Origin of the sequence: Aliirhizobium wenxiniae (assembly GCF_019511445.1) — a bacterium.
Taxonomy (GTDB): domain Bacteria; phylum Pseudomonadota; class Alphaproteobacteria; order Rhizobiales; family Rhizobiaceae; genus Neorhizobium; species Neorhizobium wenxiniae_A.
The window spans coordinates 54,304-103,649 of the sequence record NZ_JAEUAN010000023.1; the positions used below are offsets into that span (position 1 = coordinate 54,304).

Below are 49,346 nucleotides of genomic sequence, written 5' to 3' on the forward strand. Positions count from 1 at the left end.
AAATTCCGCCAGTTCGTAACGATAGGTCGTCGAGCAGAATTCGCAGGTGACGGCGATCTGACCGTCTTCCTGGCTTGCTTCGATCTCTTCCGCCGTGAAGCCGGCAAGCACGCCCTTGATCTTGTCGCGCGAACAGCTGCAGCGGTCGAAGACCGTCTGCGGCTCATAGACCCGCACGCCGCGCTCATGGAACAGCCGATAGAGAAGCCGTTCGATCGCAACCTGCGGATCGGTCAGCTCGTCCGTATCGATCGTCTCGACCAGCGAACGGGCCTCATCCCAGGCATCGTCGGTCACACCGGTCTCGCGTTCATCACCGTCGCCGCCGTGAAGATCCGGGTGACGCATGCGCTCAGGCGCCTGCGGCAGGAACTGGGCGACCAGACCACCGGCGCGCCAATTATGGCGCGGCTTACCATCCTCGTCGCGGTCGAACAATTCGGCCACGCCGAGACGCACGCGGGTCGGGATCTGTTCCGACTGGCGGAAATAGACGCCGGCAATATCTTCCAGCGACGAACCGTCCATCGGCACGATGCCCTGATAGGGCTGCATGCCCTTGCCCTGATCGATGGTGAAGGCGAGCACGCCCTGACCGAGCAGTTCGGGCGGAGAGGTCTTGCCATCCTTCACGGCAGCCGCCAGCGCATCCTCGTCGTAACGGGCATAGGCGCGCAGTGCGTCCGGTGTGGAAAAATCGGCGACAAGAAGGTCGACCGGGCCATCGCCCTTGGTCTGGACTGTGAACTTGCCGTCGAATTTGAGCGAGGTGCCGAGCAGAGCCGTCAGCACGATCGCCTCGGCGAGCAGCCGGGCAACCGGTGCAGGGTAATCATGGCGACCGAGAATGGTGTTGAGAAGCGGCCCGAGCTGCACCGCGCGGCCACGCACATCCAGGCCTTCGACCTGGAAGGGTACGACCCGGTCATCTCCGGCAAAGTGGAGATCCTTCAGTTCCACGGTTGCTTCCGCCATCATATCACTCCTTCACGCCGATACTCTCGGGGTTAACCCCGACCTTTACACAAACAGGCTCCCAAGCGGAACCGCTGGCCGCAGGAAAGGTTCGACGATGTCTGTTGAAGCGCTGGCGGATAACCGCCGAGCGCGTTTGAAAGCCGACAGATGGTGCCGGCTTCATGCCAATTCAAGACCGAGGCCGGGACCGGCTCAGATTGCGCCGAAGCACCAGGCCAGAATCGATTTCTGCGCGTGGAGACGGTTTTCCGCCTCGTCGAAGACGACCGACTGCGGGCCGTCGATCACGGCGTCGGTGACTTCCTCGCCACGGTGGGCCGGCAGGCAGTGCATGAACAGCGCATCGGCCTTGGCCTGCTTCATCAGCTCTTCATTGACCTGGTAGGGCTGGAAGATGTTGTGGCCGCGCGCCTTGTGTTCCTGGTTCATCGAAACCCAGGTATCGGTGACGACGACATCGGCGCCGGCGACGGCACGTTCGACATCATGGGTGAGCATGATCTCGCCACCGTTGTTGCGCGCCCAGTTCAAGAACTTGTCATGCGGCTCGGAGCCCATCGGGACGGCCATGTTCATGCGGTAGCCGAAACGGGCAGAACCTTCGACCAGCGAATGCAGCACGTTGTTTCCGTCGCCCGTCCAGGCGATCGTCTTGCCGGCGACGGGACCGCGATGTTCCTCGAAGGTCATCAGGTCGGCCATGATCTGGCAGGGGTGGGTGTCGTCGGTCAGCGCGTTGATGACCGGCACGGTGGCATGCTCCGCCAGTTCGATCAGGCGCTTGTGGTCGGTGGTACGGATCATGATCGCGTCGACATAACGCGACAGAACCTTGGCCGTGTCGCCGATCGTCTCGGCGCGGCCGAGCTGCATCTCGGTGCCGGACAGGAACAGGGTCTCGCCGCCGAGCTGGCGCATGCCGACATCGAAGGAGACGCGGGTGCGGGTAGAGGGCTTCTCGAAGATCATGGCCAGCATCTTGCCGGCCAGCGGCTTATCAGCCGTGCCGGCCTTGGTTGCCTGCTTTCGCACCTTCGCATCATCGAGGATGGAGCGCAGGTCACCCGCCGACACGGCGGAAAGATCGAGAAAATGCTTGGGAGATGCCATTACCTTGTTCCCTAAAGGAGGGAACCAAAAAAGGCGCCCTCTCTGCGTATTCTTAAGCGGATTTCTTCAGCTGTTCAGCCGAGAGCACTTCGGCAGCACGCTCGATGCGCGCCAGGCCTTCACGTGCCTCTTCGGCTGTGACGACAAGCGGCGGCAGAATGCGAACGACGTTATCGCCTGCCATGACGGCCAGCATGTGCTGATCGCGCATGCCGGAGATCAGCTCGCCGGCCGGCACCTTCGCCTTGATGCCGAGAAGCAGGCCTTCGCCGCGAATATCCTCGATCACCGTCGGGAAACGATCCTTGAGCGCCGCAAGCCCCTGACGGAAGACGAGTGCGACGTCGCGAACGTTTTCGAGGAAGCCGTCAGCCAGGACGATATCGAGCACGGCATTGCCGCAGGCCATGGCCAGCGGGTTGCCGCCATAGGTCGTGCCGTGGATACCAGGTTTCATGCCGGATGCGGCTTCGGCCGTTGCAAGGCATGCGCCGAAGGGGAAGCCGCCGCCGATGCCCTTGGCGATCGCCATGATATCCGGCGTGATGCCGGCCCATTCATGAGCGAAGAGCTTGCCGGTACGGCCGACGCCGGTCTGAACTTCGTCGAGGATCAGCAGCAGGCCCTTCTCGTCGCAGATGCGGCGCAGCTCGCGCATGAATTCCTTCGGAACCGGACGCACACCGCCCTCGCCCTGGATCGGCTCGATCAGCAGGGCGCCGGTGTTTTCGTTGATCGCGGCGTTCAGCGCATCGAGATCACCGAACGGGACCTGATCGAAGCCTTGAGCCTTGGGGCCAAAACCTTCCATGTACTTTTCCTGACCGCCGGCTGCGATCGTGGCGATCGTGCGGCCGTGGAAGGCGCCTTCGAAGGTGATGATATGGAACTTTTCCGGATGACCCTTGGAGTAATGATAGCGGCGGGCCGTCTTGATGGCGCATTCCAGCGCTTCGGCACCCGAATTGGTGAAGAAGGCCTTGTCCGCAAAGGTTGCGTCAACCAGGCGGCGTGCGAGGCGCTCCTGCTCAGGGATCTCGTAGAGATTGGACAGATGCCAGACCTTCTCGGCCTGCGACTTCAGCGCTTCGACCAGATGCGGATTCGCATGGCCGCAGGATGTGACCGCAACGCCCGCACCGAAGTCGAGATATCGCTCGCCGCTTTCCGTCACAAGCCAAACGCCCTCGCCGCGCTCAAAGCGCAAAGGGGCTCGGGCAAAGGTGTCGAAAAGCGCAGATTCAGCCATGGCGGCTCACTCCATAAGGCATCCGGGAACGGACATTCTTGAAAATCAAAATGCCGCCCAAGGGGCGGCCGCGGCACTATCACCACTCAGCCCTGCGATGTCAACAAAACTCGCGGAACTGCGGGGTTTAGGGGTCTTTTGCATCGAGCCTGCAACCCAACCGGCGGCTGTGACATAAATGACTCTGTCAGAAAGCAAGTTGGGGAAAACCGGGAAATCGATTCGTGGCGATTCCGGGGACTCTTGTCACGGAGTCTGCGGACCTCTAGGTTAAAGATCAATTACTAGACTGCATGCGGCGGAACTAGTCACCAAAAGCATAGATATTGTGCCTGTTGCGAGATGTATCGCGCGACATTGGTGAGGGATTCTGCATGCCACCAACGTTCAAAGGCGGAGAACGGGCATGAATTGGACGGACGAGCGCGTTGAAAAACTGAAGAGGTTGTGGTCGGAAGGCTTGAGCGCCAGCCAGATCGCCGCACAACTTGGAGGCGTAAGCCGCAATGCCGTGATCGGCAAGGTCCATCGCCTCAACCTGCCGGGCCGCGCAAAGGCCGGCGGCACGATCGCGACGAACCGCGCTGCAAAGCGCCCTGCGGCCCCTGCCCGTCCGCAGCAGACATTCGCAGCCCGTCCGGCAGCACGCCCGGTCGCCCGTCCGGTTGGCGCGACCGCCCTCAAGGAAGAGGTCGAGTTCGAGGCTTCGCAGGAACTGGTCTATCGTCCGGCTTCCAACGTCGTTCTGCCGATCTCCCGCAAGCTCGCACTGACAGAACTGACCGAACGCACCTGCAAGTGGCCCGTCGGCGATCCGCTGACCGACGATTTCCACTTCTGCGGCTGCGAGTCCCCGGACAATTCGCCTTACTGCACCTATCACGCAAAGCTCGCATACCAGCCGGTCAACGAGCGTCGTCGTCCGAGCGCCGCACGGGCATAAAGCTCACCGCCAATCAGACGACAAAAAGCGGGCTTCAGGCCCGCTTTTTTTTGTGTCTATCATTCGGTCCCTGCACCTTCCGCAAAGCAGCCTTGCCAACGCGCAACTTGCTCTTGGCGGCGCAAATCCCTATTTAAGCCCTGCGAGGACGACCTCCCCCAGAATGGGCATGAAACCGGGACGGCCCGGAAAACCCAAAGGGGTACACAATGCGTACGACACGCGACCGTATTCGTCACGCGATCAGCTTCGAGATCATCGGGCTTGCCATCTTCACGCCGCTTGCCTCTTTCGTCTTCGGCATACCTGTTGAACATATCGGTGTCGTCGGCATCGTTTCGGCAACGCTCGCAACCGGCTGGAACTATCTTTACAATCTCGGCTTCGATCACCTGATGCAGAAGTTCCACGGCGGTACGCAGAAGACCATGGCGCTGCGCGTTGCGCATGCGGTTCTGTTCGAACTCGGCCTGCTGATCGTGCTGATGCCGTTCATCGCCTGGTATCTGGGCGTCAGCCTGATGCAGGCACTGGTGATGGATATCGCCTTTGCGCTGTTCTACCTGGTCTATGCCTTCTTCTTCAATCTGGCCTATGACCGGATCTTTCCGCTGCCCGAATGGCAGAAGAAAGCGGAAGCCTGACGCCCCCCCCCCAAAAAAGCATCAGCCCGAGCCGGGGAACCGCGCTCGGGCTGACTGTTCGTGAGATGCAGTATCCTTGAGTATCAGGATTCCATCGAATAGCCGGCACCGCGAACGGTGCGGATGACATCCTGCATGTTGGAGAAGTTGAGCGCCTTGCGCAGACGCCCCACATGCACATCGACCGTGCGTTCGTCGACATAGATATCGTGGCCCCAGACGCCATCCAGAAGCTGGGAGCGCGAGAAGACGCGACCTGGCGAGACCATCAGGAATTCCAGAAGGCGGAATTCGGTCGGCCCGAGGCGGACTTCGCGGCTCTTGCGATGGACGCGATGGGTCTCGCGATCAAGCTCGATATCACCGCATTTCAGGACGCTAGAGAGAACCTCGGGCTTGGCACGGCGAAGCATCGCCTTGACACGCGCCATCAGTTCAGGCGTCGAGAACGGCTTGACGACGTAATCGTCAGCGCCGGTTGCGAGGCCGCGAACACGTTCGCTTTCCTCGCCACGCGCCGTCAGCATGATGATCGGCAGGCGTTCGGTCTCGGGCCGCATGCGCAGGCGCCGGCACAATTCGATGCCCGAGACACCCGGCAGCATCCAGTCGAGGACCAGAAGATCCGGTGCGCGTTCCTGAAGCCGGATTTCCGCCTCGTCACCCCGAAGGATGGTTTCGACTTCATAGCCTTCGGCTTCGAGATTGTAACGGAGGAGGACGCTCAGCGCCTCCTCGTCTTCCACTACCGCAATTCTTGGCTGCATGCTGAATGTGCTCCGTCAGATACTAACCGGCGATCACTCGGCAATCGCGCCGACGGTGTTTGCCGTATCGTCCTTCGGACGCTCGCCTTCCGGCACAGCACCCGTCGTCATGTAGTAGATGGTTTCCGCGATGTTGGTCGCGTGGTCACCGATACGCTCGATGTTCTTGGCGCAGAACAGGAGATGCGTGCAGGTGGTGATGTTGCGCGGATCTTCCATCATGTAGGTCAGGAGTTCGCGGAAGAGCGACGTGTACATGGCGTCGATTTCTTCGTCGCGCAGGCGGATGGCTTCAGCCTTTTCGGCAGAGCGGCTGGCATAGACATCCAGCACGTCCTTCAGCTGAACAGCAGCCAGATCGGAGAGATGCTCCAGGCCGCGGGCCAGCTTGCGCGGAACGCCATGGCCTTGAACGGCAATAACGCGCTTTGCGGTGTTCTTGCCGAGATCGCCGACGCGCTCAAGATCGGCTGCAATACGCAGGGTGCCGATGATTTCGCGCAAGTCGTTGGCGACCGGCTGACGCTTGGCGATCGTGACGATCGCCTTGTCTTGGATCTCGCGCTCGGCGTGGTCGAGGATCACGTCGTCGGAGATGACCTTCTGGGCAAGGGCGGAATCGCCGTTTACCAGGGCGCGCACGGCATCGCCGCACATCTGTTCCGCAAGGCCGCCCATTTCCGAGATGCGGCGGCGCAGATACTTCAGTTCTTCGTCGTAGGCCGACAGGATATGACTTGATACCATCTTCTTGTCCTTAAAATCCGTAGCAACAGGCAAAGGGCTTGAGAGCCGATCAGCCGAAGCGGCCCATGATGTAATCCTGGGTGCGCTGGTCATCCGGATTGGTGAACATCTTGTCCGTATCGTTCTCCTCGACCAGCTGGCCAAGGTGGAACATGGCGGTACGCTGAGACACGCGGGCGGCCTGCTGCATCGAGTGGGTGACGATGACGATCGTGTAGTTGGCGCGCAGTTCGTGGATGAGTTCCTCGACCTTTGCGGTTGCGATCGGATCGAGCGCCGAACAGGGCTCATCCATCAGGATGACTTCCGGCGAAACGGCAACCGCACGGGCGATGCAGAGACGCTGCTGCTGGCCACCGGAAAGACCGGTGCCCGATTCATGCAGGCGATCCTTGACTTCGGCCCAGAGGCCGGCGCGCTGGAGGGAAGCCTCAACGATGGCATCCATATCAGCCTTGCCGCGGGCGAGACCATGGATCTTCGGACCGTAGGCGATGTTTTCGTAGATCGACTTCGGGAACGGGTTCGGCTTCTGGAACACCATGCCGACGCGGGCGCGAAGTTCCACGACGTCGATTTCCTTGTCGTAGATATCATCCGTGTCGAGCGTGATCTTGCCGGTAACGCGGCAGTTCTCGATCGTATCGTTCATCCGGTTCAGCGTGCGCAGGAAGGTCGACTTGCCGCAACCCGACGGGCCGATGAGCGCCGTCACCGTGTTTTCCCGAACGTTCAGGTTTACGTCGAAAAGCGCGCGCTTCTCACCGTAATAGACCGAAACGTCCTTACCAATCATCTTGTAGGCTACTTCATTCATCTTCTTGTCCAGAGCCTTTTCAACTGCTGCTTCTGACAACATATTCATTGTGTCGATCTCCTACCACCGGCGTTCGAAGCGCCGACGCAACAGAATTGCACCAACATTCATGACCACGAGGAACAGGAGCAGGATGATGATCGCTCCCGAAGTTCTTTCAACGAAGGCGCGTTCCGCCTCGTTTGCCCACATGTAGATCTGCACCGGCAGGGCCGTGGACGGATCCATCGGAGTGGTCGGATAGTTGGCGACGAAGGCGACCATGCCGATCAGGAGCAGCGGTGCAGTTTCGCCGAGCGCGTGCGCCAGGCCGATGATGGTGCCGGTCAAGATGCCCGGCATGGCAAGCGGCAGGACGTGATGGAAGATGGTCTGCATCTTTGATGCGCCGAGGCCGAGAGCCGCCGCGCGGATCGAGGGCGGAACCGCCTTCAGGGCTGCGCGGGTGGCGATGATGATCGTCGGAAGCGTCATCAGCGTCAGGACCAAGCCACCGACCAGCGAAGCCGAGCGCGGCAGGCCCATGAAGTTGATGAATACTGCCAGACCCAAGAGACCGTAAACGATGGAGGGAACGGCCGCGAGGTTGTTGATGTTCACCTCGATCAGGTCGGTGAACTTGTTCTTCGGGGCGAATTCCTCGAGATAGATCGAGGCAGCGACACCGATCGGCAGCGACAGGACGAGCACGATCGCCATCATGTAGAAGGAACCGATCAGGGCCACGCCGACGCCGGCGGCTTCCGGACGGCTGGAATTGCCGTTGACGAAAATGCCGGTGTTGAAGTGTTTTCCGAGCGCACCGGATTCGGCGAGCTGGTTCATCCAGCCGACCTGCTGGTCGGAGACCTTGCGGTTGTTTTCCGAGACGGTGAGATCGATCTGGCCCTTGAAGGCACTGTCGATATCGCCGGCAGCAAGAAGCGATACCGTCTGCGTGGTTCCGACGATCTGCGGATTGGCCGTGACCATGTCACGCAGCTGGCCGCGGACACCATCTGAAATCATCTGGTTGACGGCGCGCAGGCCCTGGCGATCGTTTTCGGCAACGCCGAGAACCTTGGCGAGCGCATTGCGGGCAACGACCGGATAGTTGGCCGTCATCAGCTTGCTCGGATCCGTGGCGCGCTCGTTGTCCTTGTCGATGATCTGTTCGGAGAACTCGACCGGAATGGTGATCATCGTCTGCTGGAATGCGGTGTAGCCTTTGGAGACGACCGAATAGAGCAAGATGAAGAGGAACAGGATGCCGAAGGAGAGCGCCGCGATGCCATAGGCACGGAAGCGGCGTTCTGCTGCATAGCGGCGCTTGATGCCGATATCGCGGCGTGCGGGCTTGGCTGAAGCGCCGGCGGGGAAGGAAACCGCGTCGGTCATTCGTACTGCTCCCGGTATTTGCGCACAATGAAGAGCGCGTAGATATTGAGGCAAAGCGTGATCACGAAGAGGGTGATACCCAGTGCGAAGGCGACAAGCGTCTGCGGCGAGGTGAATTCAAGGTCGCCCGTCAGCTGGCTGACGATCTTGACGGTCACGGTCGTCATCGGCTCGAACGGATTGAGCTGCATGCGAGCTGCAACACCTGCGGCAAGCACGACGATCATGGTTTCGCCGATAGCGCGCGAGGCCGTCATCAGGAGAGCGCCGACAACACCCGGCAGGGCTGCCGGCATGACGACCTTCTTGATGGTTTCCGACTTGGTGGCGCCTAGGCCGAGCGAACCGTCACGCAGCGCACGCGGCACCGCGGTGATGATGTCATCCGACAGCGAGGAGACGTAGGGGATCAGCATGATGCCCATGACGAAACCGGCAGTCAGAACCGACTGTGCCTGGATGAAGTTGGCGAAATCGCCGGTGGCGATGCCGTTGATCTTCGAGGAGATGTCACGAAGGAACGGACCGACCGTGGTGAGGGCGAAGAAGCCGTAAACGATGGTCGGGATGCCGGCGAGCACTTCGAGAAGTGGCTTGGCAACGCCACGGACCTTCGGCGAGGCATATTCGGCCATGTAGATCGCCGAGAACAGGCCGACCGGAACGGCGACAAGCATGGCGACGAAGCCGATATAGAGCGTGCCGAGAAGCAGCGGGATGAGACCGAACTGGCCTTCCGAGGCTGTCGCTCCGGCTGCGGCGAAACGCGGATCCCAGACCGTGCCGAAGAAGAACTCCCAGGCAGGAACGCGACCGAAGAAGTGACCGGCTTCCGTCAGCATGGAAAGCACAATGCCAATCGTGGTGATGATGGCAATCGAGGACGCCACGACAAGCGAGCCGAGAATAACCTTCTCCACCCGGTTACGGGCACGGAAGCGATGCGAGATGCGGGTGTAGGAGAAGCCAGCACCGATCAAGGCAACGATCAGGACAATCGCCGTCATGAGACGATTGCTGATCTTGTTCATTGCGTTGAGATCGCCGGCGGATTCCACCATGTAGGGCTCGGGATCGCCGGCGAGCGGCAGGCCCTTTGCGCCCAGCGCGCTTCGAAGCGCCACCGGATCGGCACCGACGCTATCGATCTCGTCGAGCGTCAGGACATCCATGCCGCGGGCAAGCGACGAGACCATGCCGAAGGCAAGCCCCTGCTCAGCCTGTGACTTCGCCCTGACATCTTCCGGGAAGCCGCCGAGGACAGTCGAATTGATGTAGAACGGGCTGACAATGAGCCAGACGGCGAGAATGATCGCCGCAGGCAGTACGGCGCAAAGTGCGACGAAGGTGCCATAGTAACCCGGACGGGAATGAAGTTTGGAGGACACTCCACCGGCGATCGCCAGCGCATGTCGGGTCCCGACGACATAACAGACGATCGCGATGATCGCCAGAATTAACAAGATCAGTGGTGTGCTCATCAGAATCCCCCGGCCTACCGCCATCGGCGGCAGCCACTACCGCACAATTCCCATCACCGGAACCGAATTGGTCGCAAATACCCAGATTTAAAGGCCGCCTTGCGTGGGCGCCGGCCGAATGCCGGAAAAAGAGCCCGGCGCCGCGCTTGGCGGCGCCGGATCAATCATTATTAGAGGGTCTTGCCAGCTTCGAAAGCCTTGCGGGCTTCTTCGCGCTGCGCGTCCGGAGCGGCAACCAGGCCGTATTCGGCAAGCGGGCCTTCCGGGCCAACCATGTCGTCAGACAGGAAGAATTCTACGTATTCCTTCAGGCCCGGGATAACGCCCAGGTGAGCCTTCTTGACGTAGAAGAACAGCGGACGGGAAACCGGGTACTGGCCGCCGGAGATCGTTTCGGTCGAAGCGACAACGTCCGAAACGGTTGCTACCTTCAGCTTGTCCTTGTTGTTTTCGTAGAAGGCCAGACCGAATACACCGAGGCCGGTCTTGTTGGCGGCGATACGAGCGAGCGTTTCGGTGTAGTCGCCGTCGATATCGACAGCAGCGCCGTCCTTACGGACTGCAACGCACTTGGCAGCAGCCTGCTTGGCATCCGAAACGAGGCCCTTGATGGCGTCCGTTGCGCCGGCTTCCTTGCAGCCTTCAGCCATGATCTTCTCTTCGAAGACTTCGCGAGTGCCATGCTTGGAGCCCGGGATGTAGGCTGCGATCGGGCCCTTCGGCAGGGTTGCGTTGATGTCCGACCAGTTCTTGTAGGGGTTGGCGACGAGCTTGCCGTCGACGACAACTTCAGCGGCCAGAGCCTTGTAGAGATCCTTCGGCTCGATCTTCATGTCGCCGTTCGAAGAGTCGGCAGCAAAGACGATACCGTCGTAACCGATGCGAATTTCCTGAACGTCGGCAACGCCGGCAGCCTTACAAGCTTCCAGTTCGTCCTTCTTGATGGCGCGCGAAGCGTTTGCGATGTCGATCGTGCCTTCACCAACGCCCGAGCAGAATGCCTTCAGACCACCACCGGTGCCGCCGGATTCAACAACCGGAGCCTTAAAGTTCGGGAAGGTTTCAGCGAAAGTTTCAGCAACGATCTTGGCGTAAGGCAGAACGGTGGAGGAGCCAGCAACCTGAACCTGGTCGCGGGCGACGGCTGCGCCGGCAAATGCGACAGAGGCCACGAGGGCGGCTGCAGAAAGTTTCAACATGTTCATCGATCTCTCCCATTATGGGGTTTGTGAAAGCTTTGGTCGCCGGCTTTTGCACCTGCCGGCTTCTTGCCCGCTCCTATTAGCGGCCGTTGACCTCAGCTTTTATGTCACTTCAATGAAACATTTATGACAAATTAAGTCACTGATTTTACTTACAAATACAGATGCACACATGTGCAATGCATAAGTTTTATGTCAGAATCTGACGGTAAACTCCGATCCCTTGCCCAGTTCCGACTTCACGATGAGGCGCGCACGGTGCCGTGTAAGGATATGCTTGACGATGGCAAGGCCCAATCCGGTGCCTTTCTTCGACCGGCTGTCGGCGACGCTCACCCGATAAAAACGCTCGGTAAGTCGTGGCACATGTTCCGCCGGAATGCCGGGACCGCGATCGACGACGCTGACTTCGACCGGTTGCGACGCCTCGTTGCGCAGGAAGACATCGACGAATTTGCCGTCCTGACCATATTTGCAGGCATTCTCGATCAGGTTCTCGACAACCTCCACCAATTCGTCGCGATCGCCCAGAACCTCGACCTTTTCTTCCGGCAGGTGCAGGCGGATTTCGACACCCAATTCTTCCGCGAGCGGCAGCAACGCATCGCGGACATGGCCGATGACCGGACGCAGGTCGACGGATTGATCCGGCGCGATATGGGATTTCAGTTCCAGCCTCGAAAGCGACAGAAGATCGTCGACGAGGCGGCTCATGCGGGTCGCCTGATCCAGCATGATGCCGAGAAAACGTTCCTTGGCGGCATCATCCGAGCGCGCCGGCCCCTGCATGGTCTCGATAAAACCGCGCAACGAGGCAAGCGGGGTGCGCAACTCATGGCTGGCATTGGCGACGAAATCGGACCGCATGCGATCGAGACGACGGAGTTCGGAAATATCCTTGAACGACAGAAGGAAAAGCTTTTCCGCACCAAAAGCGTTCTGCGGCTCCATTGCAGCGATGCGCAAGAGATAGACGCGCTCGGAGGGGAGCCTTTCGGAATATTCTATCTGGTTCGGCTCACCGGTTGCGATCGTCTCCTTGACCATGTCGAGAATGCCGGGCGAGCGCAGGCGGGCCGAGAGATGCGAGCCGATCGGCAGCAGGCCAAGCGCCTTTTCCGCCGCCTTGTTTTCCCAAAGAACGGCCGCTTCAGAATTCAACAGCAGGACCGGGATATCGAGAGCGGAGAGCGTTGCCGAGATACCCGGGAGCGGATCCGGCATCTGCTCTTCGTCCTCGATCCGCTCAGGCTCCTTAACGGGGATCACGACGGGGCGCCGAACCGAGCCCGCCAGAACAAGGATGAGCCAGGCCACGAATACCCAATACCATGGCAGGCCAGCTGCAATTGCGGCCAAGGCAGAAACAGTCAGCAACAAGAAGAGCCACCATTCTCTTCTCACCACAGCGATGAGATTTCCGCCTGCCTGCCCTTCACTCGACGCCATGACAACCCCAACTGGATTCCGGGTCACATCCCGGCATTTTGCTTGCTAAACACGCGTTCATATAAGCCTTCCATGACACTTGTGCATCAAGGCCTATGGAAAACCTGTTCCTGAATGCCACCTTTCGGATAGCGTGTCGCCGAGGCGCATCGCGCCATCATCAAATGATGCCATTGGCAAAGAGGAGATAAAATATGTCAACGGGTGAAAGCAGGACTGTCGACCTGACGATCGGGGGGAAGAAGCGCCGGTTCGATATCGATAACCCGACCCTGCCGGACTGGATCGACAACCAGGCGCTTTCTTCCGGAGACTACCCTTATGACGACAAGCTGAACCGGGACAAATACGAAAAGCAGCTGGAAAAGCTGCAGATCGAACTGGTGAAGATGCAGTTCTGGATGCAGGCGACCGGAAAACGGATGGTGGCGCTGTTCGAAGGCCGGGACGCAGCCGGCAAGGGCGGCACGATCTTTTCGATCAGAACCTACCTCAATCCCCGCTCCGCGCGCGTGGTCGCCCTGACCAAGCCGACGGAGACCGAAGCCGGGCAGTGGTATTACCAGCGCTACGCGACCCATTTTCCGACCAAGGGCGAGATCGTTCTCTATGACCGCTCCTGGTATAACCGCGCGGTGGTCGAGCCGGTCATGGGGTTCTGCACGCGGGCCCAATATGACAGTTTCATGCGGGCAACACCGCGTTTCGAAAAGCTGCTGGTGGAAGACGGCGTGCACTTTTTCAAGTTCTGGCTCGATATCGGTCAGGAAATGCAGCTTAAGCGTTTTCACGACCGCCGCCACGATCCGCTGAAAATCTGGAAGCTTTCGCCGATGGATGTCGCAGCCCTGACGAAATGGGACCAGTATACCGAAAAGCGGAACAAGATGCTGGAAGAGACCCACACCAAGGATGCACCCTGGGCTATCCTGCGGGCCAATGACAAGCGGCGCTCGCGGCTGAATGCGATCCGCCATATCCTTCTGTCACTGGATTATGAGGGGAAGGACAAGGACGCGATCGGCGAGATCGATGAGAAGATTCTCGGTTTTGGACCGAAGTTTCTCAAATAACGGGCATACCCCGCCAAACCTGCCGGGTCACTGACCCGGCAGAGCCCGAACAGAATAAATAAAGACAGGGCGATCTGCCCCCTGAATGCCAGTGTTGAGCACGATACGACCGGGCGCATTCGGCGCCATCGTCCGGTCGAAGCTGACCTTGAACAGCGCGTCGAGTTTTTCCTGCGTTGCCGTGAAGCGGTGGCGCGAGCAAGTGCCGAGGCTGCCGAAATCGCAGCGGACCGAGAGTTGCGAATGCTGATTGGCCGCCGACTGGATGGTGAGAGCAATAGTGGAGCTTTTGCCGGCCAGTTCATGCAGAATTTCCACCGGCACCTCGATCGCAATATCTCCGGCGGCATTCGGCGTGGCCGAAGTGATCCTCAGCGCCTGTGCCTCCGTACCGGTCGCAATTTCCGCCCTTGCCTGAGAGCCGGCCGTAAAGGCAGCACCCTGCTGCGGTTCGAATATCGAGGCCCATTCTTCCGAGAACCCGCCACGTGACGACAGGGCGGATGGTCCCTGTCCCGAAGAGTTTAGCGCCGAGGGGCGGTTGGCGCTGCGCATTGCCTCGTCAATGATCGACTGAACCATGCCTGACTGATAAAAGATGAAGCAACCGACCGCGACCACGCCGAGCGTCACTATCCATGTGATAAGGTGGGACAGAAAGCCGCGCTTCTTGCGGCGCCCGCGGCCTGCGGGCACATCCGACGATGCCTTGGACTTGCGGCCTTTTCGCCCCTTGGCCTTGGTCGTCGCCGCCGTCTCGCCGAATACAGGAGCCTCCGGCGCTACACCCGAGACGGGTTCTGCTGCATAACCTGCGGGCGCGATATCCGGGGCCATCGAGGACTTTTCCGGATGACTGTCTACCGAAGGTGCCGACCGGGTAACCCCTCCGATTGCGCCAGCCTCTGCAACATGAGGAGCGGGTGCGCGCGGCGCATCAACGGTTACCGAGACTTCGGGAGCGGCACGCGCGGCATTTTGGCGAAGAGGTGCATCCATTTCGACGAAAGGATCAACATCAGCCCCGAAAGCAGGGGCTCCAAGCGCAGGCTGAGCCGATTGCGCGAGGCGGTCGATTTCCTCGTTCTCGATTTCGCCGATCTTGTCTTCCAGGCGCTTTCGCTGCTGCATGATGACGAGATTGTCGGTCACGCCCTGCTTGCGCAGGCCCGCGTCGAGCGCCTGTCGGGCGGACTGATAGATCCGGGCGCGCACCTGACCATCGCCACGTTCGGCGCGATCCAATGCATTTCTTATGGCTGTTTCCAAGCCGCTCACTGCCGGTCCTTCCGGTTCATTCCAACTTACGAGCGCAATCGCGTCACGCTCCGATTTTTAACCTCTCGGTAACGTCTAAGACGCCGAACTGCAAGAAGGCGTCCCAACTCATCCCGCGCTGAGACGGCCGAAACATGGTGGCAAATCCATGGCGAATGGCGCCGACCGGTTAAATCGAAGCGACTTCCCCCCTTGAATTTCATCTGATACACCATCTTACGTAAAGGTAATTCGGGAGGTTTCCTTCATGCTTCCAGCGGTCCTCAAGGACAGGCTGCGGCTGCCGGTCGTGGCATCGCCGCTCTTCATCATATCGCATCCGGAACTGACGCTGGCGCAATGCAAGGCGGGCGTGGTCGGAGCTTTTCCTGCGCTCAATGCGCGGCCTGAAAGCCAACTCGACGAATGGCTGGCCCAGATTTCGGAAGAGCTTGCAGCGCATGATGCAGCCAATCCCGACAAGCCATCGGCTCCTTTTGCCGTCAACCAGATCGTTCACACGTCGAACAAGCGGCTGGAACACGATCTGATGATGTGCGTGAAATACAAGGTGCCTATCGTGATCTCCTCGCTGGGCGCCGTGCCGGAGGTGAATGCCGCAGTCCATTCCTATGGCGGCATCGTGCTGCATGACATCATTAACAACCGGCATGCGAAGTCTGCGATCCGCAAGGGCGCCGACGGGTTGATCGCGGTCGCCACCGGTGCAGGTGGTCATGCAGGCACTTTGTCGCCTTTCGCTCTGGTTCAGGAAATCCGCGAATGGTTCGACGGGCCGCTACTTCTGGCCGGCGCGATCGCCACCGGCGGCGGTATTCTTGCGGCGCAGGCGATGGGAGCCGACATGGCTTATATCGGCTCGCCCTTCATTGCGACGCACGAGGCTCGCGCGTCGGACGGCTACAAGCAGATGATCGTGGATTCGAACGCCGCCGATATCGTTTATTCCAACTATTTCACCGGTATTCACGGCAATTACCTCAGAGGCTCGATCGCGGCGATGGGGATGGATCCGAATTCGCTTCCCGAGGCAGATCCGTCGAAAATGGATTTCGACAAGGCAACAACCGGCGCCAAAGCCTGGAAGGAAATCTGGGGAGCCGGCCAAGGTGTTGGCGCTGTCAAGGCGATCGAACCGGTAGCAAAGCTGGTCGACCGGCTGGAAGGGGAATATTTGCAGGCCCGGCAGAGGCTCAGCCTTTAGGCCCTCAAGGCTGCATTTCGGGAAAAATGACAGGATCGCGAAAACCGGCTTGAAATCGGAATTGGTTGCCTGTATCAGCGCATCACTCGCAGCATGGCGCCCGTCGCCGCTGCCGGGCCGCTTTAGCTCAGGTGGTAGAGCACATCATTCGTAATGATGGGGTCGCAGGTTCGAGTCCTGCAAGCGGCACCATTTCCTTTTCCGATCAAATGCTGCTTTAGCTGACGTTTCCGGCTATCGGATTCGCATGTACGCGATCCGGGTCGCCTTCAGTGGCCGGTGTCGGCCATTGGGTCGTCTGTCTGGAATGCCTTCAGATGATCGATCACCCGCGTTTCGATTTCGGCCGTCGCGCGCTCCCGGTCGCGCAGATCCACCGCGTAGCTGTTTCTCAGCAGATACCAGAAGGTTCGCAGCTCATCCGGTGACAGCCTTGATTTGCCGGGAACGAACTGCTCCGCAAAATCGCCGTGGCTTTTGCAGACGAAACAGCCTGCCATGTAATCCGACCGGCCGAAAACATAGACCGGCTTTTCGTGGAGCAGTGCTTCCGCACCGACACCCGAGTTAATGACGCAGACCGCCTGCGCCTTCGGGATGATGGCATGGATGCTCGAATAGACCTGTTGGACGACACCTCTTGAGACAAGGTCGCCAAGATAATGCGAGACTTCAGGCGTGGTGCACAGAGGGTGCCGTTTGACGACCACCGGCAGGCCATGGCTCTTGGCCGTGCGGACGACCTCGTCCACCATCTCGAACAGGTTGAGATAGGCCAGCTGGCTGACGGCATCACCGATCAGTTGCAGCCCAACGAAGATGAATTTCTCCGGCAGTTCCTCGACATTCGAGATATCCGCCTGCTGGTATTTCGACAGGTTCCCGCCGATGACGCGCTGCTTTTCGCGATCGAAGAAGTCTGCGGCGGCCTGCAGAGATATATCCGCGGAGTGCAGTTCGGCTAACGTCATGGCGGAAAACCTGGACCAGCCGGCATAACCACGCCGATCGAAGCTGAACAGAGACGGTCTGTCCGTCTCCTTGAAATGCAGGCCGAAATCGGTTTCAGAAACAGTGTGATAGGCGAAGAACGGCGTCGGCAGGTTGAGCACGCCATGGGTGCGCAATCTGCTCCTTACGGCATAGGATATTTTATGCTTGTCGAGAGCCGCGACGATGCCGGACAAAGCAAAGCGGATGTCCGAGCGGAAGCCGGGATAATCGATCCTGTTTTTGCGAAAAGCGGCGGCGGGCAACAGGATGACGGGTCGTCCATCGAGAACCGGTTGTTCGCCGGCCGCGCGCGCAAGAATATCCTCATTGGCGCTGCGGATCACATGGCGAAAGCCTGTGGTCTCATCCAGAATGGATTGAAGCTCGGCCGTCAGTTTTTGCGCCTTGGCGGTTCCGCGCAGGTTGGACGAGGATAGAAAGTGCTGTGCGCCATCGAGATCGAACAGGCTGAGCCTTGCCGTCAGCACATCGCCCATATGCTCGCGTGAAAGGGCCTTGTCCTTCTCGATGCGCTTCAGTTGCGCGATCAGATGCCGGATGGCGCCGGCAAAAATGTCTTCCCGGTCACAGGCTTCGGCGGAAAGAGCGGTGGACAGCGCCAATGTGAGATCGAGATAATCCGGCTCTGCCCGCATGAAGGCCAGCCCGTCTTGCGCCAGCCGTTCATGGTAACGCAACTGGTCGGGGTCGCCCGTCTCCGCATGTCCACCCCCACCCTGTCCCTGACGTTGCAAGGCTGCACGCAAAAGCACCGCAGCACCTAGGGAAAGCCGCGGGTCGTTGAGGATCTCGGCAATCCGGCGTGCGTGTCCCGGCTCTACCACTCTCGCTATAAATGTGGATATGGCCCAGAAGGTGAGCTGCTTCTTGCGGGCATAACGGATGAAAAGACTTTCTGCCGCGTGGGGTCGATCGGCATGGTATTCGATCAACATCCGGCCTTCGAACACCAGCGCCGACAGTTTTCGCAATGAAGCAAAGGGAGGAAGAAAAAAAGCGGCAGCGGCGAGCAAGATGCGCATGGTCCGCAGGTTTCTGCCTGCCCGCACTTTCCTCTCGATATTGCCGATCATCGCGCCTGCCCTGAGCCGTCAACTGACTAAACCGACCTATAGAGCGGTTCGCGGTCGAATGGAAAGGTCGCAGCGATCTTCCCATCCGCCTCCGACTTCAATGGGACGGCGATGCGGAGCTCAGTTCACTCGTTTCGGTGCCGATCGTCATTGTGTTGCCGCGCCAGTCGAACGAGCCGCTCAGCCAGCTTCTGATCCAGATCGCGGGTGAGAGAACATCCCGCGCCAGCATGGCCGGCAGGGTCCAGAGCGAAAGCCGCCAGTTCTTGGTCCAGATCAGGGCGAGTTCCGGAAGATAGACAGCGGCAAGGACCGCAAGGGTAACGGCCGCGAATGAGATGTCGCCGGACGACAGAGCTGCAGCCGTCAGTGCCAGCAAGAGCGGCGGCAGGCAACCGAGCAGGATTTCCGGCGCGAAGAAGGCCGGGAAAGTGACACGGCGCAGGCGCGCCCAGCGGGCCTGTCGTGACCAGATCTGGCCGAGTTCACGCCGGCCTAGCGGCTGTTCGAAAGGTGAGGAGACAAGATGGACCTTGAGGCCGAGACGGCGAACCAGCTTGGTGGCCGCCGCATCCTCGGCGATTTCGGCACCCAATGCGGCAATACCGCCTTCTGCATCCAGCATCGGTTTGTACCACAGCATGCTCTTGCCCTGGGCAAAACCGAGACCGACCGCTTCGCCGGCATATTGCCAGCGTGCCTACAGGGAGTTCAGGAAGGCGCATTCGACTTCGGCCCAGAAGCCTTGCGGGCGGGAACCGAGCGGGGTCGAGCAGACGAGGCCGGTATTTTTGCGCCGTGCGGCCATGAGATGGGCGATGTAATCGCGCGGCATCAGGACGTTGGAATCGGCCAGCACCACCCAGTCGTTGACTGCAGCGCGCCAGCCTTTGACACAATTGTTGAGTTTGGGATTGGCGCTGACGCGGTCATCGCCGATCAACAGGCTTGCCCTGATTTCGGAATGCCGCGCCATAGCATCGTTCACTGCCGGGATGACCGGGTCACGTGGATCGGCAACGCAGAAGATCAGCTCGTAATCCGGCCAATCCAGATCGAATGCCCGTTCCAACGTGAGCGGGGTGAAATTCTCGATGCCGCAGGCCGGGATGACGACGGAGACCGATGGTTTCTCGGCAAGTGCGGGCGCCGGGCTGCCGTTTCGCGACAGGCGCCCCATGGCGACACCGATACTGATGCCGTTGGCAGCGATCAGCACGCAGGAAGCGAGGCCAAGAAAAAGCGACATCAAGCGGTCTCCGTTGGGCCTCGATATGTCAGAGCCAGGTTTCGCCTTTACGGGGCGCGGCTCATCGGGCTTGGCGAAGGACCCAAGCACGGACAGATGTCAGGGGCATGACACGAGCGTGAAAGCAGGGACGTGGCTGCCTATACCCACCGCTTTTATTCCAAGACCAACCGCCAGACCTCGTCGGCAATTGCCAGCGACGAGGTGAGGCCGGGAGATTCGATGCCATAAAGCGCGACATATCCCTGGTGGCCGGTCGTCTCGGGCCCCTGGATGATGAAATCGCCGCCCCCGCCTCCTTCAGGGCCGACCGTCTTAGGCCGCACGCCGGCATAGGCCGGCTGCAGCGATGCGTCCTTCAGATGCGGCCAGTATTTGCGGATCGCAGCGTAGAATTTTTCCGAGCGGGCAGGATCGACATCGTAATTCGGCGCCTCCACCCACTCCACATCAGGCCCGAAGCGTGCCTGACCGGCAAGATCGAGCGTCAGGTGAGTGCCGAGGCCACCCGGTTCCGGCACCGGATAGATCAGGCGACTGGCAGGCGCCTTGCCGGAGAGGGAGAAATAATTGCCCTTGGCATAGGATCTATGCGGGATCGTTTTCGGATCGAGGCCGCTCAAGTTTTCGGAGACTGACCATGCCTCCAGACCCGCCGAATTGATGACCAGTCGAGCGTTCGCGTCGAACGGCTCATCGCCGCCGACGCGGAGGCGCACGCTATCGACCGTCAACTCACCCGAGAGAAGCGGAGAGTTGACGACGATCGTGCCGCCATGGGCCTCGATATCGGTAATATAGGCGTCCATCAGGCCATGGCTGTCGATGATGCCGGTCGAGGGGGAAACCAATGCCGCATGGCCGGTGATCTGCGGCTCCAGCGCATGCAGCGCGGCGGCATCGATGAGGTAACAATCATCGACCCCATTCGCAGCGGCCTGTTTCAGCAGCTTTTCCAGATAGGCGACTTCATCCGGATTGGAGGCGACGACCAATTTACCGCATTGGCGGTGCGGGACATGGCGCTCGCGGCAATAGGCGTAAAGCGCGTCCCTGCCCTTCACACAGAGTTCAGCCTTGCGGCTGCCGCTTGCGTAATAAAGTCCGGCATGGATGACCTCGCTGTTGCGCGAGGAGGTGATGCTGCCCGTCAACGGCTCGCTTTCGAGGACAACGACCTCACGCCCGGCCATCGCCAGCCTGCGGGCAATCGCCAGGCCCACGACACCGCCACCGACGACCACGCAATCGAGGTCGAGAACTTCCCCCATGCAACTCCCCCATACAGGTCAACTTGGCCGTTGTTCGGGCTTTCGCGACGGCCCGAATGCTGTAGGACTACATTCCTCAAACAGGCGCGCGCCGAATGCAAGCCGGAACTAAATTTGGGAGGCCTTGATGACGAAGATTGTTTTTCTCGATCGCGACACGATCGGTCCCGCGGTGACGATTACCCGACCGAGCTTTGCCCATGAATGGGTCGAGTACGGTAAGACGCCGGAAGCAGAAGTGGCGGAGCGGATAAGCGACGCCGATATCGTCATCACCAATAAAGCGCCGGTGCGTGAAGCTTCGATCAAGGCGGCGCAGAAGCTGAAGATGATTGCAGTCGCAGCAACCGGCTATGACGTGATCGATCTCGCCTTCGCCAAAGAGCGCGGCATCGTGGTCTCGAATGTGCGGGGTTATGCGGTCAATACCGTGCCGGAGCATACATTTGCGCTGATCTTTGCGCTGCGCCGCTCGATCATCGGCTTTCGTGAGGATGTGATTGCCGGCGAGTGGCAGCGGGCCAACCAATTCTGCTTTTTCAACCATCCGATCCGCGATCTGTCCAATTCCACGATCGGCATTTTCGGGGGCGGCGCATTGGGCCAGTCGGTGGCGCGGATTGCCGAGGCGCTCGGCATGAAGGTGATGTTTGCAGGGCGCAAGGGTGCCGGCGATGTGCCTGAAGGTTATAAGCCGTTCGAGACGGTGCTCGAAGAGGCCGATATCATCACGCTGCATATGCCGCTGAAGCCCGAAACCCGCGACCTGATCGGGATTACCGAATTCCGCAGGATGAAAAAAAATCCACTGATCATCAACACCGCGCGCGGCGGGCTGGTGAACGAGGCGGATCTGGTAACGGCACTCGACGAAGGGCTGATTGCCGGCGCAGGGTTCGACGTGCTGACCAAAGAACCACCGGCTGCGGACAATCCGCTTCTCACCATACTCGACCGACCGAACGTGATCCTCACCCCGCATGTCGCCTGGGCGAGCGACGAGGCGATGCAGGCACTATGGGCACAGGTAATCAAGCATGTCGAGAATTTCGAAAAAGGCACTCCTTCCAACGCCTTGTAACATCTGACCTGAGCATTTTCGGGAATATATCAAAGTGGAAATACCAGTTTAGCGAAAGATTCAGGTGTTTGATGCAGGGTCAAACCATGGGTAATAGTGGCCGCGCGTGTTGAAACCGCTGAACAGGCCGCTTTCTGGGGAAGGTTTATTCCATGGCTGACAGGTTCAACGCTCCCGTGCGGGAATTCATCGCGGAAAACTTCCTGTTCCGCGCCGACGCCGATCTCGACGACAATCAGTCGCTTCTGGAGAGCGGCGTGATTGATTCCACCGGCGTGCTCGAGGTCATCGCTTTTCTGGAGCAGACTTTTGGAATTTCCATTGCGGACGACGAGATCGTTCCGGAAAATCTCGACAGCATCGCCAGCATGACGCGCTATCTGGCATCCAAGCTGCCAGCCGCGGCGGCTTGAAGCTGGCGACCCGGCCATGCGTATCGAGGATCATCTTCGCCAAAGCGCCGGTCGTTTGGAAACAAAAACGGCGCTGATCGCCGGTGAGACGCAATTGTCTTACCGCGAGCTCGACAGGCAGTCGGACCGGCTGGCCGCCAGCCTGATCGCGCAAGGGATCAAGCCGGGTGACCGGGTCCTGATGGTCGCCGAAAACTCTGCCGAGGCGGTGGTGGCATTCTTTGCCACCTGGAAGGCCGGGGCGGTACCCTGCCCTCTGCATGCTTCGATCAAACCGGACAAGCTGCGCGTTATCATCAAAAGCACGGCGCCTTTCGCGATCCTCGCACAGGCCCGGTTCTGCAGCGTTGTCGATACGGCTTTGGGCGGCGAAATATTCTCACCTGTCAAAATCTCTTTTGGCAGCACGCCGGAAAAACACAGTGACGGCTGGCTGACCTATGAGGCGCTTATCGCGCATGACGGCACGACTGCGCTCCCGCTGCAGCCAGACAGCGAGGCTTTGGCGCTGCTGATCCACACTTCCGGCTCGACGGGTACGCCGAAGGGCGTGATGCACAGCCATGCCAGCCTGCTTGCGGCCTGCGGCTCCATCACGGACTATCTCGACAACAGTGCTGATGACATCGTGCTGAGCGTTTTGCCGATCTCCTTCGGTTACGGGATCACCCAGATCGTGACCATGGTGATGGTTGGTGGCACGGTGGTGCTGGAAAAAAGCTTTGCCTTTCCGCGCAAAATCCTGGCCCGGCTTGTGGAGACACGCGCGACGGGGTGCCCAATCGTGCCCGCGATGGCCGCGCTGATCGCCGGCATGCAGGATCTGCAGCCGGCCTTCCTGCCCGACCTGCGCTACATGACCAGCGCCGCCGCCGCTATGCCGCCTTCCGTGACCGCGCGGCTGCGAAACATTCTGCCGGAAACGCAGCTTTTCATCATGTATGGTCAGACCGAATGCATCCGGGCGACCTATCTGCCGCCCGAAGAGGCTGACCGGCGCCCGCTTTCCGTCGGCCAAGCCATTCCGGGAACAACGGCCCATGTGGTCGACGAGGCCGGTAATATCGTGCCGCCCGGCGTGACCGGAGAATTGGTCGTCGAAGGACCGCATGTGATGGGCGGATACTGGCGGGACGATATGGCAAGCGCCGAGAAAGTGACCGCGATCGACGGCGGGCGCAGGCTGCTGACCGGTGATCTGTTCAGAACGGACGAAGACGGCTTTCTCTATTTCGTCAGTCGCCGCGACGACATCATCAAGACACGCGGCGAGAAGGTCAGTCCGCAGGAGGTCGAGCGGGTGCTCTATGCCTTGCCCGGTATTCGCGAGGCTGCGGTCGCCGGTGTCGATGACCCGGTGTTCGGCCAGCTGATCCGCGCCTATGTGGCGCTGGAGCCGAGCGCCGCGCTTTCCGAAAAAGAGATCCTGCGCCACTGCGCGACATATCTCGAAGACTATATGGTGCCGAAGAGCGTCGAGTTTCGCGATGCGCTTCCCAAGACGAGCACCGGCAAGATCCGCCTTAACGCCGAACCATCCGTTCCCGACATCAAGGACAGTGCCGCATGACGAACGCTACCGCAGCCTTAAAGAAAGGTGCCGGTTTTTCGGCGCAGAACCTCGTGCTCGATGCGGAGGCGGAAATCGAGCGCATCTGCGAATGGCTGCGCCTGACGGTGCTGAAGGATTTTCGCAAACGCGGGGCTGTTTTAGGCCTTTCCGGCGGTATTGATTCCAGCGTCACGGCTGCGCTTTGTGCCCGCGCACTGGGCAAGGGCAAAGTGACTGGCGTGTTCATGCCAGAACATGACAGCGACCCGGACAGCTTGCGGCTCGGCAAGGCCCTGGCGGAAGCCGTCGGGATTGAGACGGTGCTGGAGGATATAGGCCCGTCACTTGCCGCGCAGGGTTGTTATGCGCGCCGCGACGGCTTTATCCGTCAGGTCGTGCCGGAATTTGGCGAAGGCTGGGGCTGCAAGGTGGTGCTGGAAGATGCGCTGACCGGGCGAGGCTACAACATCTCCTGGCTGGTGGTTGCCAACTCGGAAGGCGAGCAGAGCCGGCACCGGATGCCGCTCGACGTCTATCTCGGCATGATCGCGGCGGCCAACATGAAGCAGCGGACCCGCAAGCAGATCGAATATTATCATGCCGACCGGCTGAATTTTGCGGTTGCCGGCACGCCGAACCGGCTGGAATACGATCAGGGCTTCTTCGTCAAGAACGGCGATGGTGCGGCCGATTTCAAGCCGATCGCGCATCTCTACAAGACACAGGTCTATCAGCTTGCGGAAGCGCTCGGCGTGCCGGAAGAAATTCGCCGTCGCCCGCCGACGACCGATACGTGGTCGCTGCCGCAAGGACAGGACGAGTATTATTTCTCGCTGCCCTATGACCGGATGGATATCTGCCTCTATGCGCTGGATAACGGCGTTTCCCGCGAGGAAACGGCGGCGGCGGCCGGGCTTACCGCGGATCAGGTGGATGCGGTCTGGCGCAATATCGCCTCGAAGCGGAAGGTGGCGGATTATCTGCACGCGCAGCCGGCAACGATGCTCGGCTGAGCGCGATCCGGCTCAGTCGAAATCGTCGCCGATCAGGCGCGTCCAGTTTTCACCGGCAAGACCGCTGATCAGGGCTTGCCTTGCCCTGATCGGCTCCAGCAGGCCCTTGTCCTTTGTATGGGCGACGAAGAAGGCGCGGCCGTAAAACAGCGTCTTGCGGCTGATGAGTTCGGGGGTCAGCCAGGGATGGCCGGCACCACGTATCGCCACACAGCCTGCGGCATCTGCGTGGGCGAAAAGATCATCGACCAGTTCCCCTGCTACATTCGGGGCACAGATGGCCTGCAGAAGCCAGCCGATGCCGCGTGGCCGGCTGTAATAGACGTAACAACCGACAAGCTCGCCACTACGGGATTCGGCAATGCGCCATGAAGGCTTGCCGAACTGGCGCTTCTGCTGCGCGTGGTCCATGAACCATTCCAGTGATGCCCGATCCCATTGCGGGCGCATGGGAAAGAAACCCGAGAGCTTCAGGACTGCTTCAGTAAACTCTTCCCGCGATGCATCCCAGAAATTGACCCGTCCAGTGCTATGGACAGGCGACACCCGAAACGGCTTCACGCCCATGCGCTCGATCATGCCATCGGAAAGCGACGCAAGGGGGCGAAGAAAACGTATGGCTTTCAATCCACGCTCTGCGACCTCAACCGCTGTGCCAGTGGGGCGCAGGATGCGCAGCCAGTTGAGACTGTAGGCAGTGTCCAACGGAAGAGCGAGCTTCTGCCACATGCCGAGCGCGAGCGAATTGGCGGTTTCCGTCAGCGAAATATCCTGAGGGCCGGCCAGAAAGGAGCGTAGCAGGCGAGCGCCTGCAAGCGGGTTCTGCTCGTGCCGATCGACCATCATGGAGCCGGCAAAGGCTGCGCGGATCGGGCGTCCGTCTATTTCAAGGCGGGATGGAAAAACACCGATGAAGCCCTGCACACCACCGTTCTCATCGATAAAAACCTTGGAGCGGATTTCCTCGTCATACCAGGGATGGTCGAAAAACACCTCGCGCAGATACTGAACCATCGAGGGGCGCACGGGTTGCGCCTTGCGGAACGTCTTCTGGAAGAGCCCGGCCACGGAAGGCAGATCCTCCCGTTCCAGATCACGTACTCCACCCGTCTTGTCCGTCATGGCCTAATCCCCAACGGCTGAAACGCCGCGGCGGAACCCTGCCAGAATAGGCTTAAGCAAACGAAAAGAGGCCCGCGAGGGCCTCTCTCCATATATCCCGTCCGGATTACATCCAGTAAGGCGGGACGCCGTAATAGTCGTAAACCTTCCGGTCATTCCCGCGATAGAAGCTGTCGTCATCCAGATCATGATATTTCGGAGCACCGGTGATCTGGTCCTTGGTCAGGTCGATGCGGTAGCCATCGAGCTCATCGTCATAGCGCAGCTTTTCCCATGGCAGCGGGTAGTAATCATCGCCGATACCAAGGAAACCGCCGAAGCTCAGAACTGCGTAGCTTACACGACCGCCGCGTTTTTCGAGCAGAATGCGCTCAATCGAGCCGATGCGCTTGCCATCCGCGCCATAGACTGCCGTGCCTTCGACCTTGTCGCTGGCGATCAGTGACGGCGTGTCCTTAACATAGGGGTCCTGACCTGCACGGGGTTCCTGATGCAACATGATGTATCTCCTTTCGGTCGTTTCTCGTCATGAAAGAAGAACTTTCACCCACTGTAATCGTTCCCGAAAAATCTTCTCCACCTGCGACAATTGACGCTTACGTTAAAGTCATCTAGCTGTTCGAGAATGGACCAGTCTTTTCCGGTTCCTGTGAATGACCTAATATAGGTGATGGAGAAGTGGAGGACTTTTCCATTGCCTTCAGGTAAGGCCAACGAGCATGGAGGATGCTCTCATGAATGAACAGGTGGCGAGAGCCCCGTCGAACCCGCGCAAGATCTGGCTGAAGTCCTATCCACCGGGGGTTCCTGAAGAAATCCCGCCACTGGCTCACCGTTCGCTCGGCCAGTTGTTCGAGGACAGTTGCGCCCGTTATGCCGACCGCTCCGCTTTCACCAGCATGGGAAAATCGCTGACCTTCCGTGAACTCGAGGTCGAAAGCCGCAAAATCGCCGGCTGGCTGCAACAACAAGGCCTGGAAAAGGGCGACCGCGTGGCGGTGATGCTGCCGAATGTTCTTCAAAATCCGGTGATCGTCTACGGCATTCTTCGTGCCGGGCTTACGGTCGTTAACGTCAACCCGCTCTATACGCCACGCGAACTCGAATACCAGCTCAAGGATTCCGGTGCGAAGGCGCTGTTCCTTCTGGAAAATTTTGCGGCCACCGCGCAGCAGGTCGTTTCCGCAACAGCTGTGAAGCATGTCGTGGTCGCAACGATGGGCGACATGCTGGGGCTGAAGGGCCATATCGTCAATCTGGTCGTGCGCAAGGTGAAGAAGCTGGTGCCGGCCTGGTCGCTGCCCGGTCACTCCAGCTTCAAGGCTGTACTCAATGACGGTGCGAAGACGACGCTTAGGCCGGTCGATGTCGGTCCGCATGATATCGCGTTTCTTCAATATACCGGCGGAACGACAGGCGTCTCCAAGGGGGCGATCCTTACCCATGCCAACCTGCTCTCCAACAAGGAGCAGATGGGTACCTGGCTGGAAACAGCCTTTCTCAACAAGCCGCGCCCGGAACAGTTGCAGTTCCTCTGCGCGTTGCCGCTCTACCATATCTTCGCGCTGACGGTGAATTCGCTGATGGGTATAGCCACCGGCAGCCACAACCTGCTGATCGCCAATCCGCGCGACATACCGGCTTTCGTGAAGGAATTGCAGAAACACCCGGTTCACATCTTTCCGGGGCTGAACACGCTGTTCAATGCGCTGATGAACAATGCCGATTTCCAGAAGCTCGATCACTCCTCGCTGCTTCTCGTTTTCGGCGGCGGCATGTCGGTGCAAAGATCGGTTGCCGAACGGTGGTTGGCGATGACCGGTTGTCAGATTACCGAGGGATACGGTCTTTCCGAAACCTCTCCCGTTGCCACGGCCAACCGGCTTGATGCGAAGGAATTCTCGGGGATGATCGGCCTGCCGGTCTCATCGACGGAAATCGCCATCCGCGACGATGACGGCCACGATGTCGAACTTGGCGATGTCGGTGAAATCTGCATCCGCGGCCCGCAGGTCATGGCGGGATACTGGAGCCGGCCGGATGAGACGGCCAAGGTGATGACCGCGGACGGCTTTTTCCGCACCGGCGACATGGGCTACATGGACCGCCAGGGCTATGTGAAAATTGTTGACCGCAAGAAGGACATGATCCTGGTTTCCGGCTTCAATGTTTATCCCAACGAGGTCGAGGAAGTGGCAGCGATGCATCCCGGCGTGCTGGAATGTGCGGCAGTGGGCATTGCTGACCCGAATTCGGGCGAAGCGGTGAAACTGTTCGTGGTGAAGAAGGATGAGAGCCTGACGGAGGCTGATCTCAAGGCGCATTGCGCCGCCAATCTCACCAACTATAAGCGGCCTCGCGTCATCGAATTCCGCGATCAATTGCCGAAATCCAATGTCGGCAAGATCCTGCGGCGGGAATTACGATAGGCGACCAAATGCGTTGCAACACGGCGACAGGTCAAAACCAAGAGTGACTTGTCGCCGTCATCTCCTCCGTTTAGCAGTGGACGCCGTCTTTATGCTCCGATACCCACAGGTTGTGGTGCCGGGAAAGCTGTTGGAGTTCGCTTGCAAAACCGTGCCGGATTTTCGTTTCGCCTGATTGCCGTTGTTTCTCTCGTCGCTGCGCTTTCGAGCTGCGCCGGCAGGCCTGAAGGCGTGCTCATTCCGACTGCTGCTGCATCCGTTCCTGGTGCCTCGACCGTCGATGTGCTGGTGGCGACAACCCGCAAGTCGTCAGAAGCGCCAGGCATCCTGTTCTCCGGCGAACGCGGACGAGAACCTTCCATCACCGAAATCAAGGTTTCGATACCGCCCGACAGCGCGCGTGAAGTGGGCCAGGTACAGTGGCCGAAAAAGCTTCCCGCCAACCCCGCCAAGGAATTTGCCACGCTTGCGGTCACTCCGCTGCAGATCGGCGGTGCGCGCAACTGGCTGCATCATAACCTGCCGAAGAGCCGCCGGGTGATGGTGTTTGTTCACGGGTTCAACAACCGTTACGAGGATGCCGTCTATCGCTTCGCGCAGATCGTCCACGATTCCGATACGGATGTGGCACCGGTGCTTTTCACCTGGCCGTCACGCGGCAGCATCTTTGCCTATAATTACGACAAGGAAAGCACCAACTATTCCCGCGATGCGCTGGAGAATGTACTGCGTCAGCTTTCAACCGATCCGGCTGTCGGCGAAGTGACGATCATGGCGCATTCGATGGGATCCTGGCTAACGGTCGAGGCGCTTCGGCAGATGGCGATCCGTGACGGGCGTGTGGCACCGAAGATCCAGAACGTCATACTCGCCTCACCGGATCTCGATGTCGACGTCTTCGGCCGGCAGTTTGCCGAACTTGGCCCCAAGCACCCGAGTTTCACCCTCTTCGTTTCGCAGGACGACCGTGCGCTCAGCCTGTCCCGGCGCATTTCCGGCAATATCGACCGGCTGGGCCAGGTCGACCCAACGGTCGAGCCTTATCGCACCGAATTCGAGAAGGCCGGCATCGTCGTGCTCGATCTCACCAAGCTCAAGGGCGGCGACAGGCTGAACCATGGCAAATTCGCCGAAAGCCCGGAAGTGGTGAAGCTGATCGGTAACCGGCTGATTGCAGGCCAGACGGTGACCGACAGCGATGTCGGTCTTGGCGAGCGGCTGGGTGCTGTGGCGCTTGGCACCGCACAGACCGTGGGCGGGGCCGCGAGTGTCGCGGTCAGCACTCCGATCGCGATCTTTGATCCTGCAACACGGCGTAACTACAACGATCAGGTGGGGCGTTTCGGACAGGCCGTCGGCAATACGGTGGAGACGGCCGTCGGCCAGTAAATGGACAATTGACTGAGCCGTTACGCAAAAGACGCAACGGTGACGCTTGATTTGAACAAGAAAGCGAATAGGTTCCCCTGCATCATTCTGCAGAATGCGAGGAAATCATGCAGACCATCGTCCAAGAGCTCAAGGCAACCGCAGACGCTACCAAGGCGACGGACATTCGTGCCGCCTTCGCCGAGGACGCGGGACGCTTCGAAAAATTCAGCGCCCGCTTCGATGATCTCACCATGGATTATTCCAAGACCGCGGTGAACGACGAAATCCTCACGCTTTTTGAAAAGCTTGCCGATGCCGGCGGCGTGGCGAAGAAGCGCGAGGAGATGTTCTCAGGCGTCGCCATCAACTTCACCGAAGACCGCGCGGTATTGCATACGGCGCTGCGCAACCGCTCCAACACGCCGGTTTTGGTCGACGGCAAGGATGTCATGCCGGACGTCAACGCGGTTCTGGCGGCAATGGGCAAATTTGCCGACGGCATTCGTTCCGGCGCTTTGAAGGGCGCGACCGGCAAAAAGATCACCGATGTCGTCAATATCGGCATCGGCGGTTCGGATCTCGGCCCGGTGATGGCGACGCTGGTGCTCGCGCCCTATCATGACGGCCCGCGCGCGCATTTCGTCTCCAATGTCGATGGCGCCCATATTGCCGATACGCTGAAGCTGCTCGATGCGGAAACGACGCTGTTCATCGTCGCCTCCAAGACGTTTACGACGATCGAGACGATGACCAATGCGGCCACGGCCCGCAGGTTCATTGCCGACAAGCTGGGCGATGCCGCCGTGCAGCACCATTTCTGCGCCGTTTCCACCGCGCTCGACAAGGTCGCGGCATTCGGCATCGATCAGACCCGCGTGTTCGGCTTCTGGGATTGGGTCGGTGGCCGTTATTCGATCTGGTCGGCTATCGGCCTGCCGCTGATGATCGCAATCGGACCGGAGAATTTTGGAAAATTCCTTGATGGCGCGCATGCGATGGACAGGCATTTCCGCGAGGCGCCGGTCCGCGAAAACCTGCCGATGCTGCTCGGCCTGATCGGCTTCTACCATCGCAATGTTCTGGGCTATCCGACCCGCGCGATCCTGCCCTATGACCAGCGCCTGCTGCGTTTTCCGGCCTATCTGCAGCAGCTCGACATGGAATCGAACGGCAAGGGCGTGACGATCGACGGCACGGCGGTCGAGGGCAATTCCGGCCCGGTCGTCTGGGGCGAGCCCGGCACCAACGGCCAGCATGCCTTCTACCAGCTGATCCACCAGGGCACGAGCATCATCCCGGCCGAGTTCATGATTGCGGCAAACGGTTTCGAGCCGGAACTGCGCCATCAGCATGACCTGCTGATCGCCAACTGCCTGGCGCAGTCGGAAGCGCTGATGAAGGGGCGCAGCTTCGAGGAGGCGAAAGCCCAGCTGACCTCCAAGGGCATGGACGACAAGAAAGCCGATTTCATCGCGCCGCATCGCGTGTTCACCGGTAACCGCCCGTCGATCACCTTCGTGCATGACAAGCTGACGCCGTTCGCCTTCGGTCGTCTCGTGGCGCTTTATGAACACCGCGTCTTCGTCGAAGGCGTGCTCTTCCGCATCAACTCCTTCGACCAGTGGGGCGTGGAGCTTGGCAAGGAACTGGCGACCGGCCTGCTTCCGGTCGTGGAAGGCAAGGAAAGCGCAGCGGGGCACGATTCATCGACGCAAGGGTTGGTGAAGACGCTGGCCGGGCTGAAGAAGTAAGCTCGTACCATCAAAACAAAAAGCCCTCCGGAATGACATTTCGGAGGGCTTTTTTTATTCGTTTTCGGAGGCTGGATTACAGCCCGATCTCGTTCGCAAATGGCGGGTTTGCCCCTGCCCGCGAAACCGTGACCGCCGCAGCCTTGGCGCCGAGTGCCAGTGCCTTGGCGATCTGGTCTTCGGTCAGGCTTGCGACCTGCGCCTTGGTGAGCAGGTTCTGCATTTTCAGCGATGCGAGAATGCCGGCATCGAACGTGTCGCCTGCGCCGACAGTGTCGACGACCGTTACCCGTTCGCTCGGAACCACGACCTTGTGATCCGCCGTATAGCCGACGGCACCTTCGGCACCGCGGGTGACGACGACGAGCTTTGCGCCGTGATGCAGCCAGTGGCGGGCGAGCGTATCCTCGTCGCCTTCCAGGCCGAACCAGGCGAGATCCTCATCCGAGAATTTGACGATATCCGACATGGCGGCCATGCGGCGGATACGGGCGAGATGGGCTGCCTTGTCCTTGATAAAGCCGGGGCGGATGTTCGGATCGAGCGAGATGACGCGCTTTTCATGCTCGCGCAGCATCAGCGCCTCATAGGTCGAGCCGCAGGGTTCCGGGATGAGGCTGATCGCGCCGAAATGCAGCGCCTCGCATTCGTCTCCGATTGCCGGCAGATCGGCCTCGGTGATCATGCGGCCGGCCGTGCCTTCATCGTAAAAGGCGTAGGTCGCGTGACCGTTTACCAGCTTGACGAAGGCGATTGTCGAAGGCCGCGAGGCGATGGCGCAATAGCTGAAGTCGACATTGCTCTTGCGCAGTGTGTCGCGCAGGATGTCGCCCATCATGTCATCGGCGAGACCGGTGAAGAAGGCCGTCGGGACACCCAGACGGCCAAGTGCGATGGCGGTGTTGAAGACGGCGCCACCGGCATAGGGCGAAAAGGCCGGTTCGCCGAGCGTCGTTTCACGCGGCAACATGTCGATCAAAGCTTCGCCGCAGCACAGGATCATCGATTTCCTCCCGAGATCATTGTTTCGCCCATCGATACCTGAGCTTTTATATCATTGCTAGAGCGAAAGCTCAGTAACGCCGCCATTGCGGCCGGACCATTCCAGAGGCGCGTTGAGGAAGGATTCGACTTCCGACAGCGTCTTGTCGTCGAACAGCTTCTGTTCACGGGCAACGGCGAGAACATTGCGCCAGGTCGAGATGTGGTGAAGCTGGACATTGCCGTTGGCAAAACGCTGCTCGGCTTCCGGATAGATGCCGTAGTAGAAGAGTGCGATGCCGTGATCGACGATGCCGCCTGCAGCGCGGATTGCATCGATGAAGGTGAACATCGAGCCACCGGCGGTGGTCAGGTCCTCGATCACCAGGACGCGCGCGCCTTCCGGCATATGGCCTTCGATCTGCGCATTGCGGCCGTGGCCCTTGGGCTTCTTGCGGCAATAGATCATCGGCAGGCCCATGCGCTCGGCGAGGAATGCGGCAAAGGGAATGCCTGCAGTTTCGCCGCCTGCGATACAGTCAAATTTTTCAAAGCCCGCATCGCGCATGATGGTTGCCGCGGCAAAATCCATCACCGCAGAGCGGATGCGCGGATAGGAGATCAGCTTGCGGCAATCGATATAGACGGGGCTCATCATGCCGGAGGAGAACTTGTAGGGCTTGTCGGCGCTGAAATGCACGGCTCCGATTTCCCAGAGCATCTTTGCCATCAGTTCGGCCATTACATTCCGGTCGGTAAATGTGGTCTGGATCATGCGCCCGCTCCTTGATCGCTGCTTTTATCTGCAAGTCCGAAAGCGAAATGGCTGAACACGTTCGCTGGACATTGCTTGAAACCACGCGCCGCAATAGCAGCATGGCGTCACATACGCCAGTGCAGAGATTAGGCGATCAAATTTTCAGGCAGAAGTGCGGCTGTCCGGCGCAGGCGGGATGGAGCGGAGATAGGATGCGATCGCGACACGATCGCGACCGGCATCCTTGGCTTCGTAAAGCGCGCCATCGGCAAGGTTCAGAACCGTCTCGAACGGTTGGCCTTCCGGGGTACCGACAGAGACGCCGCCGCTCACCGTACAGCGGAGAAGCTTTCCATCGATGACGATGTCACGGGCCGCGAAACGCATGCGTACTGCATTGGCGATCTTTTCCGCCCGGCCCGGCATGACTTCACCGACGACCATTGCAAACTCTTCGCCTCCAAGCCGGGCAGCGGCCCCTGCCGGAACCATTTCCGCCAGCAGATCCTGCGCAAAGAGTTTTAGCACTTCATCCCCGGCGGAATGGCCGAACCGGTCGTTGATCGACTTGAAGCGGTCGATGTCGAAAACGATCACGGCGGTGGAGGCGTTCAGCCTTCTTCCGCCAAACTGATCGAACAGGGCCCTGCGATTGACGAGACCGGTCAGGGCATCGGTCATCGCCTCATGCCGGTGAAGGGCCGCCATGCGCCATTGGTGAAGCGCCAGCGACAGCGCGCCGATGCCGGTCATGCCGGCAATGCAGATACCGATATTGAGGTTTTCCGCCCAGTTTATCGGCGGTTCTCCAAGACTGGAGCGACCATCCGCAATCAGGACGCCGGCGCAAAGGGCGAAGGAAAAACCGCTGACGCCATAAAGGATGACCATGCCGAGCAGAGGGCCGGGAGCTTCCCTTCGGGCCGCCCAGTATTGGCATCCCGTGCCGACAAGCAGGATGGCTGTCAGCACGTTCATGATAATCAGGCCAAGCCCGTCAAGCCCGACAAGTAACAGCGGCATGCCGAGAGCAAGGCAGATGAACGACAACATGCCGGCCAACCGCCATGGAGAGCCACCCGAGCGGAACTGGACCGATGCGGCATAGATGGTCGAGAAGCCGCTCATCATTAGCGCATAGGCTATCGCAAGCGGGGCGAGGCCGGACTGGGCCGTGAAAAAGCTATAGACGATAATGCCGGCGACGATCAGGCAGAGAGAAACGACCAAGGTCAGAAGAAAAGAGTCCGACCTGCGGGAGAACCATGTCCCGAACAAGGTGACCATCAAGCACGCGGCAGAAACGCCAAGCGCAAGAAGAAGAGACCGATAGTCAAGCGTCATGCCGGAATTTCTCTTCGAAGATTTATTCAATAATCGAGCAGAAGCTAAGATGTGAATCTCTCCAAAGTGTTACCTTTGGAGAGCTACAACCAGAATAAATACCAGCCGAAAGTAACAGTCAGATCATTCAGTCGGCAACATTCCAGAAAATCGGGAAGCCGGGATCGAAGACGGTGATGGCGCCGGCACCGGTATCGCGTTTTGCCGGGAATTCGACCTGAACGTCCTGCTTCTGCAACGTGATCTTGTCTTCGTTCGGTTGCAGACCATACCAGGCCGGGCCGTTCAGCGAGGCAAACGCCTCCAGCTTGTCCAGCGCATTATCCTGCTCGAAGACATGCGCGAGGCAGCTCATCGTGTTGAGCGAGGTGTAGATGCCGGCGCAACCGCAGGCGCATTCCTTCAGCGGATCGACATGCGGTGCGGAATCCGTGCCGAGGAAGAAGCGATGGTCGCCCGAAGTTGCGGCAGCCCGTAGCGCGAGGCGATGGCTTTCGCGCTTGGCGACCGGCAGGCAATAATAATGGGGGCGGATACCGCCGACCAGAATGTCGTTGCGGTTGATGATCAGGTGATGTGTGGTGATCGAGCCCGCGAGGTTCGCCTTGGACGACTTGATATAGTCGATGCCGTCCGACGTGGTGACATGCTCCATCGTCACCTTGAGCTCCGGCAGTCGCTTGCGCAGCGGATCGAGCACGGTCTCTATGAAGACCGCCTCACGGTCGAAGATATCCACCTCAGGCGTCGTCACTTCACCATGTACGCAGAGCGGCAGGCCGATCTTCGCCATGCGCTCCAGAACCGGCATGGCCTTTTCGAGGTCACGCACACCGCCATGGGAATTGGTCGTGGCGCCGGCCGGATAAAGCTTCACGGCCGTGATCAGGCCGCTCTTCTTGCCCTCTTCGACGTCGTCCGGATTGGTATGCTCCGTCAGATAAAGGGTCATCAGCGGCTCGAACCTATGCCCCTTGGGCAAGGCTGCCATGATCCGCTCGCGGTATGCGGTGGCATCTTCCGTCGTCACGACCGGCGGAACAAGGTTCGGCATGATGATCGCGCGGGCGAAATGGTTGCTCGTATCGCCGATCACGCCTTCCAGCACGGCGCCATCGCGCAAGTGGAGATGCCAATCGTCGGGGCGGCGAATCTGGAGCGTTTTCATGGGGCTGTTCCGCTTTATGTTTTGAGGGTGTTGGCCTCGCTTACCACCAAAGCAGACGCAAAGACAATCTGGCAGCCAGACGGAGGAGCGCCGGAACATCCAATCGGAGCCCCCGATATCACGCTAGAGTTCACGAGATCGTGCTGATTGCAAAGGGCCTGAAGCGCGGATCAACCCAAAACAGACGGAACAAGCACGCGAGTGATGCGTTCGTTAAGCAATCTGAAAGTGTTTTGAGTCGGAGCAAACAATGAAATCCCGGGCACCCAAAGTCAACAGGGGTTTTGCGGTAACCACAGGAGCCGCTGTCGCGCTTCTTGCGCTGACAGTTTCACCCGATGCCGCGGAGCGCAACAACCTCATTCTCGCATCGGCTCAGCAAAGCGATTGTGATCGTTTGGCGGGCAGTCCTTTTGATCAGCAACGCAATGGCGCGTTCAATCCGGTCAATATTGCCGATATCGGCAATCAGGCCGTAGAAGCCTGCAGGATGGCCTTCGATGCGACTGGAAATCCGCGCTTTGCCTACCAGCTCGGCCGGGCACTCAATAGCGCAAACGAGCCGGATCAGGCGATGAGCGCATATAATACAGCCGTGAACGACGGCTATGCAGCAGCAATGGTCAACTACGGCATGCTGATGGGTCGTCTGGGCGACGACAAGGCCGAGTTTGCCTACTATCAGAAGGCGGCCGACAGCGGGAATACGCTAGCAGCCTATAATCTCGGCGTTGCCTATCGCGATGGCCTTGGCACGCAGCCCGATGTGCAGAAAGCGCTTCAGTGGTTCGAAAAAGCTGCCGCGGAAGGCGATGATACCGCCGCCTTCAACATCGGCGTCATCTATGACGAAGGACAGCTGGTTGACACTGACGACCAGACGGCAATCGCGTGGTACGACCTTGCCGCCCAGCGCGGAAACATCGATGCCATGATCAACCTCGGCATCATGTATGAGACCGGTGAAGGTATTCCGGCGAATGCTGAGAAGGCTGCCGAAATGTATCGTCAGGCAGCTGAAAAGGGCGACATGTTCGCTGCATCCAAATATGTTCAGTTCCAGGAACTGGGCGTCATTCCCGCTCCTTCGCCGGAAGGTGTCGAAGGCGTCAATTCCCTGGTTTTGAAGCAGGGCGATGTCGAAACACCCGCCAAGGTCGGCCGCGAGATCTGATCGATCAAACGATCTCGCCGGCGGAAGGCCCCCAGACATCGGTCATGGCAAAACCATCTGCCAGCGGATCGAACGGATCAAGCGCCACCTGATGCAGACCGAAGGTGAAGCCGCGACCCGCGATCGTCGGAACGATTGCCGGCTTGTCCGCGACCCGGGTCTCAGCTGAGAGACCGACTTCGAACTGTGTACCGATGATCGAGCGCGACAGGAACATGTCTCCGACCTTGACCTTGCCGCGCGCATGCAGCGTCGCAAGGTTTGCCGAGTTCCCCGTACCGCAAGGCGAACGATCCGCCCTGCCCGGCCACATCGTCGTGCAGGTGCGAACGGCGCCGTCGGCTTCCGTATCGCGAAACATCACATAGGCGACGCCGGAGATTGCCGGGATTTCCGGATGGACGACCGGGATCTGGCGATTGATCAGATCCTTCAGGATCATGCCGGCCTGCACGAGGGCAGCGGCATTCTTCTTTTCGATGGTGAGGCCGATCTGGGATACGTCGACAAGGCCGTAAAAAATCCCGCCATAGGAAATGTCGAGGGTGATCTCACCCCATTCCGGCGTCTGCAGTCTCACGTCCAGTTCGTGAACGAAGGACGGGACCATGGTGAGCTTCACCTTTTCGCAACGACCGTCGCGGCAGGTCGCCACAGCCTTCACGAGACCGGCCGCCGTTTCCAGCGTAACGACCGTTTCCGGTTCCTTCATCTCGACGATGCCGGCCTCGAGAAGCGCCGTCGTGGCGCAGATCGAATTGGAGCCGGAGCTGGCATGCGCCTGATCCGGCTGCAGTATGATGAAGGCCGCATCCGCATCCGGGTGCTTCGGCGGCAGGAGAAGATTGACGGAGCCGATCGGCGTTCCACGCGGCTCGAGGCAGAGAAAACGACGAAGCTCCTGCCCTTTCGGATCGGTATTCATCCAGGCCAGTTGTTCGGCGACGGTGTTGCCGGGGATCTTCGGAACCCCGCCGATCGCCACACGGCCGATCTCGCCTTCCGCATGAACATCCAGCAACTGGATCGTACGCTTCCATCTCATTTCCCGAACTCCGCATGGATCGCGGTCGATTCGACGACTGCGACGCTTCCCAATCACAAGTTCGCATTGGATAGCGCAAGGCATATGCCATGCCTATCGGCATTGTCAGGAATCAGATGAGGAAAATGATAAAGCGCCCGATCGAATACCGATACAGGCGCAGGTCACATTTTATTTTTTCTTGGAAAGAGAAATGGCGCACCCGAAGAGATTCGAACTCCTGACCCCCAGATTCGTAGTCTGGTGCTCTATCCAGCTGAGCTACGGGTGCGTCTGTCAGCGGTGTGTGCCGCCTAGTCAGCGTGTGTTTCGCTGGCGTGGCGATCCTCTAAAGGCTGCCGAGAAGGATTGCAAGCGATTTCCCCCGGCTTGATGTCATTTTATTTTCGCAAATGCACCAAACCACTGTTTTTAAACAAATATTACTCACGCCCTGGCGCGATAGTCCTCCAATGAGACGGGACGGTCGGGAATTTCTATGCGGAATTGCGTGCCGGGACCGGGCTTTTCGACAAGCGCAATCGTGCCGCCATGGGCCAGCACAAGCTCACGCGCGATAACCAGACCCAGACCTGTGCCGCCCGAGCGTGCTGAGCCTCTGAAGGCCGAGAAGAGGTTCTCTCGCGCCTTGCGCGGCATGCCCGGTCCCGTATCATCGACGGTGATGCTGACGACGCTGCCGAGCCGATGGGCTGACAGCGTAACCCGACGCACCGCCTTCGGATCGTCTGCATCATGGGTGAGCAGCGCCTGAACGGCGTTACGGCACAGATTGTGGACCACGCGGAAAATCTGCTCGCCGTCACAATCGACCTCCACGCCTTCGGAAATTTGCTCGACAAACTCGACACCGGATTCGGGATCGATGGCGAGCATGTCGCGCACTTCCTGGCAAAGCTCGGTGAGGTTCACCCGCCGACGGCGCGGAGCCGCTTCCGATGCCTGACCATAGGCGAGAACCTCGTTGGTATAACCGACTGCCCGGTCGATGGTGCGCAGCAGTTTCGGCGCGAAACTCCTGACCATCGGATCTTCGACATCCGTCAGGCGATCCGACATCAGCTGGGCCGAGGCCAGGATGTTGCGCATGTCGTGATTGATCTTCGAGACGGCGAGACCGAGATCGGCGAGATTCTTCTGTTGCTTCAGCGTCCGCTGAAGCTCGACCTGCATGGCCGCCAGATGGCGGCCGGCAACCGCCAGTTCGCCGCGCGAGCGATCGGCGGAGAAAACACGGGAAGGATCATCCGGCTGCTCCGAGAACAGTTGCATACTGTGGGTCAGCCGTCGGATCGGAGAGATCATCATGCGGTTGATCGCCAAAAAGATCAGCACAGCCGTAATCAGTGAAATCAGCAGCGACAGCAGGAACATGTGTTTTGAATATTTCAGCATGTCCTTGCGAAGCGCGGTGTCGGTCATGACCAGTTCGATCATCATCTCGCTTTCGCCGATCGGGCCGAAAACACGCATGATGCGATCACCGCCGAAGACGAGTGTATCGAGAGCATCGCGCATGGAGCCGAGGAACGACGTGTGAGCGAGATCATATTGCGCGTCGATTTCCGGCGGCACCTCGATCGCGGCCAGAAGCCGCGACGTGCCGTCCTTGCGCAACGCAATAACCTTTGTGCCCGTTGCCAACAGCGTGTCATCCTGCACGGCACGCGGCAGTTCGGCGGGCTGAAGACCATCTATGACGATGCCGGCAGCGGCCGCCGTATCAAGGCGATCGCGAAGCCAGTTCATGCGCATGCCGGAGATGGAGGGCATGAAGATCAGGATTTCGGCCAGCATGACGAATATGACCGTCATCCAGAGCAACCGCCCGGACAGACCGCGCAGCATCGTCGGCATCGGCTCTGGTCCTGCGCCGTCCGGCCATGTTCCCTGACGTTCCGAGGTGCGAACCTCGCTATCCATACGGATCTCCAAACTCAGCCACGCGATCAACTCCGCGTGCATGCGGCTATTTTACCGCGTCACCAAGATTTGAACACCCCAGACAAAGGCAAAAGGCGAAGACAAAAGCCGCCTCCGCCTTAAATTTCGGTAATGTTCGCCCGTTGGATCAGAATTCTTCCCAATCCGCGGCATTGGCTGCCGCTGTGGCTGAACCACCCCCGCCAAAAGCCCGACCGAGTGCTGCGGTCAGTTTTCGGGCCGGCGACGGCTGCGGGCGATGCGTGGTTTCGGCCGGTGCCAGGCCTATCGAGCGGCCCGCCTCTTCATCGATCCTGAAATGCGAGACAAGACGATAGAGCGCATCCGCCTCAGCCGAGAGCTTGCTGGTCGCCGCCGAGCTCTCTTCCACCATGGCTGCGTTTTGCTGGGTGACGTGGTCCATCTGGTTGACCGCGGTATTCACCTCGGCAAGACCGGTCGCCTGCTCGCGCGAAGCAACAGCAATCGAATGGATGTGATCGTTGATGCGGCTGACGCGCGCCTCGATCTCCGATAGCGCCTCACCCGTCTTCTGCACCAGCTTGACGCCGCCCGCGACTTCCTCGCCCGACTTGCCGATCAACGCCTTGATGTCCTTCGCCGCACTTGCTGAGCGCTGCGCCAATTCGCGGACTTCCTGGGCCACGACAGCGAACCCCTTGCCGGCTTCACCGGCCCTTGCCGCCTCTACCCCTGCATTGAGGGCGAGAAGGTTGGTCTGGAAGGCGATTTCGTCGATCACGTTGGTGATCTGGGCAATCTCGCGTGATGCCTGCTCAATGCGGCCCATCGCTTCGACGGCATCGCGGACGACGGCGCCGGATTGAACCGCGCTCTGCTTGGCTTCGCCCACCATGACGGTCGCTTCGTTGGCCCGCTCGGTCGAGGTCTTCACGACGGAGGTGATTTCATCGAGCGCGGCCGACGTCTCTTCAAGGGCTGCCGCCTGCTGCTCTGTGCGCTTCGAAAGATCGTTGGAAGCGCTGCTGAGTTCGGAAGCCCCGTCGTTCATCGCACCGGTCGCATTGCGTACCTTGCCCATGGTGGACTGAAGTGTCTGCATGGTGCCGTTGACGTTCTGCTGCAGCTCCGCGAATGCGCCTCTGAAATCGCCCCGCATGCTGTCTGTCAGATCGCCATCGGAAAGGCTTTTCACGACACGGCGCGTTTCGGATACGCCTGTATCAACGCTCTTGACCAGCTGGTCGATGTTGCGGGCGACACGATCGAGGCTTTCGACACCCCATTGCTTGTCTATGCGCCGGGTAAAGTCACCCTCGGCTGCCGCCTGAACAACGGCCGACATGCGCGTCTGGAGATCATCGCTTTTTGCCTTCAGACCAGCTTCGGCATTGGTCATGCGGGCAACTTCCAGACCGTTATTCTTGAAGACCTCCACGGCTTCCGCCATGTCGCCGATCTCGTCCTTGCGACCGGAAAACGGTACGGCGGCATCATAATCACCGTGGGCCAGACGCCCCATGGATGATGTCAGCTTGAGGATAGGGCCGCTGATCTGGCTGCGCCCGAGATAAAGACCAAAGCCCAGACCACCGCCGACACCGAGAATGGCGACGAGGAGAACCGAGTAGAAGATCAGATTGCCGAAAGAGATCATCTCTGCGCTCAGCGTATCGAGATCCGCCAGATCCGAGGCAACCACCTTGTCGATCTCAGCCTGATAGGCCTTGCGATTGGCGCGGTTGGCGTCGTTGTTGCCCTGAACATTGGCAGCCTGTGGGCCTTCGGTTGCGCCTAGTCGCACTGTTTCGGTGCGGAATGCCTTGAACTCCGTAAAACCCACCGTGAGCTTGTCGAACTGCGCCTTCTGCGTTGCGGGGATGACCGCCGCCCAATCCGCAACCAGCTTGTCCATGTCGGCGAGGCTTTTCGTCACGCCTTCACCGAAAGGCTTAGCGGATGAGACATCCTTTGCCGCATACATTCCGCGGGCATCCATCACCACCGCCGTCACCAGACGGTTGAGCCGCTCACCCTTGTAGACGCGGTCGGCAATATTGGCGTAGGCGCTCTGCTTGTCATGATATTCGGTCACCGCGAAGAACGACAATCCGGCAATTGCGCACGCGACAAGGCTCATCAACCCTACGAGAAGGTTGATCTTCACTCCAATTTTCACGGTAATCCCCTCCAAAGACACCAGAACAGCGCCATGATCAGCCGCTATTCTTGATGACTATGAAAAATAGCATAAAATTGTTAATAATGACTGATCGAGCACTCAATCCGACTTAGTGCCGACAAGCAAAAATCTCCCGCGTGCGCGACTTATTTGGTGATATATTTTCTCACGACTTGAGCCTTTGCCCGTACGATAGAAAAAACTTTGCCAAAAACACAACCGATGAAATCACATTCGGTCAGGCGCATATTAATAATTGCATTCGAAACCGCTTAAATACCGGATGACGAAATCGCGGCTTTCCGGTCTTCCGGGGCCTGCGGATTGACTTTCGGGCTTAACCTGAACTATATGCCCGCGCGCTCAGGCAGCGGCTCGCAACCTGCATACCCGCATGCCGGCGCATTTTCCGAAACGCTTTTGCTTCTCAATGAAGCAATAATCCAAGAAGGGCCGCACACCGCGGTGTAAAATAAATGAAGCGTACCTACCAACCGTCCAAGCTTGTTCGCAAGCGTCGTCATGGTTTCCGTGCCCGCATGGCTACCAAGGGTGGCCGCAAGGTTCTTTCCGCACGTCGCGCACGCGGCCGCGCTCGTCTGTCGGCCTAACGGCCGACTTGCCCGGACCGGGCAATGACGAGGTTTGAAGACAAGAAAAAGACTGTCGGGCGGCTGAAAAGCCGGCCGCAGTTTCTTGCTGTTCGCAAAGGCGAAGCACGCCGCGGGAGAACCTTTCTCCTTGAAGTTCTCGACCGCAAGCAGCCCGATGAGCCGCCACGCGTCGGCTTCACCGTTACAAAAAAGCACGGTAACGCCGTAGAGCGGAACCGGATGCGGCGACGGCTGAAGGAAGCGGTGCGCAAATCCGCCGGATTTGCAATGGAAAACGGACACGACTATGTGATCGTCGCGCGCAGGGAGGTGCTCGGCATTTCCTTTTCAAATTTGACCGAACAACTTGCAGCACGCATTGAAGGCAGGCAAAAGCCCAAGTCTGTCTCAGGAACATCTTCCAGGAAAGCATGATGGAAAAAAACCGAAATTACTTCATCGCGATCGGCCTATCGGTCGTCATCGTCCTTGCCTGGCAGTTCCTCTATATGAACCCGCGCATGGAAGCGCAGCAGCGTGCCGCTGAAGCCCAGCAGGCACTGCAGCAGCAGCAAGCCGCGCAGAACCCCGCTTCGCCGGACAGCCCCGGCGCCGTAACCCTCGGCAGCCTGCCGGGTGGAGAACAGGCGCAGGCGACAGCGACCCGCGAACAGGCGCTCGCCAAGTCCGAGCGCGTCGTCATCGACACGCCTGCCGTTTCCGGCTCGATCAACCTGACCGGCGCCCGCTTCGACGACCTGAAGCTGCGCGAGTATCACGAGACCGTCGACGACTCGAGCCCGCTCATCACACTCTTCTCGCCGGCAGACACCAGGGACGGCTATTTCGGTGAAGTCGGCTATATCGGCAGCGACAATAGCGGCGCGGTTCCCGGTCCGGGCACGGCCTGGACGCTTGCCAGCGGTGACAAGCTGACGGCAACGACTCCGGTGACGCTTTCCTACACCAATGAAAAGGGTGTCGTCTTCAACCGCACGATCTCGATCGACGATCATTACATGATCTCGATGACGGACAAGGTCGAGAACCCCGGCGCGGAAGCAATCACGCTTTCCTCCTACGGCCGCATCACCCGCAACAACAAGCCGGTTACACCTTCGGTCTGGGTTATCCATGAAGGCTTCCTCGGCGTACCGGGCAAAGACGGCAGCCTCAGCGAGCACACTTATTCCAATATCGAGGAAGAAGCCGTCACCAACGCGAAGGCTACCGGCGGCTGGCTCGGCATCACCGACAAATACTGGGCAGCAGCGATCGTGCCGCCGCAGACGATGCCTTATGAAGGTCGCTTCACGCATTTCACCGATGGTCAGCCGCGTTATCAGGCCGACTACAAGGGTGACGCACTGACCATTCAGGCCGGTCAATCGACCGAACTCAAGAACATGCTCTTCGCAGGTGCCAAGCGCGTTCCGCTCGTCGACCGCTATGCCGAAGAATATTCCATTCCGCATTTCGACCTGCTGATCGACTGGGGCTGGTTCTACTTCATCACCAAGCCGATGTTCCAGCTGATGGACTTCTTCTTCCGTCACGTCGGCAATTTCGGTGTCGCCATCCTTCTGACGACCATCGTCGTGAAGCTGATCTTCTTCCCGCTCGCCAGCAAGCAGTATGCTTCGATGGCGAACATGAAGCGCATGCAGCCGAAGATGGAAGAGCTGAAGGCCAAGCACGGCGACGACCGCATGGCGCTGCAGCAGGCAATGATGGCGCTCTACAAGGAAGAGAAGATCAACCCGATCGCCGGTTGCTGGCCGGTGCTTCTGCAGATCCCGGTGTTCTTTGCGCTTTACAAGGTCATCTACGTCACGATCGAGATGCGTCACGCACCGTTCTTCGGCTGGATCCAGGACCTTTCGGCGCCGGACCCGACCTCGCTGTTCAACCTGTTCGGTCTCCTGCCCTACGACGTGCCGCACTTCCTGCTGATCGGTGTTTGGCCGCTCATCATGGGCATCACGATGTTCCTGCAGATGCGCATGAACCCGACGCCGCCGGATCCGACGCAGCAGATGATCTTCAACTGGATGCCGCTAGTCTTCACCTTCATGCTGGCATCCTTCCCGGCCGGTCTGGTTATCTACTGGGCCTGGAACAACACGCTGTCGGTGACGCAGCAGGCGGTGATCATGAAGCGCCACGGCGCCAAGATCGAGCTCTTCGACAATCTCAAGGGCTTCTTCAAACGAAAGCCTGAACCGAGCAAATAACGCACCAAGAACCCCGGATGCCGGATCGGCCTCCGGGGTTTTCGTTTGTCCTGCCGACTAAATGAAGAGCGGTGAAAAGCGCCGCAAAGCTTGACATCCGTGGCCAAAACCCTGATGCGGTTGGCGTTTCCCTAAGCGAAGAAGATAGAAAAGCGGATGACTACCAACGACAAGCCCCTGTTCGGCCGACCCTGGATCTTCATCCGCGGCGTGCCTTCGATGAAGTTCCTGCCGCCGGAAGGCCCCTTGGAAGTCGCCTTCGCTGGCCGCTCCAACGTGGGCAAGTCATCGCTTATCAATGCACTGGTCGGCCAGAAGGGCCTGGCCCGAACCTCGAACACACCCGGCCGTACGCAGGAACTCAACTATTTCGTCCCGGACGGATATTCGGGCCAGGAAGGTGACCTGCCGCCGATGGCGCTGGTCGACATGCCCGGCTATGGCTACGCCCAGGCGCCGAAGGAGATGGTCGACAACTGGACGAAACTCGTGTTCGACTATCTGCGCGGGCGTGCGACACTGAAGCGCGTCTACGTGCTGATCGACAGCCGGCACGGATTGAAGAAGAATGACGAAGACGTTCTCGACCTGCTGGACAAGGCTGCCGTGTCTTACCAGATCGTTCTGACCAAGACCGACAAGATCAAGGAACCTGCCGTTCCGAAACTGATCGATGAGACACTTGAAAAGATCCGCAAGCGGCCGGCCGCCTATCCGTTCGTCCTCTCCACGTCGTCGGAAAAGGGAAAAGGCGTCGACGAGTTGCGAGCAGCGATCGCCGAGGCCGTTACACTGACGATCTGAAGAAATTTCAGCAGCTCGCAGGCAGGTTCGACTTAATTACCTGCCTGCCTCAGAGGGCGAACAGGCCCGACTGAAAGGCTGCGTAAGTTAGAATGCCTGCGACCAGCACTATCGACAGTGCACGCCAGAAGGTGATCGAATTCCAGCATCTTTCGGCCGCAGCCATTTCGCGGTTGAAGTTTCTTTTTGCCACAAGAACCGGGAAATGGGCTTGAAGCCGAAGCCGAGCCTTCGGATCATGGTATGGGTCGTCATAGTCAGACAGGTTGTCTTCCCAACGCCGAACGGTCGCCGCAAATGCAGCGTCTCTGGCCATGCGCTCCTCGATGCCCCGACGGACCTCCGGGGACAATACGCCCAAAACATACTCTCCCGCGAGGACTTGATCTCGTGAACGGTCACTCTCGCTCTGGTTCGGCGTCGTCATAGCTCGCGCGATCTTCTTTCCGCTAGGATGTTTGGCCAGCAATGTGTCTGAAGTCTTTTTGCAGTTTGCGAATAGGACACTTGCACAGGATCAAGGTCGGCTTCTCCTCGCCGTCTGTCAACGCTAACACTATCAATAAACCGTGGGTAACGGGGACACGTCATGCGTCATAAACGCCGCATCGCGATCACCGCGAAAACTTCACCGCGATTATTCCTTCTGACAAGAACTTGCGTTAAAAGGCCCCACCTTTGATGTGAGGGATTTTCATGACGACGTCGGACAGCGAACTCCAGGCCAAACTTCTCGCTCAGGCTCTGCCTTACATGCAGCGCTATGAAAACAAGACGATCGTGGTGAAATATGGCGGCCACGCCATGGGCGATACCGAGCTCGGCAAGGCTTTTGCCGCCGATATTGCGCTTCTGAAACAATCCGGTGTCAATCCGATCGTCGTTCACGGCGGCGGCCCGCAGATCGGCGCGATGCTCTCCAAGATGGGCATCGAATCGAAATTCGAAGGTGGCCTGCGCGTTACCGACCAGAAGACGGTCGAGATCGTCGAGATGGTGCTTGCCGGTTCGATCAACAAGGAAATCGTCGCGCTGATCAACCAGACCGGCGAATGGGCGATCGGCCTTTGCGGCAAGGACGGCAACATGGTCTTCGCCGAAAAGGCGAAGAAGACGGTCGTCGATCCCGACAGCAATATCGAGCGCGTGCTCGATCTCGGCTTCGTCGGCGAAGTGGTCGAAGTCGACCGCACGCTGCTCGACCTGCTTGCCAAATCCGAAATGATACCGGTCATAGCCCCGGTGGCCCCAGGCCGCGATGGCGCCACCTACAATATCAACGCTGACACGTTTGCCGGTGCGATTGCCGGTGCGCTGCATGCAACGCGCCTGCTCTTCCTGACCGACGTTCCCGGCGTGCTCGACAAGGACAAGAACCTGATCAAGGAACTGACCGTCGCGCAGGCACAGGCGCTGATCAAGGACGGCACGATTTCCGGCGGCATGATCCCGAAGGTGGAGACCTGCATCGACGCGATCCGCTCCGGTGTACAGGGCGTCGTCATTTTGAACGGCAAGACCGCCCATTCCGTGCTGCTGGAAATCTTCACCGAGCGCGGCGCCGGCACGCTGATCGTGCCCTGATCTCTCCACGACACCAAATGACGAAGGCGCCGCAAGGCGCCTTTTTCGTTTCAGCCTACGAGAAGCCCCAGAATGCCCGCCACGATCAGCAGGCAACCGAAGATTTCCATACGGTTGATCCGTTCGTGGAAGAGGAAATAGGAGGCCATGAAGGTGAAGACGAGCTCGATCTGGCCGAGCGCGCGGACATAGGCCACTTGCTGCAGCGTCATCGCGGTGAACCAGCAGGCCGAGCCGAAGACGCTGGCAAGGCCGACCAGCGAGGACGAACGCCAAGTCTTAAGCACGGTAACGATCTCACCCTTGTCCTTCCATGCCATCCATACCAGCATGAAGATCGTCTGGAAGGTCGTGACGCAGGCAAGCGTCATGGCCGCCTGCATGATCGAGTTCGGGCCATCGAGCGACAGGGAAGCGCTGCGGTAGGCAACGGCGGAAATGCCGAAGACGGCACCGGAGGCGATGCCGACCAGCGCGGTGCGGCTGGCGAGAGCCGTGACCGTGTTTTTCCATGATAACGGCATGCGCGCCATCGAGATCAGCATCACGCCGATGACACCGGTGATGATTGCGCCGATTGCACCTACCGTCAGCTTTTCGCCGAGCAGGATGAAGCCGAAGATCGCCGCCTGAACCGGCTCGGTCTTCGAATAGGCGGTGCCGACGGCGAAATTTCTAAGCGAGAAGAGATGGACCAGCATGATGGTGGCAAAGATCTGCGCCAGGCCGCCGATCACCACCCAGAACGCAAAGGTCCAATTGACCTGAGGGATTGCAAAGCCTGCGAGCTGGTGCAGCAGTACGACATAGAGGATCGCCACCGGAAAACCGTAGCCGAAACGGACGAAGCTCGCACCGCGGGTGCCGAGCCTGCCCTGAAGATGCTTCTGCAATGCCGAGCGCAGGTTTTGCAGGAAGGCCGCGGCAATGGTGATGGGGATCCAGAGTTCCATGTTTCAGCCGGTATCATGCGGGCGGATTTGTCGCCAAGCCGCAAGCGGCGGCGAGCCGTCGCCTTTTCGATTTTCTTTATCAGCAAGGCGGTGCATAAGCGGGATATGGACAAGAAACCCAAGACTTCCGCCGACGCTACCGATTTTTCAAAGATCCGCGATTGGGTCTTCGATCTCGACAACACGCTCTATCCGCATCACATCAATCTCTTTGCGCAGATCGATGTGAACATGACGGCCTATGTGCAGGAACTGCTGCAACTGGAGCGCGACGAAGCACGCGCAGTGCAGAAGCGGTATTATCACGAGCACGGCACGACGCTGCAGGGCCTGATGCTCAACCACGGCATCGATCCGGACGGGTTTCTGGAAAAGGCGCATGCAATCGATTATTCGATATTGGTCCCGAACCCGGAACTGGGTGAAGCGATCAAGGCGTTGCCCGGTCGAAAATTCATCTTCACCAATGGCAGCGTACCGCATGCGGAAGCGACAGCCCGCGCGCTCGGCATCCTCGACAATTTCGACGACATTTTCGATATCGTCGCCGCAGGCTACGTGCCGAAGCCGGCGGGCGAGACCTATGACAAGTTCGCCAGCCTTCATCGGGTCGACACGGCGAATGCCGCCATGTTCGAAGACCTGCCGCGCAATCTGACCGTTCCCAAGGCGCTCGGCATGCGTACCGTTCTCCTGACGCCACGCAATCTCGACGACGTGCTGATCGAGCGCTGGGAGACGTTTTCCGACGAGGACGATCACATCGATTACGTCACCGATGATCTCGCCACATTCCTCAAGGGGATCGTGCAGGGCTGAAAAGCTGTGCTCGGCAAAATCCCCCTCTGGCCTGCCGGCCATCTCCCCCACAAGGGGGGAGAAAACCTGTGGCATCCGTCTGCCTCAATAAAGCTCGACGGCTTGACCGAGTTAAGCCCTCCCTCTTGTGGGGAGGGTTGGGAGG

42 protein-coding genes, 2 tRNA genes and 1 pseudogene (1 of these 45 running past the window's edge) are annotated in these 49,346 nt (G+C 59.4%); 19 read left to right on the top strand and 26 right to left on the bottom strand.

What is annotated here, in order from left to right:
* The 3 genes from JNB91_RS24110 to JNB91_RS24120 all read right to left on the bottom strand — a co-directional run.
* On the bottom strand, window positions 1-975 hold the 5' portion of the coding sequence (locus tag JNB91_RS24110) for an Hsp33 family molecular chaperone (RefSeq protein WP_220328027.1). The gene continues 12 nt to the left of window position 1, outside the view; only the first 975 of its 987 coding nucleotides appear in the window; the start codon lies at window positions 973-975; the stop codon falls past the left edge of the window.
* 195 nt (window positions 976-1,170) lie between these two features.
* Window positions 1,171-2,088, bottom strand: coding sequence for an ornithine carbamoyltransferase (gene argF / locus JNB91_RS24115; protein WP_220328028.1), 918 nt, complete (start codon window positions 2,086-2,088; stop codon window positions 1,171-1,173).
* A 52-nt stretch (window positions 2,089-2,140) separates the two neighbouring features.
* Window positions 2,141-3,337 carry an aspartate aminotransferase family protein gene (locus JNB91_RS24120; protein ID WP_220328029.1) on the bottom strand — a complete coding sequence of 399 codons (1,197 nt, stop codon included), beginning with the start codon at window positions 3,335-3,337 and terminating at the stop codon, window positions 2,141-2,143.
* 406 nt (window positions 3,338-3,743) lie between these two features.
* On the opposite strand from JNB91_RS24120, the gene JNB91_RS24125 reads away from it, so the two are divergent.
* Window positions 3,744-4,280: a GcrA family cell cycle regulator gene (locus tag JNB91_RS24125; protein ID WP_220328030.1), complete on the top strand. Its 537-nt coding sequence runs from the start codon at window positions 3,744-3,746 to the stop codon at window positions 4,278-4,280.
* Window positions 4,281-4,489: 209 nt separating this feature from the next.
* Entirely contained in the window at window positions 4,490-4,924 is a 435-nt protein-coding gene (locus tag JNB91_RS24130; RefSeq protein WP_220328031.1) for a PACE efflux transporter, read from the top strand.
* 83 nt (window positions 4,925-5,007) lie between these two features.
* Here the strand turns inward: JNB91_RS24130 and phoB are convergent, their stop codons facing one another.
* From phoB to phoR, 7 genes are all read right to left on the bottom strand, one after another.
* Window positions 5,008-5,691: a phosphate regulon transcriptional regulator PhoB gene (gene phoB / locus JNB91_RS24135; RefSeq protein ID WP_112458346.1), complete on the bottom strand. Its 684-nt coding sequence runs from the start codon at window positions 5,689-5,691 to the stop codon at window positions 5,008-5,010.
* A gap of 33 nt (window positions 5,692-5,724) precedes the next feature.
* Window positions 5,725-6,438, bottom strand: coding sequence for a phosphate signaling complex protein PhoU (phoU, locus tag JNB91_RS24140; protein WP_220328032.1), 714 nt, complete (start codon window positions 6,436-6,438; stop codon window positions 5,725-5,727).
* A gap of 49 nt (window positions 6,439-6,487) precedes the next feature.
* Window positions 6,488-7,303 (bottom strand): phosphate ABC transporter ATP-binding protein PstB, encoded by an 816-nt coding sequence (pstB, locus tag JNB91_RS24145; protein WP_220328033.1) that lies wholly within the window; start codon window positions 7,301-7,303, stop codon window positions 6,488-6,490.
* A gap of 12 nt (window positions 7,304-7,315) precedes the next feature.
* Window positions 7,316-8,632 (bottom strand): phosphate ABC transporter permease PstA, encoded by a 1,317-nt coding sequence (gene pstA / locus JNB91_RS24150; RefSeq protein WP_220328034.1) that lies wholly within the window; start codon window positions 8,630-8,632, stop codon window positions 7,316-7,318.
* Window positions 8,629-10,113 carry a phosphate ABC transporter permease subunit PstC gene (gene pstC / locus JNB91_RS24155; protein WP_220328035.1) on the bottom strand — a complete coding sequence of 495 codons (1,485 nt, stop codon included), beginning with the start codon at window positions 10,111-10,113 and terminating at the stop codon, window positions 8,629-8,631. Before pstC ends, pstA begins: the two co-directional genes overlap by 4 nt.
* A gap of 170 nt (window positions 10,114-10,283) precedes the next feature.
* Window positions 10,284-11,318 carry a substrate-binding domain-containing protein gene (locus tag JNB91_RS24160; protein WP_220328036.1) on the bottom strand — a complete coding sequence of 345 codons (1,035 nt, stop codon included), beginning with the start codon at window positions 11,316-11,318 and terminating at the stop codon, window positions 10,284-10,286.
* Window positions 11,319-11,510: 192 nt separating this feature from the next.
* Window positions 11,511-12,728, bottom strand: a complete 1,218-nt coding sequence (gene phoR / locus JNB91_RS24165) for a phosphate regulon sensor histidine kinase PhoR (RefSeq protein WP_220328068.1) — start codon at window positions 12,726-12,728, stop codon at window positions 11,511-11,513.
* 230 nt (window positions 12,729-12,958) lie between these two features.
* Between phoR and ppk2 the strand changes: the two genes are divergently transcribed.
* Window positions 12,959-13,837: a polyphosphate kinase 2 gene (ppk2, locus tag JNB91_RS24170; RefSeq protein WP_220328037.1), complete on the top strand. Its 879-nt coding sequence runs from the start codon at window positions 12,959-12,961 to the stop codon at window positions 13,835-13,837.
* Window positions 13,838-13,864: 27 nt separating this feature from the next.
* Here the strand turns inward: ppk2 and JNB91_RS24175 are convergent, their stop codons facing one another.
* A complete protein-coding gene (locus JNB91_RS24175; RefSeq protein ID WP_220328038.1) occupies window positions 13,865-15,115 on the bottom strand; it encodes a regulator in 1,251 nt (416 codons plus the stop codon).
* A gap of 247 nt (window positions 15,116-15,362) precedes the next feature.
* On the opposite strand from JNB91_RS24175, the gene JNB91_RS24180 reads away from it, so the two are divergent.
* Together JNB91_RS24180 and JNB91_RS24185 are read left to right on the top strand one after the other, a co-directional pair.
* Window positions 15,363-16,319 carry an NAD(P)H-dependent flavin oxidoreductase gene (locus tag JNB91_RS24180; protein ID WP_220328039.1) on the top strand — a complete coding sequence of 319 codons (957 nt, stop codon included), beginning with the start codon at window positions 15,363-15,365 and terminating at the stop codon, window positions 16,317-16,319.
* 116 nt (window positions 16,320-16,435) lie between these two features.
* Window positions 16,436-16,511: transfer RNA gene (locus JNB91_RS24185), tRNA-Thr, on the top strand.
* A 77-nt stretch (window positions 16,512-16,588) separates the two neighbouring features.
* On the opposite strand, the gene JNB91_RS24190 is transcribed toward JNB91_RS24185, so the two are convergent.
* From JNB91_RS24190 to JNB91_RS24200, 3 genes and pseudogenes are all read right to left on the bottom strand, one after another.
* On the bottom strand, window positions 16,589-18,355 hold the full coding sequence (locus JNB91_RS24190) for a capsular polysaccharide export protein, LipB/KpsS family (RefSeq protein ID WP_220328040.1): 1,767 nt from the start codon (window positions 18,353-18,355) through the stop codon (window positions 16,589-16,591).
* 148 nt (window positions 18,356-18,503) lie between these two features.
* Window positions 18,504-19,655: pseudogene (locus JNB91_RS24195) on the bottom strand (ceramide glucosyltransferase).
* 155 nt (window positions 19,656-19,810) lie between these two features.
* Window positions 19,811-20,926, bottom strand: a complete 1,116-nt coding sequence (locus JNB91_RS24200; protein WP_220328041.1) for an NAD(P)/FAD-dependent oxidoreductase — start codon at window positions 20,924-20,926, stop codon at window positions 19,811-19,813.
* 127 nt (window positions 20,927-21,053) lie between these two features.
* Between JNB91_RS24200 and JNB91_RS24205 the strand changes: the two genes are divergently transcribed.
* From JNB91_RS24205 to nadE, 4 genes are all read left to right on the top strand, one after another.
* Entirely contained in the window at window positions 21,054-22,007 is a 954-nt protein-coding gene (locus JNB91_RS24205; RefSeq protein WP_220328042.1) for a D-2-hydroxyacid dehydrogenase, read from the top strand.
* Window positions 22,008-22,159: 152 nt separating this feature from the next.
* Window positions 22,160-22,420, top strand: a complete 261-nt coding sequence (locus tag JNB91_RS24210) for an acyl carrier protein (protein WP_220328043.1) — start codon at window positions 22,160-22,162, stop codon at window positions 22,418-22,420.
* Between the two features lie 16 nt (window positions 22,421-22,436).
* Window positions 22,437-23,990, top strand: a complete 1,554-nt coding sequence (locus JNB91_RS24215) for a class I adenylate-forming enzyme family protein (RefSeq protein ID WP_220328044.1) — start codon at window positions 22,437-22,439, stop codon at window positions 23,988-23,990.
* Window positions 23,987-24,985 (top strand): NAD(+) synthase, encoded by a 999-nt coding sequence (gene nadE / locus JNB91_RS24220; protein ID WP_220328045.1) that lies wholly within the window; start codon window positions 23,987-23,989, stop codon window positions 24,983-24,985. Before JNB91_RS24215 ends, nadE begins: the two co-directional genes overlap by 4 nt.
* A 12-nt stretch (window positions 24,986-24,997) precedes the next feature.
* Here nadE and JNB91_RS24225 read toward each other — a convergent pair whose 3' ends face one another.
* Together JNB91_RS24225 and JNB91_RS24230 are read right to left on the bottom strand one after the other, a co-directional pair.
* Window positions 24,998-26,107 carry a hypothetical protein gene (locus JNB91_RS24225; protein WP_220328046.1) on the bottom strand — a complete coding sequence of 370 codons (1,110 nt, stop codon included), beginning with the start codon at window positions 26,105-26,107 and terminating at the stop codon, window positions 24,998-25,000.
* A gap of 106 nt (window positions 26,108-26,213) precedes the next feature.
* A complete protein-coding gene (locus JNB91_RS24230; protein WP_220328047.1) occupies window positions 26,214-26,606 on the bottom strand; it encodes a PRC-barrel domain-containing protein in 393 nt (130 codons plus the stop codon).
* Window positions 26,607-26,841: 235 nt separating this feature from the next.
* On the opposite strand from JNB91_RS24230, the gene JNB91_RS24235 reads away from it, so the two are divergent.
* From JNB91_RS24235 to pgi, 3 genes are all read left to right on the top strand, one after another.
* On the top strand, window positions 26,842-28,536 hold the full coding sequence (locus JNB91_RS24235; RefSeq protein ID WP_220328048.1) for a long-chain fatty acid--CoA ligase: 1,695 nt from the start codon (window positions 26,842-26,844) through the stop codon (window positions 28,534-28,536).
* 141 nt (window positions 28,537-28,677) lie between these two features.
* A complete protein-coding gene (locus JNB91_RS24240; RefSeq protein WP_220328049.1) occupies window positions 28,678-29,925 on the top strand; it encodes an alpha/beta hydrolase in 1,248 nt (415 codons plus the stop codon).
* 107 nt (window positions 29,926-30,032) lie between these two features.
* Window positions 30,033-31,658, top strand: coding sequence for a glucose-6-phosphate isomerase (pgi, locus tag JNB91_RS24245; RefSeq protein WP_220328050.1), 1,626 nt, complete (start codon window positions 30,033-30,035; stop codon window positions 31,656-31,658).
* A gap of 76 nt (window positions 31,659-31,734) precedes the next feature.
* Here the strand turns inward: pgi and JNB91_RS24250 are convergent, their stop codons facing one another.
* The 4 genes from JNB91_RS24250 to pyrC all read right to left on the bottom strand — a co-directional run bounded on the left by JNB91_RS24250 (window position 31,735) and on the right by pyrC (window position 35,908).
* Window positions 31,735-32,661, bottom strand: coding sequence for a carbohydrate kinase family protein (locus JNB91_RS24250; protein WP_220328051.1), 927 nt, complete (start codon window positions 32,659-32,661; stop codon window positions 31,735-31,737).
* Between the two features lie 57 nt (window positions 32,662-32,718).
* On the bottom strand, window positions 32,719-33,414 hold the full coding sequence (locus tag JNB91_RS24255; RefSeq protein ID WP_112507269.1) for an orotate phosphoribosyltransferase: 696 nt from the start codon (window positions 33,412-33,414) through the stop codon (window positions 32,719-32,721).
* A 144-nt stretch (window positions 33,415-33,558) separates the two neighbouring features.
* The gene (locus JNB91_RS24260; protein WP_220328052.1) at window positions 33,559-34,740 is read right to left on the bottom strand and encodes a GGDEF domain-containing protein; all 1,182 of its coding nucleotides are present in this window, start codon (window positions 34,738-34,740) and stop codon (window positions 33,559-33,561) included.
* A gap of 127 nt (window positions 34,741-34,867) precedes the next feature.
* A complete protein-coding gene (gene pyrC, locus JNB91_RS24265; protein ID WP_220328053.1) occupies window positions 34,868-35,908 on the bottom strand; it encodes a dihydroorotase in 1,041 nt (346 codons plus the stop codon).
* A gap of 250 nt (window positions 35,909-36,158) precedes the next feature.
* Here pyrC and JNB91_RS24270 point away from each other — a divergent pair, with 250 nt between their 5' ends.
* On the top strand, window positions 36,159-37,082 hold the full coding sequence (locus tag JNB91_RS24270; protein WP_220328054.1) for a tetratricopeptide repeat protein: 924 nt from the start codon (window positions 36,159-36,161) through the stop codon (window positions 37,080-37,082).
* Window positions 37,083-37,086: 4 nt separating this feature from the next.
* Here JNB91_RS24270 and JNB91_RS24275 read toward each other — a convergent pair whose 3' ends face one another.
* From JNB91_RS24275 to JNB91_RS24290, 4 genes are all read right to left on the bottom strand, one after another.
* A complete protein-coding gene (locus tag JNB91_RS24275) occupies window positions 37,087-38,127 on the bottom strand; it encodes a 4-hydroxyproline epimerase (RefSeq protein ID WP_220328055.1) in 1,041 nt (346 codons plus the stop codon).
* A gap of 194 nt (window positions 38,128-38,321) precedes the next feature.
* Window positions 38,322-38,398, bottom strand: a tRNA-Arg gene (locus tag JNB91_RS24280).
* Window positions 38,399-38,553: 155 nt separating this feature from the next.
* Window positions 38,554-40,050 carry an ATP-binding protein gene (locus JNB91_RS24285; RefSeq protein ID WP_220328056.1) on the bottom strand — a complete coding sequence of 499 codons (1,497 nt, stop codon included), beginning with the start codon at window positions 40,048-40,050 and terminating at the stop codon, window positions 38,554-38,556.
* Window positions 40,051-40,198: 148 nt separating this feature from the next.
* Window positions 40,199-42,211, bottom strand: coding sequence for a methyl-accepting chemotaxis protein (locus tag JNB91_RS24290; RefSeq protein WP_220328057.1), 2,013 nt, complete (start codon window positions 42,209-42,211; stop codon window positions 40,199-40,201).
* Window positions 42,212-42,690: 479 nt separating this feature from the next.
* Between JNB91_RS24290 and rpmH the strand changes: the two genes are divergently transcribed.
* From rpmH to yihA, 4 genes are all read left to right on the top strand, one after another.
* The gene (gene rpmH / locus JNB91_RS24295) at window positions 42,691-42,825 is read left to right on the top strand and encodes a 50S ribosomal protein L34 (protein WP_117195397.1); all 135 of its coding nucleotides are present in this window, start codon (window positions 42,691-42,693) and stop codon (window positions 42,823-42,825) included.
* Window positions 42,826-42,849: 24 nt separating this feature from the next.
* Window positions 42,850-43,242: a ribonuclease P protein component gene (gene rnpA, locus JNB91_RS24300; RefSeq protein ID WP_220328058.1), complete on the top strand. Its 393-nt coding sequence runs from the start codon at window positions 42,850-42,852 to the stop codon at window positions 43,240-43,242.
* A complete protein-coding gene (gene yidC, locus JNB91_RS24305; protein ID WP_220328059.1) occupies window positions 43,242-45,041 on the top strand; it encodes a membrane protein insertase YidC in 1,800 nt (599 codons plus the stop codon). The genes rnpA and yidC overlap by 1 nt, the downstream gene beginning before the upstream one ends.
* Window positions 45,042-45,197: 156 nt before the next feature.
* Window positions 45,198-45,845, top strand: coding sequence for a ribosome biogenesis GTP-binding protein YihA/YsxC (gene yihA, locus JNB91_RS24310; protein WP_220328060.1), 648 nt, complete (start codon window positions 45,198-45,200; stop codon window positions 45,843-45,845).
* A gap of 49 nt (window positions 45,846-45,894) precedes the next feature.
* Here yihA and JNB91_RS24315 read toward each other — a convergent pair whose 3' ends face one another.
* The gene (locus JNB91_RS24315) at window positions 45,895-46,206 is read right to left on the bottom strand and encodes a hypothetical protein (RefSeq protein WP_220328061.1); all 312 of its coding nucleotides are present in this window, start codon (window positions 46,204-46,206) and stop codon (window positions 45,895-45,897) included.
* A 335-nt stretch (window positions 46,207-46,541) separates the two neighbouring features.
* Here JNB91_RS24315 and argB point away from each other — a divergent pair, with 335 nt between their 5' ends.
* The gene (gene argB, locus JNB91_RS24320) at window positions 46,542-47,429 is read left to right on the top strand and encodes an acetylglutamate kinase (RefSeq protein WP_220328062.1); all 888 of its coding nucleotides are present in this window, start codon (window positions 46,542-46,544) and stop codon (window positions 47,427-47,429) included.
* 50 nt (window positions 47,430-47,479) lie between these two features.
* Here argB and JNB91_RS24325 read toward each other — a convergent pair whose 3' ends face one another.
* On the bottom strand, window positions 47,480-48,382 hold the full coding sequence (locus JNB91_RS24325; protein ID WP_220328063.1) for a DMT family transporter: 903 nt from the start codon (window positions 48,380-48,382) through the stop codon (window positions 47,480-47,482).
* A 105-nt stretch (window positions 48,383-48,487) separates the two neighbouring features.
* On the opposite strand from JNB91_RS24325, the gene JNB91_RS24330 reads away from it, so the two are divergent.
* Window positions 48,488-49,201, top strand: coding sequence for a pyrimidine 5'-nucleotidase (locus JNB91_RS24330; RefSeq protein WP_220328064.1), 714 nt, complete (start codon window positions 48,488-48,490; stop codon window positions 49,199-49,201).
* Window positions 49,202-49,346 lie beyond the last annotated feature (145 nt).

Coding starts and splice junctions, on each gene's coding strand:
- argF (WP_220328028.1), bottom strand. CDS start 2,088: ATGGCATCTCCCAAGCATTTTCTCGATCTTTCCGCCGTGTCGGCGGGT.
- JNB91_RS24120 (WP_220328029.1), bottom strand. CDS start 3,337: ATGGCTGAATCTGCGCTTTTCGACACCTTTGCCCGAGCCCCTTTGCGC.
- JNB91_RS24125 (WP_220328030.1), top strand. CDS start 3,744: ATGAATTGGACGGACGAGCGCGTTGAAAAACTGAAGAGGTTGTGGTCG.
- JNB91_RS24130 (WP_220328031.1), top strand. CDS start 4,490: ATGCGTACGACACGCGACCGTATTCGTCACGCGATCAGCTTCGAGATC.
- phoB (WP_112458346.1), bottom strand. CDS start 5,691: ATGCAGCCAAGAATTGCGGTAGTGGAAGACGAGGAGGCGCTGAGCGTC.
- phoU (WP_220328032.1), bottom strand. CDS start 6,438: ATGGTATCAAGTCATATCCTGTCGGCCTACGACGAAGAACTGAAGTAT.
- pstB (WP_220328033.1), bottom strand. CDS start 7,303: ATGAATATGTTGTCAGAAGCAGCAGTTGAAAAGGCTCTGGACAAGAAG.
- pstA (WP_220328034.1), bottom strand. CDS start 8,632: ATGACCGACGCGGTTTCCTTCCCCGCCGGCGCTTCAGCCAAGCCCGCA.
- pstC (WP_220328035.1), bottom strand. CDS start 10,113: ATGAGCACACCACTGATCTTGTTAATTCTGGCGATCATCGCGATCGTC.
- JNB91_RS24160 (WP_220328036.1), bottom strand. CDS start 11,318: ATGAACATGTTGAAACTTTCTGCAGCCGCCCTCGTGGCCTCTGTCGCA.
- ppk2 (WP_220328037.1), top strand. CDS start 12,959: ATGTCAACGGGTGAAAGCAGGACTGTCGACCTGACGATCGGGGGGAAG.
- JNB91_RS24180 (WP_220328039.1), top strand. CDS start 15,363: ATGCTTCCAGCGGTCCTCAAGGACAGGCTGCGGCTGCCGGTCGTGGCA.
- JNB91_RS24190 (WP_220328040.1), bottom strand. CDS start 18,355: ATGCGCATCTTGCTCGCCGCTGCCGCTTTTTTTCTTCCTCCCTTTGCT.
- JNB91_RS24200 (WP_220328041.1), bottom strand. CDS start 20,926: ATGGGGGAAGTTCTCGACCTCGATTGCGTGGTCGTCGGTGGCGGTGTC.
- JNB91_RS24205 (WP_220328042.1), top strand. CDS start 21,054: ATGACGAAGATTGTTTTTCTCGATCGCGACACGATCGGTCCCGCGGTG.
- JNB91_RS24210 (WP_220328043.1), top strand. CDS start 22,160: ATGGCTGACAGGTTCAACGCTCCCGTGCGGGAATTCATCGCGGAAAAC.
- JNB91_RS24215 (WP_220328044.1), top strand. CDS start 22,437: ATGCGTATCGAGGATCATCTTCGCCAAAGCGCCGGTCGTTTGGAAACA.
- nadE (WP_220328045.1), top strand. CDS start 23,987: ATGACGAACGCTACCGCAGCCTTAAAGAAAGGTGCCGGTTTTTCGGCG.
- JNB91_RS24225 (WP_220328046.1), bottom strand. CDS start 26,107: ATGACGGACAAGACGGGTGGAGTACGTGATCTGGAACGGGAGGATCTG.
- JNB91_RS24230 (WP_220328047.1), bottom strand. CDS start 26,606: ATGTTGCATCAGGAACCCCGTGCAGGTCAGGACCCCTATGTTAAGGAC.
- JNB91_RS24235 (WP_220328048.1), top strand. CDS start 26,842: ATGAATGAACAGGTGGCGAGAGCCCCGTCGAACCCGCGCAAGATCTGG.
- pgi (WP_220328050.1), top strand. CDS start 30,033: ATGCAGACCATCGTCCAAGAGCTCAAGGCAACCGCAGACGCTACCAAG.
- JNB91_RS24250 (WP_220328051.1), bottom strand. CDS start 32,661: ATGATCCTGTGCTGCGGCGAAGCTTTGATCGACATGTTGCCGCGTGAA.
- JNB91_RS24255 (WP_112507269.1), bottom strand. CDS start 33,414: ATGATCCAGACCACATTTACCGACCGGAATGTAATGGCCGAACTGATG.
- JNB91_RS24260 (WP_220328052.1), bottom strand. CDS start 34,740: ATGACGCTTGACTATCGGTCTCTTCTTCTTGCGCTTGGCGTTTCTGCC.
- pyrC (WP_220328053.1), bottom strand. CDS start 35,908: ATGAAAACGCTCCAGATTCGCCGCCCCGACGATTGGCATCTCCACTTG.
- JNB91_RS24270 (WP_220328054.1), top strand. CDS start 36,159: ATGAAATCCCGGGCACCCAAAGTCAACAGGGGTTTTGCGGTAACCACA.
- JNB91_RS24275 (WP_220328055.1), bottom strand. CDS start 38,127: ATGAGATGGAAGCGTACGATCCAGTTGCTGGATGTTCATGCGGAAGGC.
- JNB91_RS24285 (WP_220328056.1), bottom strand. CDS start 40,050: ATGGATAGCGAGGTTCGCACCTCGGAACGTCAGGGAACATGGCCGGAC.
- rpmH (WP_117195397.1), top strand. CDS start 42,691: ATGAAGCGTACCTACCAACCGTCCAAGCTTGTTCGCAAGCGTCGTCAT.
- rnpA (WP_220328058.1), top strand. CDS start 42,850: ATGACGAGGTTTGAAGACAAGAAAAAGACTGTCGGGCGGCTGAAAAGC.
- yidC (WP_220328059.1), top strand. CDS start 43,242: ATGGAAAAAAACCGAAATTACTTCATCGCGATCGGCCTATCGGTCGTC.
- yihA (WP_220328060.1), top strand. CDS start 45,198: ATGACTACCAACGACAAGCCCCTGTTCGGCCGACCCTGGATCTTCATC.
- argB (WP_220328062.1), top strand. CDS start 46,542: ATGACGACGTCGGACAGCGAACTCCAGGCCAAACTTCTCGCTCAGGCT.
- JNB91_RS24325 (WP_220328063.1), bottom strand. CDS start 48,382: ATGGAACTCTGGATCCCCATCACCATTGCCGCGGCCTTCCTGCAAAAC.
- JNB91_RS24330 (WP_220328064.1), top strand. CDS start 48,488: ATGGACAAGAAACCCAAGACTTCCGCCGACGCTACCGATTTTTCAAAG.